The organism is Rhizobium sp. K33 (assembly GCF_056501445.1).
Window position 1 is genome coordinate 3,901,915 of the sequence record NZ_CP096478.1, and the last position, 57,671, is coordinate 3,959,585.

Genomic DNA, 57,671 nt, shown 5'->3' on the forward strand with positions numbered 1-57,671 from the left:
GTCGGATATCGCACCGTAAGACTTCGCCTCGACATTCGGGAGGAGTGACGCATGACCATCGCAATGATTTTTCTGCTTTTTGCATCCGGCTTTCTTTCGGGAGCGGTGAATGCCATTGCGGGCGGTGGAACGTTCCTGACCTTCGGTGCCCTGACACTCGCAGGCCTTCCCCCGATCAGCGCCAACGCAACCTCCTCCGTCACGCAGTTTCCCGGCTACATCACCTCCACGCTGGCCTATCGCACGGAGCTGAAGGAAATAAAGCGGGGCGCGATCGTGCTCGGCATCGTTTCGGCCGTCGGAGCGGTTGGCGGTTCGCTCTTCCTCATCTCGCTGTCGAACCCGGCCTTCCGCTCCATGGTCCCGTGGCTGCTGCTGGGCGCAACGGCGATTTTTGCCGCCGGTCCGAAGCTGAGGCCCAAGACCAAGGGCGAGAGCCATCCGGCGAGCCCGCTCGGTCTGGCGATGCAGGCCGTCACGTCCTTCTATGGCGGCTTCTTCGGCGCCGGCATGGGCATCATGATGCTCGCCTCGCTGGGCCTCGCGAGCGGTGGCGATTATCACCGGCTAAACGCGCTGAAGAACTTTCTGTCGATCGTCATCGCCGCCGTCGCCATCGTGATCTTCGCAAGCGCCGGTGCACTCTCCTGGCTGCATGCGGTGATCATGATCCCCGCCGTGGCGATCGGCGGTTATGCAGGCGTCGCAATGGCCAAGAAGGTGCCGCAGAACGTGCTGCGCTGGATGGTCGTGGCGGCCGGACTGGGCCTCGCCGCCTATTATTTCTTCACCGGCTGATCCCGCAGCAAGTCCGGACGGCGCTCGCGGGTCAGCGAAACAGCCTGCTCGTGGCGCCACTTGTCGATTGCGGCGTGATTGCCGGAAGTGAGGACGGCGGGGATCTCCTGCCCCTCGAAGACTTGCGGGCGCGTGTATTGCGGGTGTTCGAGAAGCCCGCCTTCGAAGCTCTCATGCACGCCGGAAAGCTGATTGCCCATGACGCCCGGCAGGATCCGCACGACCGCGTCGAGCAAGGTCAGCGCCGCCGGCTCGCCGCCGGAGAGGATATAGTCACCGATGGAGACTTCCTCGAGCTGGCGGCCATCGATCACCCGCTGGTCGACGCCTTCGAAGCGGCCGCAGACGATCACCACGCCCTCGCCGGCAGCCAGTTCCCTGACGCGCTCCTGGGTCAGCGGGCGACCGCGCGGACTCATCAGGAGGCGCGACCTTCCATCGTCGGCTATGGAATCGATGGCACGTGCCAGCACATCCGGCCGCAGGACCATGCCGGCACCACCGCCAGATGGCGTATCGTCGACGCTGCGGTGCTTGTCTTCGGCGAAGTCGCGGATCTGGACGGCCTCCAGATCCCAATCGCCCCGTTCGAGCGCACGCCCGGCCAGCGCCAGGCCAAGATGTCCTGGGAACATGTCCGGATAGAGTGTCAGGATGGACGCCTTGAAGGCCATGGGTGCTCAGCGACCGTTGTTCGGCCGGGGCTTTCCGCCGGCATTGCCATAGGGTTTCTCTTCCCCGTCATCCTTCAGTCCGGCCGCGATCGGATCGACGAGAAGGCGGCCGCCTTCGAGGTCGATTTCGAGGACAGCAGCTTCGGAGAAGGGGATGAGCACGGGGCGCTTGCCGGGACCCTTGAGCTCCAAGAGGTCACCCGCGCCGAAATCATAGACGGCGGTGACGGCGCCATAGTGATTGTTCTCGGCGTCATAGACCTCGAGGCCTTCGAGGTCCGCATAATAGAATTCGTCTTCGTCGAGATCGTCATCCGGCAGCGCGTCGCGGTCGACGAAAAGCTCGGTCCCGTTCAGCGCTTCGGCGGCGTTGCGATCATTGATGCCACGGAAGCGCACGATGGCGACCGTCTTGCCGTCGCGGATCTCCAGGATCTCGAACTTGCGGCCGTCGGCGGCATACAGGAACCCATAATCGCCGAGACCCAGCGGATCCTCGGTAAAGGTCTTGACCCGCACCTCGCCCCGCAGCCCCTGGGCTGCACCGATCACGGCCATCAGTATCGGGTTTTCAAGCTTGCTCATCGGTCGGAACTATCCTGCACATGCATGGTTCGGCTTTCCTTTTAGGCGGAAGCGACCGGAAAGAAAACGCAAAAACGGGCGGTGGGGTGACCCACCGCCCGCTGGAAACGGCTGAATGCCGATTATTCTGCAGCGGCTTCCGAAGCGGCGGCAGCAGCGTCGGCGGCCTTCTGTGCCTTCTCGGCAGCGCGCTCCTGAGCCTTCTTGCCCGGCTTTGCCTTGTCCGGGTTGCTGCGAGCAGCGCGCTCGGCAATGCCGGCTTCTGCCATGAAGCGCAGAACGCGGTCGGTCGGCTGGGCGCCCTTGGCAACCCAGGCCTTGATGGCGTCTACGTCAAGCTCGACGCGCTTTTCGTTGTCCTTGCCGAGCATCGGGTTCCAGGAACCGACGCGGTCGAGGAAACGGCCGTCACGCGGCGAACGGGCGTCGGCAACGACGATCTGGTAGTACGGGCGCTTCTTGGAACCACCGCGGGCGAGACGAATCTTGAGGGACATGTGATACTCCTTGAGGTTTTTCAGTCCGGGCCGCCGCAGCGGACCCTGTTCTTGTTGAGGCCGCCGTCAGGCGGTCTTTTCGGTGACACCGCCATGTTCGGCGGCAATGGCTTCATGATGCCGGATGACTTCCTTGATGATGAAGTTCAGGAACTTCTCGGCGAAATCCGGATCCAGATTGGCATCCTGGGCCAGACGGCGCAGGCGGGAAATCTGGTATTCCTCGCGCGCCGGATCGGCGGGCGGCAATTCGTGTGTGGCCTTCAGCACGCCGACGGCCTTGGTGCAGCGGAAGCGTTCCGCCAGCATGTGGACCAGCGCCGCGTCGATGTTATCGATCGACTGGCGATAGCCCGAAAGCTGTTCCTTGACGGACGGATCAATCATCGGCGCGCCCTCACTTCTTCTTCGGCAGGCCGGGAAGACCCGGGAATCCACCGCCGCCCAGACCGGGCAGCTTCGGTCCACCGAGGCCCGGCAGACCGCCGCCACCGAGGCCGGGGAGGCCGCCCGGTTTCATGCCGGCGGCTTCCGCCTGCTTGGCGAGCGCTTCGAGCTGCTTCGGATCCATCTTCGACAGGTCAGGCATGCCCATGCCGCCACCCATGCCGCCGAAACCCATCTTGGAAGCGAGACCACCCATCATCTGCTTCATCATGCCGCCGCCCTTCTTGCCGCCCATGGCCTTCATCATGTCGGCCATCTGGCGATGCATCTTCAGGAGCTTGTTGATGTCGGAGGCATCCGTGCCGGAGCCGGCCGCGATGCGCTTCTTGCGGGAATGCTTCAGCATATCCGGGTTGGCGCGCTCGGCCTTGGTCATCGAGGAAATGATGGCGAGCTGGCGCTTGAAGACCTTGTCGTCGAGGCCGGTGGCGGAAATCTTGTCCTTCATGCCGGCCATGCCCGGCATCATGCCCATGATCCCGCCCATGCCGCCCATGGCCTGCATCTGCTTGATCTGCTCGGCCAAGTCGTTGAGGTCGAACTTGCCCTTGGCCATCTTCTCGGCCATGGCGCGGGCTTTTTCGGCGTCGATGTTTTCGGCGGCCTTCTCGACCAGCGAGACGATGTCGCCCATGCCGAGGATACGGTCGGCGATACGGCGGGGATGGAACTCGTCGAGCTCCGTCATCTTCTCGCCGACACCGATCAGCTTGATCGGCTTGCCGGTGACGGCACGCATCGAGAGCGCGGCACCGCCACGTCCATCGCCGTCCATGCGGGTCAGAACGAGGCCGGTGATGCCGACGCGTTCGTCGAAATTGCGCGCGAGATTGACGGCGTCCTGACCGGTCAGCGAGTCGGCGACGAGCAGGATTTCATGCGGCTTGGCGCGAGACTTGATCTCGGCCATCTCGATCATCAGCGGCTCGTCGATATGCGTGCGGCCGGCGGTGTCGAGGATGACCACGTCATGACCGCCGAGCTTCGCCGCCTGCACAGCGCGCGATGCAATATCGGTGGGCGACTGGCCGGCGATGATCGGCAGGGTGTCGATGCCGGTCTGAACGCCGAGCTGGCGAAGCTGTTCCTGGGCGGCCGGTCGACGCGTGTCGAGGGAGGCCATCAGGACCTTCTTCTTCTCGCGATCCGTCAGGCGCTTGGCGATCTTGCCGGTGGTGGTCGTCTTACCGGAACCCTGCAGACCGACCATCATGATGACGACGGGAGCGGCGGCGTTGAGATCGATGGAGACACCTTCGGTGCCGAGCATCTCGACCAGCTCGTCATGGACGATCTTGACGACCATCTGCCCGGGCTTGATCGACTTCAGGACGGCGGCGCCAACGGCCTTTTCGCGCACCTTGTCGGTAAAGGCGCGGACCACTTCGAGCGCGACGTCGGCTTCGAGAAGGGCACGACGGACCTCGCGCAGAGCAGCCGAGACATCCGCCTCGGACAGTGCGCCACGGCCGGTCAGTCCATTCAGAATGGATCCAAGACGGTCCTGGAGGTTCTCAAACATCGGCTCTTCCTTGCATGGTTCGGGGAAACCCAAACCTCGGTCTTCTCCACGCGGAAAACAAGACGCAAAGCCAAAAACCACCCGAGGGCGCAACGCGCTGTCGGGTGTTGACCTCCGGGATCTCTTTATACCTTTTCGGGTCCCGGTCGGCGGCTCGGAGTTCTCGTCTCTTCGCAGATTGCGGCGGATAAACAGGAAAACCGCCGAGAAGTCAAGCGAAGCGCCGATTTTCCGGGCGCTTGCCCATGCGCAGCGATCCGCGGGCTGCCTATTGTCGTAGAACCGGCAAAACCACATATGGGTAAGCCATGAACAGACGCAGCTTTCTCAAATGGTCAGGCTTCGGTGTAGTTGCCGCCGCAATCGGAGGTCTCGGCATGCGCGAAGCGCAGGCGGGCAATCGCTATTACTCGGGTCCGATTTCGGACCATTTCGACGGGAAGGTGTTCTTCAACCCGGGCGGCGAAGAGCCCCGCGGCTTCACCGATCTCCTGCGCTGGCAGTTCGGCGGCGGCAAGATCGATTGGCCCAAGGCCGTGGCTGCGGCCGATTTTGTCACGACCAGGCCGGAGCCGCGCGTCGAAGGGAGCCGACTGGTCGTCACCATGGTCGGCCATGCGACGCTTCTCATCCAGACGGCGGGGCTCAACATCCTGACCGACCCGGTCTGGTCGGAACGGGCAAGCCCCGTCTCCTTCGCCGGGCCGAAGCGCAACAATCCACCGGGTGTCGCTTTCGACGATCTGCCGAAGATCGACATCGTGATCGTCACGCACAATCACTACGACCATCTGGACATCGCGACCCTGAAGCGGCTGATCGAGCGCGACAGTCCGCGCCTCGTCACGCCGCTCGGCAACGACACGATCATTCGCAGCGACGTGCCTCGGTTGCAAGCTGATGTCATGGACTGGGGTGACCGGCTCGAGATCGGCAACGACGTCATCATCCATTGCGAGCCCTGCCACCACTGGTCGGCGCGCGGCATGGGCGACCGGCGCATGGCGCTCTGGGCGGCCTTCGTTCTGGAGACACCGGGCGGCAAGATCTACCACATCGGTGACACCGGCTATGCCGAGGGCAAGCACTACCGGGAAATCAGGGCGAAGCATGGTGACATCAGGGTCGCGATCATGCCGATCGGTGCCTATGAGCCTCGCTGGTTCATGAAGGCGCAACATCAGAACCCGGAAGAGGCGATCGAAGGCTTCCGTTTGAGCGGTGCATCCTTCGGCATCGGCCACCATTTCGGCACCTTCCAGTTGACCAATGAAGGCATCGACGATCCGCCGAAGGCGCTTGTGACCGCCATGTCGGCAGCGGGTATCGGCAATGACCGTTTCAAGGGATTGCGGCCGGGCCAGCAGTTCGAGGTGCCGCGCGCCGGCGCCTGAATGTTACCTCCCGCGTTGACAGCGGGAACGCTTTTGACCACACTTCACGCATTCACCAGGGGTGTCCCGACAAGGGGCTGAGATATCGCTACGCCGAAATGGCAGCGCGGTGACCCGTTGAACCTGATCCAGTTCATACTGGCGTAGGGACGGTGCGAGCGCTGCTAAACGACGATTCGAAAACCCGAATCCCGTGGCGTCTTTCCATCATTCCGGCTGACATGACTGGGTCTCCAACCTGAACACTTGGAGCTCCACGATGAACATTGCCCCCAACTTCCCAAAGCCCGACGTCACCACCGGGCCGCTTCCCGCCTCGACCAAGATCTTCCTAGCAGGGGACATGCACCCGGATATCCGCGTGCCCCTGCGCCAGATCGCGCTGCACCCGACCTCCGGCGAACCGCCTGTGAATGTATATGACTCTTCAGGTCCCTATACCGACCCGCAGGCGACCATCGCCATCGATCAGGGGCTTGCCCGGCACCGGACAGCCTGGGTTAAGGCACGCGGCGATGTCGAGGCATATGACGGCCGCGCGGTCAAACCCGAGGACAATGGTTTTGTCTCTGCCGACAAGCTGACACCGGCGTTTCCCGTGAAACATCAACCGCTTCGTGCCACGGGCGGCAAGTCCGTGACGCAGCTTGCCTATGCCCGCGCCGGCATCATCACGCCAGAAATGGAATATGTGGCGATCCGCGAAAACCTTGGCCGCAAGGCCGCGAAAGAAGCGCTTGTCCGCGACGGCGAGAGTTTCGCTGCTTCGATCCCCGATCACGTGACGCCGGAATTCATCCGCCAGGAGATCGCCCAGGGACGGGCGATCATCCCGGCCAACATCAACCATCCGGAACTTGAGCCGATGATCATCGGCCGGAACTTCCTGGTGAAGATCAATGCCAATATCGGAAATTCCGCCGTCACCTCTTCCATGGCCGAGGAAGTCGAGAAGATGGTCTGGGCGATCCGCTGGGGCGCCGACACGGTCATGGACCTCTCGACCGGCCGCAACATTCACAACATCCGTGACTGGATCATCCGCAATTCGCCCGTGCCGATCGGCACCGTGCCGCTCTATCAGGCGCTGGAAAAGGTCGGCGGCATTGCCGAAGACCTGACCTGGGAAGTCTATCGCGACACGCTGATCGAGCAGGCCGAGCAGGGCGTCGACTACTTCACCATCCATGCTGGCGTGCGGCTGCATTACATTCCGCTGACCGTGAACCGCGTCACCGGCATCGTCTCGCGCGGTGGTTCGATCATGGCCAAGTGGTGTCTGCATCACCACAGGGAAAGCTTCCTCTACGAGCATTTCGAGGAAATCTGCGACATCTGCCGCGCCTACGATGTCTCCTTCTCGCTGGGCGATGGCTTGCGCCCCGGCTCGATTGCCGATGCCAATGATGCCGCCCAGTTTGCCGAACTGGAAACGCTGGGTGAGCTGACCAAGATTGCCTGGGAGAAGGATTGCCAGGTGATGATCGAGGGGCCCGGCCATGTTCCCATGCACAAGATCAAGGAGAACATGGACAAGCAGCTGAAGACCTGCGGCGAGGCCCCCTTCTATACGCTGGGGCCGCTGACGACGGATATCGCACCCGGTTACGATCACATCACCTCGGGGATTGGTGCCGCGATGATCGGCTGGTTCGGCACGGCCATGCTCTGCTATGTCACGCCGAAGGAGCATCTGGGTCTGCCCGACCGCGACGACGTGAAGACGGGCGTCATCACCTACAAGATCGCAGCCCATGCCGCCGATCTCGCCAAGGGTCATCCGGCAGCGCAGCTGCGCGACGATGCACTGAGCCGTGCCCGCTTCGAATTCCGCTGGGAAGACCAGTTCAACCTGTCGCTCGATCCCGAAACCGCCCGCGCCTTCCATGACGAAACCCTGCCGAAGGAGGCGCACAAGGTCGCGCATTTCTGCTCGATGTGCGGGCCGAAATTCTGCTCGATGCGCATCTCGCATGACATCCGCGCCGAGGCCCAGAAGGAGGGCCTGACCGCCATGGCGGAGAAATACCGCGCCGGCGGCGATCTCTACATGACGGCGGACGAGGTCGCAGCACTCGAAACGGGAGAGCGGTCATGACCGTTCTCGTGAAGGGCGCCGGTGTCGCGGGGCTCGCGACGGCGCTGGAACTGGCACGCAGGGGTATTCCTGTCGAGGTCGTGGAGCGCCGGGCCGATATCGGGCTTGGCGCCTCCCATTGGGCGGGTGGCATGCTCGCCCCCTATTGCGAGCGGGAGGCGGCGGAAGAGATCGTGCTGACATCAGGCCTTTCCGCTGCCGACTGGTGGGACGAGGCCGTGCCCGGTCTCGTCCGACGCCAGGGAACGCTTGTGCTGGCCAATCCCCGCGATCTTGCTGACCTCAAGCGCTTTGCGACCCGCACGCGCGGCCATCGCTGGCTGGGCGAGGAAGAGATCGCAGAGCTTGAGCCGGATCTCGCTGGGCGTTTCGGCAGCGGCCTCTTCTTTTCAGACGAGGCGCATCTTAATCCTCGCAAGGCTCTTCGGGGTCTTTATCAGGCGGCCCGGCAGCTGGGTGTCTCCTTCCGCTTCGGAGAGGAGGCCGGTGATGCGGGAGACTATGCGAGCGTCGTGGATTGCCGGGGACCACAGGCGATCGGCAAGATCGAAGGGCTGCGCGGCGTGCGCGGCGAGATGCTTTATCTGGAAACGGCTGAAGTGAGCCTCTCCCGTCCCGTACGCCTCCTGCATCCCCGCCACCCGCTCTACATCGTGCCGCGCGGCAACGGGCTGTTCATGCTGGGCGCGACCATGATCGAGACTGAGGATGACGGGCCGATCACGGCGCGTTCGATGATGGAGCTGCTCAACACCGCCTATGCGCTGCACCCCGCATTTGCCGAGGCACGCATCGTAGAAACCGGCACCGGCATCCGGCCGGCTTTCCCGGACAATGTGCCCCGCCTCATCGAAACCTCCGAAGGCCTGGCCGTGGCCGGAATGCACCGCCATGGCTTTCTGCTGGCGCCAGCCCTGGCGCATGAGGCGGCGGAGAGGCTGACGAACACAATCGCATCTGAGAGAAGGAGGACCACATGAAGCTCACCGTCAACGGAGAAGCGCTGGAGATCGATGCGGGCAACCTCGCCGAGCTGCTCGCAAAGCTCGACTATGAGGGCGACTGGCTGGCCACCGCCGTCAATGGCGACCTGGTTCACCGCGAGGAGCGCGCCGCCCATCCTTTGAAGGAGGGCGACCGGATCGAGATCCTTTCGCCCATGCAGGGAGGCTGAGATGGACCTGGAACTCTACTGCAAGACAGTCTCCTCGCGCCTCCTGCTCGGCACGGCGCGCTACCCCTCGCCCGCCATCCTGGCAGAGGCCGTACGGCGATCGAAGACTGAGATCGTCACGGTGTCGCTGCGCCGGGAAACAGCAGGCGGCAAGGCGGGTGGCGCCTTCTTCCAGCTGATCCGCGATCTCGGCGTGCATGTCCTGCCCAACACCGCCGGCTGCCACAGCGCCCGCGAAGCCGTGCTGACGGCAAAGATGGCGCGCGAGGTCTTCGGCACCACGTGGATCAAGCTCGAGGTCATCGGCCATCACGACACACTGCAGCCGGATGTTTTCGAACTTGTGGAAGCGGCGAAGATCCTCGGTTCCGAGGGCTTCGAGGTCTTCCCCTACACCACGGATGATCTGGTGGTCGGGGAAAAGCTGCTCGCCGCCGGATGCCAGGTGCTGATGCCCTGGTGTGCCCCGATCGGCAGCGCCATGGGGCCGCAGAATCTGCCGGCACTCAAATCCATGCGGGCAGAATTCCCGGATGTGCCGCTGATCGTTGACGCCGGCATCGGGCGCCCGTCCCATTCCACAGCGGTGATGGAACTCGGCTATGATGCCGTGCTGCTCAACACCGCCGTCGCCAGTGCCGGTGATCCGGCTGCCATGGCAGAGGCCTTTGCCAAGGCGATCGAGGCAGGACATGCCGCGTATCACGCCGGGATGCTGGAGCCGCGCGACATGGCCGTGCCATCCACCCCCGTCATCGGCAAAGGGGTCTTCGCATGAAGCTCGATCCCTTCTACCTCATCGTCGACAGTGCCGACTGGATCGAGCGGCTTGTGCCGCTGGGGGTCAAGCTGGTGCAGCTGCGGATGAAGGAAGCTGAGGAAAGCGTGCTTCGCCAGCACATCCGCCGCGCCAAGCAATGCTGTGCCGATCATGGCTGCCAGCTCATCGTCAACGACTTCTGGCAGATCGCCATCGACGAGGCCTGCGACTTCGTGCATCTCGGCCAGGAGGATCTGGCAACGGCAGACCTCGCGGCGATCCGCAGCGCGGGCCCGAAACTTGGCCTCTCGACCCATGACGAGGCGGAACTCGAAACGGCGCTCGCCGCCGAGCCTGACTATGTCGCCCTCGGCCCTGTCTATCCGACGATCCTGAAGAAGATGCCCTGGGCGCCGCAGGGCCTGGAACGGCTGACGGTGTGGAAGGAAAAGATCGCCCCCCTGCCCCTGATTGCGATTGGCGGGCTTCGCCCCGACCGTCTACCTGGCGTCTTCGCAGCAGGTGCTGACAGTGCGGCCGTGGTCACCGACATCACGCTCAATGTCGATCCGGAGGCGCGAACCCGGGAATGGCTTGATGTGACCGAGCGCTGGCGTTGACCATGCATGCGCGGTTTTGGTCGCTCCACTGGTAATTCGGCTGCATTTCCGCCATATAGGCTGAAAATGCAGCTTTCTGGAGTGACGATGTCGGATCGGGTCGAATTCGCTAGGATGAACGGGCTTGGCAACAAGATCCTGGTCGTCGACATGCGCGGTCGCACCGACCGGGTGACGCCGGCTGCCGCGATTGCGCTCGCCGCCGACCCGGCGACCGCCTTCGACCAGATCATGGCGATCCACGATCCGAAGCTCGACGGCACCGACGCCTATATCGACATCCTGAATTGCGACGGCTCGAAGGCCCAGGCCTGCGGCAACGGCACGCGCTGTGTGGTCCAGGCGCTTGCCAGCGAAACCGGCAGCAAGAGCTTCACCTTCCAGACCATTGCCGGCATCCTGAATGCCGTCGAGCATCAGGACGGCACGATCTCCGTCGACATGGGCAAGCCGGTCTTTGCCTGGGACAAGATCCCGCTGTCTGAAGAATTCCATGACACCAGCCGCATCGAGCTGCAGATCGGCCCGATCGACGCACCGATCCTGCATTCACCCTCGGCCATGTCGATGGGCAATCCGCATGCCGTCTTCTGGGTCGATCGGGATCCGATGACCTATGACCTGGAACGCTTCGGGCCTCTCCTGGAAAACCATCCGATCTTCCCGGAGAAGGCCAATATCACGCTGGCCCAGATTACTTCGAAGACATCAATGGTGACGCGCACCTGGGAACGCGGCGCCGGCCTGACGCTCGCCTGCGGCTCTGCCGCCTGTGCTGCTGGCGTGTCTGCAGCGCGCACCGGTCGCACCGAACGCAAGGTGACGATCACGGTGGCCTCGAGCCCCAATCGCGGCACGCTGACCATCGACTGGCGCCCAGACGACAAGGTCGTCATGACTGGTCCCGCCGAATGGGAATGGTCGGGCATGGTTGATCCGGCAACCGGGGACTGGGAACGTGACGAGAGCGGGCAGGCAGAGGCCGCGACCCCGTGATCTCTGAACAGAAAGGTGCCGTCGAGGTTATCACCTTCGGCTGTCGCCTCAACACTTACGAATCCGAAGTCATGAAGGCTGAAGCCGCCAAGGCCGGCCTCGACAATGCCATCCTCGTAAACACCTGTGCGGTCACCTCGGAAGCCGTGCGTCAGGCCCGCCAGGCGATCCGCCGGGCGCGGCGGGAAAACCCGCATGCCCGCATCATCGTCACCGGCTGTGCTGCCCAGACCGAAGCGCAAAACTTCGCTGATATGCCCGAGGTCGACGCCGTCCTCGGCAACGAGGAAAAGCTCAAGGCCGAGCATTATCGCCGCCTGCCGGATTTCGGCGTCTCCGCGGAGGAGAAAGTCGCCGTCAACGACATCATGAGCGTGACCGAGACGGCACCGCAGATGGTGGCGCATATCGACGGCCATGTGCGCGGCTTCCTGCAGGTGCAGAATGGCTGCGATCACCGCTGCACCTTCTGCATCATTCCCTACGGCCGCGGCAATTCGCGCTCCGTGCCGATGGGCGCCGTCGTCGAGCAGGCGCGCAAGCTCGTCGAGAACGGCTATCGCGAGGTGGTGCTGACGGGGGTGGACGCGACGAGTTACGGCGCAGACCTGCCCGGCAAACCGACGTTGGGACTTCTCGCGAAGACGCTTCTGAAACAGGTGCCGGAGATCCTGCGCCTGCGCCTCTCTTCGATCGACAGCATCGAGGCGGACAGCCACCTCTTCGACCTGATTGCAGACGAGCCGCGTTTCATGCCGCATCTGCATCTGTCGCTGCAGCATGGCGACGACATGATCCTGAAGCGCATGAAGCGCCGGCATTCCCGCGCCGATGCGATTGCCTTTGCCGAACAGGTCCGGCGCCTGCGCCCCGGCTTTGCCTTCGGCGCCGACATGATCGCCGGTTTCCCGACGGAGACCGAGGAGATGGCGGCAAACTCGGCGCGCCTCGCCGAGGAAATCGGCATCGCGCACCTGCACGTCTTCCCCTACAGCCCCCGCCCCGGCACGCCGGCAGCCCGGATGCCGCAGCTTGATCGGGCAGTCGTCAAGGCACGCGCGGCGGAACTTCGAACCGTTGCCGATCGATTGCAGGCTATGCACCTCGCATCGCGCGTTGGCACTCGCCAGAAGCTGCTGGTGGAGCGCAACGAAATGGCGCATACGGAAGACTTCACCCTCGCGGCAGCGCCCGGCATGAAACCCGGCAGCCTCATCGAGGTCTTGATCGGCGGCCATAACGGTCGCCATCTGACGATTGCATCGGCAGCGACAAACGCGGCTGCCTGACAGACGGAATAGAGTGACCATGGCCCTCGGCTTCATCAAGAAAGTCTTCACCTTCGGCAAGGAGAAGCCCGCAGAAGCGCCCGGTGCGCCGGCGGAGCTGACGGCCGAGGAAAAGGCTGCGATCTCGGCCGAAAGCGAGCCGAAGGGTCGCGACGAAGATTTGCCCGTCGCCGAGGACCCGGTTCTCGCCGAGGAAATGGAAACGGCAGGCGGACCGTCTGATGATCTGTCATCCGAAGATCTTTCGATGGTGCCGCTCGAATTGCTCGAGGCGGAAGCCCAGGAAGAGGCTGAAGACACCTCGGTTGAGGAAGTCCCGGCGAGTGAAGCGGCACCAGAGGAAGAGCCAGCGGCCGTCACCGCGTCCGCAACCGAACCTGTCGTCCCCGTATTGCCCAAGGGCTTCGCCACCGCTGAGGCGCGCGCTCCAGAGCCCGAGGCCCCTGCCCCGACGGAAAAACTGAGCTGGTTCCAGCGCCTAAAGGCGGGGCTCTTCCGCACCTCCTCGCAGCTGACGGGCCAGATCTCCGCCCTTTTCACCAAGCGCAAGCTGGATGACGAAACGCTGGAGGAACTGGAAGACCTACTGATCCAGGCCGACCTCGGCGTAGAAACGGCGCTGCGCGTCACCGACACGCTGGCCTCCGAGCGCTACGGCAAGGATGTGACCGGCGAGGACGTGACCAAGATCATGGCGACCGAGATCGTCAAGGTGCTGAAGCCAGTGGCCAAGCCGCTCGCACTCGATCTCAGCCACAAGCCGCATGTCATCCTTGTCGTCGGTGTGAACGGCACCGGCAAGACGACGACCATCGGCAAGCTCGCCGCCAAACTTTCGGGCTCAGGGCTGAAGGTGATGCTCGCCGCCGGCGATACCTTCCGTGCAGCCGCCATCGAACAGCTGAAGATCTGGGCGGATCGCACCGGCTCGACCTTCATCGGCACCAAGCTCGGCGCCGACGCGGCCGGCCTCGCATACGAAGCCTTCGAGCGCGCCAAGGCGGAGAAATCCGACGTTCTGATCATCGACACCGCCGGGCGCCTGCAGAACAAGGCGGAGCTGATGGCGGAACTCGAAAAGATCGTCCGCGTTCTCGGCAAGCTCGATCCGGATGCGCCGCATACCGTGCTGCAGACGCTCGATGCGACGACGGGCCAAAACGCCCTGCAGCAGGTCGAGATCTTCCGGAACGTCGCGGGCGTCAACGGCCTGATCATGACCAAACTCGACGGCACGGCGCGCGGCGGCATTCTGGTTGCCATCGCCGCCAAACACAAGCTGCCCGTTTATTTCATCGGCGTCGGCGAAGGCATCGACGACCTCGAACCTTTCGAGGCGGAAGACTTCGCCAGCGCCATTGCCGGCATCGCGCGCTGAGCGCCGGAAACATTAGGGAACGACATCATGTCGGACACATCCACCGATACCCACGCGTCCAAGGCTGAAAAGCAGAATCCTCTGCTGAAGATGGCGCTCGAACTCGGACCGTTGTTGATCTTCTTCTTCGGCAACCTGCGCGGCGAGTGGCTGGCCAAGACCTTTCCGGAGCTGACCGCGATCGGCGGACCGCTTTTGATCGCGACCGCCCTTTTCATGGTCGCAACGGTCATCTCGCTGATCATTTCGAAGATCGTCTTCAAGCACCTGCCGGTCATGCCTTTCGTGTCTGGCATCGTGGTTCTGGTCTTCGGCGGGTTGTCGATCTGGCTGCAGGACGAGACCTTCATCAAGATGAAGCCGACGATCGTCAACACGCTCTTCGGCGTGGTTCTGCTGGGTGGCCTCGCCTTCGGCACTTCGCTTTTGGGCTATGTCTTCAACGCCGCCTTCCAGCTCGACGCGGAAGGCTGGAAGAAGCTGACGCTCCGCTGGGGCATCTTCTTCCTCTTCCTCGCGGTGCTGAACGAGGTCGTCTGGCGCAATTTCTCCGATGACGTCTGGGTGAGCTTCAAGGTCTGGGGCACGATGCCGATCACCATCCTCTTCACGCTGGCCCAGATGCCGCTGATCATGAAGCATTCGCTGGAAGACAAGGAAGAGCAATGACCGAGACGACCAGCCAGAGCGGCGAGCATTCAACGACGCGTTTCTGGCTGGCGGTGACATTCGTCATCATCCTGGTCCAGATCGTCTCCCAGTATCTGATGGGCCGCATCTGGATCTGTGAATGCGGCTACGTGAAGCTCTTTGAAGCGGGCGTGAACACGCCCGGCAATTCCCAGCACATCTTCGACTGGTACACGCCCTCTCACATCATCCATGGCTTTCTCTTCTATGGCCTCGGCTGGCTGGTGCTGCGCAGGAAGCCGCTGACGGCAAAGCTTGCGCTCGCAGCCCTCATCGAAGCGGGCTGGGAAATCCTGGAAAACTCCCCCATCGTCATCGACCGCTACCGGACGGCCACCATGGCGGTCGGCTATAGCGGCGACAGCATCCTCAATTCCGGGATGGACATGGTCTCGATGATTGCGGGCTTCTTCTTCGCAGCCCGCATGCCCGTCTGGCTCACTGTCGTAATTGCGATCGCGTTCGAGATCGTGACGGCCCTCATCATCCGGGACAATTTGACGCTCAACGTCGTCATGCTCGTCTGGCCGATCGAGGCGGTGAAGACCTGGCAGGGAGCCCTCTGATCGAGAAGGCTCAGTTGGCGAGCGCTTTTTCGATCGCCGGCATCAGCTGGGCTTCAAAGCTCTCGGGGTCGAAGGGGCCGACCTTCTTGTAGAGGATCGTGCCGTCGGGGCCGACGAGATAGCTTTCCGGAATGCCGTAGACACCCCAGTCGATCGCAGCCTTGCCGTTCGGATCGACGCCGATCGCGGCGTAAGGATTGCCGAGTTCGCCGAGGAAGCGCAGCGCATTGTCGTTGCGGTCCTTGTAGTTGATCCCGACGACATTGACGCGCGGATCTTTGGAGAGCTCCAGCAGCATCGGATGCTCCTGCCGGCAGGGCACGCACCAGGAAGCAAACACATTGACCAGCGTCAGCTTGCCGGTGATCGCTGCGGTGGTCAGTGCCGGCCGCTCTGAGCCATCGAGTGCTGCGAGTTCAAGAGCAGGTGCCTTCGTGCCGAGGAGGGCCGAGGGAATTTCCGAGACGTCGCGGCCGGACTGGAGCTGCGTCATGAACACCGCGGCAAGCCCGGCAAACAGCACGAGCGGCAGGGCTGCGATCAGATAGCGTGCACGCCCCTTGGCCGCCGGCATGTCACGTTCGCCCTGCTGCGTCATGCCTTTGCATCCTGGGAGGGCGACGCCGATCGGCGGCGGACGCCCTGTGCTTCGAGCGTCTTCAACTCCGCCTGACGCGCTCGACCATCGAGATAGACCCAGGCGGACAAGCCAAGACAGATACCCGCCGTTAGCAGATAGGAACCGATGACATAAAAGGCGTGGGTCATGCCTGATGCTCCCGGCCAGCCTGACGAGCGGCCAGGCGGCGCTGTGCCCCGACGCGACGGCGCCAGATTTCGTTGCGCATCGCCATCATATGCAGCGTGAAGAAGAGGAGAGTGAAGGCCAGCGCCATGATGAGAAGCGGCCAGAGAAACTCCGGATGGATCGTCGGACCATCGAGCCGCATGACGCTGGCGGGCTGATGCAGCGTGTTCCACCAGTCGACCGAAAACTTGATGATCGGAATGTTGACGAAGCCGACCAGGATGAGAACGGCGCTGACGCGCGCCGCCTTGGAGGGATCATCCATGGAGCGGTTGAGCGCGATCAGGCCGAGATACATCAGAAACAGCACGAAGACCGAGGTGAGGCGAGCATCCCAGACCCACCAGGTGCCCCACATCGGCTTGCCCCAGAGCGAACCGGTGACCAACGCAATCAGGGTGAAGGCCGCGCCGAGCGGGGCGGCAGCCTTGTGGCTGACATCGGCCAGCGGATGACGCCAGACCAGCGTGCCGATCGCCGAGAGCGCCATCACGGAGTAACACATCATCGAGAGCCAGGCGGCCGGCACATGCACATACATGATGCGCACGGTGTCGCCCTGCTGGTAATCCATTTCGGAGGTGAAGCCGAGATAGAGGCCTACCACGAAAAGCAGGAGGGTCAGCCCGACGAACCACGGCAGGGCCCGCTCGACAAAAGCGAGGAATCGCGTCGGGTTGGCGAGGTCGATGATCTTGGTCACGGCAAGGCTGTTGTCGGTCATAGCACGTTCTAGCCTGTCTCAAGCGGCCCTGCAATTGATCCTGGTCAAGCCGAAATGTCTCAGTCGGCCGAACTGCGAAGCGCTGCAGCCGCGCCCACCGGTCCGATCACGGCAAAGAGAAGGGTGATCGCCGTCAGGAAGAGGAAAGGCGGCAGGAAGGGCGCCGGATCCTCGACCGCCGCATAGGAAGCGCTGACACCGAAGATCAGCACGGGGACGGCAAGCGGCAGAACGAGGATAGACACCAGCAGACCGCCGCGCGGCAGTGCCACGGCAACCGCGGCACCGGCCGCACCGATGAAGGTGATCGCCGGCGAACCGACCAGGAGCGTCAGCATCACGGCACCGATCGCGACCTCGTCCATATTCATGAAGAGCCCGAGCAGCGGTGAGGCAATCACGAGCGGCAGGCCGGTCGCCACCCAATGCGCCAGGCATTTGACGAGCACCGTCAGCACGAGCGGCGTTTCCTGCATCAGCAGGATGTCGAGCGAACCATCGTCGCGTTCCGCCTGGAACAGGCGATCGAGCCCGAGCAAAGCTGAGAGCAGGGCCCCGATCCAGACGATGGCAGGTCCGATCCGCGAAAGAAGATTGAGATCGGGGCCGACGCCGAAGGGAATGACGGCGACCACTGTGGTGAAGAAGAGCACGCCGATCAGCGCGCCGCCACCGGCGCGGACAGAGAGCTTCAGGTCCCGGAGAAACAACGCCATCATGCGGAATACTCCAGATCGACACCCTCGAAGCCCAGCATCTCCAGCGTCTGGGCGCCCTCCATCCCGAGCGGCTGATGGGTTGCGGCCAGAGCGATGCCTCCCGACTGTCGGTGCCGACGCACGAGGTCTTCGAACATCGCGTCCGCCTTGCGGTCGAGGGCGGCCGTCGGTTCGTCGAGAATCCAGATCGGACGGTAAGCGACGAGGAGCCGCGCCATGGCGAACCGCCGCTGCTGTCCCGCAGAAAGATAACCATAGGGCAGGTGGGTGATCCCCGAGAGCCCCACTTCGGCGGCGGCCTCCTCGACGCTCGCACCGATCCCGCCTATGGCATCTCCGAGGAAGGACTTCCAGAAGGCAAGGTTTTCCGCAACGGTCAATTCGCGCTTCATGCCATTGCGATGACCGAGGTAGTGGCTGAATTCCCCCGCCGGACGCGGCTCATCGACGGCATCGGACACGCAGATCGCCTGCCCCGATTCCGGGCGAAGCAAACCGGCGACGACGCGCAGAAGCGTCGATTTTCCAGAGCCGTTTCGGCCTGTCAGAACCAGCGCCTCTCCGGCATTCAACCTAAAGGAAACATTAACGAAAATCAGATCCTCGCCACGACGCGCTGAGAGATTTTCGGCTTCAAGCCTGATCATGGTCGCCTTCTGGCAGGATGAGGCCTGCCTCATAAAAAAATCCGATTTCGCCCTTCGTCGGTCTGGCGCCTTTCTTAGAAATTATCTATAAGACCTGCAACCACGCCAGCGGCCGGCGTGAAGTTCATCCTTGTGCCGAACTTGAACATCGCAAGCAGCGGTTTTCACGTGCGGACAGCGGAAATGGTCGTACCCGCATCCTGATGTGCATGAAGTGCATAGGCGTCCGCACGAATGTGTTGGCTATCAGTCTAAGCGGGGTTTCTATCCGTGGCTAAATCTCTCGACAGCTTCAATTGCCGGTCGGTCCTGACCGTCGACGGCAAGGACTATGTCTACTACAGCATTCCCAAGGCCGAAGCGAACGGTCTCGCCGGGGTTTCGAAGCTCCCCTATTCGATGAAGGTGCTTCTCGAAAATCTTCTGCGCAACGAAGACGGCCGTTCCGTCACCAAGGCCGATATCGAGGCCTGTGCCGCCTGGCTCGTCAACAAGGGCCTGACCGAAGCTGAAATCGCCTACCGCCCGGCCCGCGTGCTGATGCAGGACTTCACCGGCGTTCCCGCCGTCGTCGACCTCGCCGCCATGCGTGACGGCATCAAGAACCTCGGCGGCGATCCGGAAAAGATCAACCCGCTCGTTCCCGTCGACCTCGTCATCGACCACTCCGTCATCGTCGACGAATTCGGCACGCCCCAGGCCTTCGCCCGCAACGTCGAGCTGGAATACCAGCGCAACGGCGAGCGCTATCGCTTCCTGAAGTGGGGCCAGCAGGCATTCAAGAACTTCCGCGTCGTTCCTCCGGGCACCGGCATCTGTCACCAGGTGAACTTCGAATATCTCGGCCAGACCGTCTGGACGAAGGACGAGGACGGCGAGACCATCGCCTATCCCGACACCTGCGTCGGCACGGACAGCCACACCACGATGATCAACGGTCTCGGCGTTCTCGGCTGGGGTGTGGGCGGTATCGAAGCCGAAGCTGCCATGCTCGGCCAGCCCGTCTCCATGCTGCTGCCTGAAGTCATCGGCTTCAAGCTGACCGGCACGCTGAAGGAAGGCGTCACCGCGACCGACCTCGTTCTGACCGTCGTGCAGATGCTGCGCAAGAAGGGCGTTGTCTCGAAGTTCGTCGAATTCTACGGCTCTGGCCTCGACACGCTGCCGGTTGCCGACCGCGCAACCATCGGCAACATGGGTCCGGAATACGGCGCGACCTGCGGCTTCTTCCCGGTCGATTCGGCCACTGTCGGCTATCTCGACATGTCGGGCCGCACCAAGGACCGCATCGCACTCGTCGAAGCCTATTCGAAGGCTCAGGGCATGTGGCGTGACAATGACGGCTCGCAGCTCGTCTTCACCGACACGCTCGAACTCGACCTCGGCGACGTCGTGCCGTCCATGGCCGGCCCGAAGCGTCCGGAAGGCCGCCTGCCGCTGGAAACCATCGCACCGAACTTCGCGACCGCTCTCGAAGGCGACTACAAGAAGCCGGGCCAGCTGACCCAGCGTTGGGATGTCGAAGGCACCGACTACGATCTCGGCCATGGTGACGTGGCGATCGCCGCCATTACGTCTTGCACCAACACCTCGAACCCGAGCGTGCTGATTGCGGCCGGTCTGCTGGCTCGCAACGCCGTCGCCAAGGGCCTGAAGACCAAGCCTTGGGTGAAGACCTCGCTCGCACCTGGATCCCAGGTCGTGGGCGAATATCTCGAAAAGTCGGGCCTGCAGAAGGAGCTCGACGCGCTCGGCTTCAACCTCGTCGGCTTCGGCTGCACGACCTGCATCGGCAATTCCGGCCCGCTGCCGGGTCCGATCTCGAAGACCATCAACGACAAGGGCATCATCGCTGCCGGCGTTCTCTCGGGCAACCGTAACTTCGAAGGCCGTATCTCGCCGGACGTCCAGGCGAACTACCTCGCCTCCCCGCCGCTCGTCGTCGCCTACGCGCTCGCTGGCACGGTCCAGAAGGACCTGACCAAGGAGCCGATCGGTGAAGACCAGAACGGCAACCCGGTCTACCTGAAGGACATCTGGCCGACCTCTGCCGAAGTGCAGGAGTTCATCCAGAAATACGTCACCCGCGCCCTCTTCGAATCGAAGTATGCCGACGTCTTCAAGGGCGACGAAAACTGGCAGGCCGTCCAGGTTCCGGAAGGCCAGACCTATGCCTGGGACGACAAGTCGACCTATGTCCAGAACCCGCCTTACTTCGTGGGCATGGGCAAGACCGGCTCGGGCCTGAAGGACATCAAGGGCGCCCGCGTCCTCGGTCTCTTCGGCGACAAGATCACCACCGACCACATCTCTCCGGCCGGTTCGATCAAGGCAGCCTCGCCTGCCGGCGCTTACCTGACGGAGAACGGCGTCGCAGTCGCCGACTTCAACCAGTACGGCACGCGTCGTGGCAACCACGAAGTCATGATGCGCGGCACCTTCGCCAACATCCGCATCCGCAACCACATGCTCGGCCCGAACGGCAAGGAAGGTGGCTACACCATCCACTATCCGTCCAAGGAAGAGCTGTCGATTTACGATGCAGCCATGAAGTACAAGGAAGAGGGCGTTCCGCTCGTCATCTTCGCCGGCGTCGAATATGGCAACGGCTCGTCGCGTGACTGGGCTGCCAAGGGCACCAACCTGCTCGGCGTCAAGGCCGTGATCGCGCAGTCCTTCGAGCGTATCCACCGCTCGAATCTCGTCGGCATGGGCGTCGTGCCCTTCACCTTCGAAGACGGCACCACCTGGGCTTCGCTGAACCTGAAGGGCGACGAGATCGTGACGATCGAAGGCCTGGAAGGCGAGATCAAGCCGCGCGAGAAGAAGATCGCCAAGATCACCTACTCCGACGGCACGGTGAAGGACGTACCGCTGCTCTGCCGCATCGATACGCTCGACGAGGTCACCTACATGAACAACGGCGGCATCCTGCAGACCGTTCTGCGCGACCTCGCCGCCTGAGACTGACAAAACAAACTTGTGAAAGGCCGCCGGGCAACCGGCGGCCTTTTGCGTGGTTCATGCTGCGGATCCAGTGCCGAAAGTTTCACCCCATCGTGACTTCCCGCTGAAGCGCTGAGGCGTTATCAGTGCAGCACTCAAGTGAAGGCATCTCGATAGCATGCAGCACACGAATTTCATCAGGACAGGCAGACGGGCCACGGCATGGGCGATGACGGCTCTTGGCGTCCTGTTCCTGTCAGCCGCGCCCGAGGGGGCGACGGCCGGCGAGTTTGCAGAGCCGAAGGGCGTTGTCGAGCTCTTCACCTCGCAGGGTTGCCGCTCCTGTCCTCCGGCCGATCGCGCCTTTGAACGGCTGGTGCGCGATGGCGAGGTCGTGGCGCTGTCCTATCACGTCGACTACTGGAATTACCTCGGCTGGGCCGACACGCTGGCCTCTCCCGAGAACACCGAACGGCAATATGCCTATGCCAAGGCCTTCGGCCGCAGCGGCGTCTACACGCCGCAGGCGGTGCTGAATGGGCGCGAACATCTGAAGGGCACCGACGCTGTCGATATCGACCGGCGGCTCGAGCGGCTCCAGGACGCCGGCAAGGGCCTTGTTGTGCCGATCCGTGCCTCCCGCCATGACGATCAGCTGACGATCTCCGTCGGTGCCGGGAGAGGCAAGGCAAACGTTGTCGTCGTCTATTTCCGTCAGCATCAGACCGTCGAAGTGCTGAAGGGCGAGAATGTCGGGCAGAACCTGGACTACTGGCACAGCGTGACCGATGTGCAGACCGTCGGCATGTGGGACGGCAAGGCTCTCGATCTGACGCTGCCGGCCAAGCGCATGGGCGACGACAAGAGCGACGGCTGCGCCATTCTTCTGCAAGCCGCAGACAGCGAGGGCAATCCCTCGCACATCGTCGGAGCGACGGTGATGATGGACAAGCCGAAGACACTTTGAAGGGAAAAGAACCTGGTGTGGTCCGGCCCGGAAGCATTGGGGGGCTGGGGGTAAGGGGTCAATGCGCCAGACCGGACCGTTTGGCGCACCGCGCCAACCAAGTTAGTTATACTCTATCGCAAAAAGCGGCGCAGGTATGTTCAAATTTGGGCAGCCGCGCGTTTATCCGCTTTGACGCGTGATAATCGTCACAAGAAATCGCCGAATCCCGAAACGACAAAGGCCTGCCCGACATCGCGGGCAGGCCTTTCTCGCAAATAGGGTATGAAAGCTCAGCTCTGGAGCAGCGCGTCGTAGGCAACAACGCTCTTGACGGCACGCTCGCCGATGAGCTTGGCATCGTCGCCCGGCTTGTAGAGACTGGAGCCCAGACCGAAAGCCCGCACGCCGACCTTCCAGTAATCGGCAAAGTTCGCGTCCGACACGCCGCCCACGGCGCCGATCGGCAGATGCGGCGGCAGGATCGCCTTGATCGCGGAGATGCCGCCAGGCCCCAGCACGCTCGCCGGGAAGAATTTAAGCGCCGCCGCACCGCATCTGGCGGCAAGCAGTGCTTCGCTTGGCGTGAACACGCCCGGCATCGCCACCATGCCATGCGAGACGGCACGTCGGATGACATCGGGTTCGACATTCGGGGTGACCAGCAGGTTCCCGCCGACATCGTGCAGGCGATCGACCTGCGCCACTTCCAGAACGGTACCCGCGCCGATCAGCACGTTTGCCGGCGCGCGCTTGCGGGCCTTCTCGATCGAGACGAAGGGATCCGGAGAATTCAGCGGAACTTCGATCGCTTCGAAGCCCGCCTCGACGAGTGCATCAACGGTCGCCTCGATCTCGGTCGGCTTGATGCCGCGCAGGATGGCTACGAGGTTACGACGAAGCGCGGGCCAGGCAACGGAGGCGGTCATCGGTCAGTCCTTGAATTCGTGGTCGAAGAGGGAAAGCGCCGAAGCGAGCAGGCCGCGGCGCACGAGCAGTCCGCCATCGAGCATCACAGGCTCACCACCGGCTTTGGTGATCGCACGGGCATAGAGACGTGTAAGCTTACCGGTCCCGATCAGATAGGCCTTCCCGTGGCGCTGGAGGTCGTCCCGGATAGCCGCGATTTCGGCGCCGATCAAAAGACCGGAAAGGCGCGCGGCCGGGTTGATCTTGGCGTCCGGCGCAAGCAGGCCCTCGGCGCGGATCGAGAAAAGAACGGATGTGAGGGCAAAGCCGGGTTCGAGCGCCTGGGCAACCGCCGCGTCGAAAATCTCAGGATCTGCTTCTGCGTCCCCGTCTTCGGGCACCGACAGCCGCAGGATGGATTGCCGGCTGATCAGGTTGAACAGTTCACCCGTCATCACGGTGGAGAAGCGGCGCACCTGGCCGTCTTCAACGAGCGCCCATTTGGAATGGGTGCCCGGCAGGCAGAAGAGAGCGTTGTCCAGCCTCTGCTCGAGCGCGCCGGCAAGCTGTGTCTCCTCGCCGCGCATGACGTCATAGGCGCCACCCTCGCGCTGGCAAACGCCGGGCAGGATATAGACCGGACGGCTCACGCCTTCCGGCTGGACCGCATGCTGGAAAAGGCCGACCAGCGGGGCGGGCGTTTCCACGTAAGGCGCTTCGCGCCAGCCGGTCCGGGCACCGGCCATTCCGGCGACAACCACCGGCAGATCCGATGGCGCGCCAAGTGCGGAAAGATGCCCTTCCAGCACGGCGGGGTAGGCAGCCTTGTCCAGGCTGCCCATACCCTCAGGCGACTGCCTCTCACCGAGGACCGCGCCCTGGCTGTCGACGAGCCAGATGCGCAGGTTGCTGGTGCCCCAATCGACGAGCGCGGCAAACGGTGATGCAGTCACGTCGGCTCCTTAGGCCAGATCGATCGGCAGCAGGGCGGCCGGGATGTCCTGATAGCAGACCGGTCGCAGGAAGCGGCGGATCGACAGCGTGCCGACGGAGGTCGCGCCGAAGTTCGTGGAGGCCGGGTAGGGACCGCCATGAACCATGCTATCGGCGACTTCGACACCGGTCGGGAAGCCATTGGCAAGCACGCGGCCGGCCTTGCGCTCCAGGATCGGCATCAGACGCTTGCCGAGGGCCTCGTCACCATCGGCGAGATGGATCGACGCGGTCAGCTGACCCGAAAGGCTGCGCGCCATGGCGACCATTTCGTCTTCGCTCTCGGCGATAACGATCAGGCCGAGCGGTCCGAAGACCTCTTCGCCCAGCACGTGGTTGTCGAGCCAGTCCTTCGCCGTCGTCTGGAAGAGATAGGGCGTTGCATTGCGCAGGTCGCAGGTGGAGGTCAGGACCGAACGAACACCTTCGGTGCCGGCGATCTTGGTCGCACCCTTGCGATAGGCATCCGCAATACCGTCCGTCAGCATGGTCTGCGGACCAACGGCCGACAGGGCTTCGGTTGCCGTTTCGACATACTTGTCGGCGTCGGCGCCCTTCAGCAGGACGACGATACCCGGATTGGTGCAGAACTGGCCGGCACCCATGGTGAGCGAACCGACCCAGCCCTTGGCGATGGTTTCGCCGCGGGTGGCAACAGCCTTGGGCAGCATGAACATCGGGTTGACCGAGCCGAGCTCGCCGAAGAAGGGGATCGGCTCCGGACGCTGGGCGCAGAGATCGTAGAGTGCGCGGCCACCGCCGAGCGAACCGGTGAAGCCGACGGCCTTGATCAGCGGATGCTGGACCAGCGCCTGGCCGACGTCACGGCTGCCGCCATGAACCAGCGAGAAGACGCCGGGATGCACGCCGCAGCGCTTGATCGCGGCATCGATGGCCGAAGCCACGATTTCACCCGTGCCCGGATGGGCATCATGCGCCTTGACCACGACCGGGCAACCGGCAGCAAGGGCTGCCGCGGTGTCGCCACCGGCCGTCGAGAAGGCGAGCGGGAAGTTGGAGGCGCCGAAGACGGCGACCGGACCGATCGGGCGCTGGACCATCTTCAGGTCCGGGCGCGGAAGCGGCTTGCGGTCGGGCAGGGCTTCGTCGTGGCGACGATCGAGATAGTCGCCCTTGCGGATATGCGAGGCAAACAGGCGGAGCTGGCCGACGGTACGGCCACGTTCGCCAACCAGGCGGGCTTCCGGCAGGCCGGTTTCCTGAGAACCGATCTCGGTGATCGCGTCACCACGGGCATCGATTTCCTCGGCGATGGCTTCGAGGAATGCCGCACGCTCTTCGCGCGTCGAATAGGCATAGGTCTCGAATGCCTCTTCGGCAGCCTTGGCCGCCTGATCGACGAGGGCAGGGGTACCCTTGGAGAAGGTGTGGGAGGGGCCCGTGGCAGGCGACGAGGCAAAGGTATCCGTGCTGGCAACCCAGTTGCCGGCGATCAGGTGTTTTCCAGTCGGTGTATAGGCCATGGGATGGGCCTCCTTTTCATGTCAGTCTTCGAAGGGAGCGACGACTTTCCGTTCCCCGCAGAGGAAGGAATCCGCCACGATGCGCAGCGGCTGATAGTCAGTGTCGCTCTGGCGGGAGCGGATGAGATGGGCGAAGCGTTCGTAGATGCCCGCATATTCGCGATCCGGGCCGGACGCCTGTTCGGTCCCCTTGATATAGAGTTCCGAGCCGCCCTTTGAAAGACGCAGCTCGCCTTCATTCGTCTGGACTGTGATGTCCCACGTTTGAGGCCCTTCCTGTCGCCAGTCGAATTCGGCCGTAACAGGCGCGCCTTCGACGGTCCGCATGGCGATGGAAGCGGCAATCGGCTGCTTCTTGTTTTCCGGAAACTCGAGAGTGGATTTCTGCACCATGATGTGACCAGGCACGATCTCGGTCAGGATCGACAGGGCGTTGATGCCCGGGTCGAAGACGCCGAAACCGCCCGGCTCCCAGATCCAGGCCTGGCCGGGATGCCAGCGGCGGACGTCTTCCTTCCAGACGATGGAGATCGACTGGATCACCTTGTCCGCCAGCCATTGCTTGGCGGGCTCGACACCGAGGGCAAAGCGCGAGTGCCAGGTGGCAAAGAGCGTTACGCCCGCCTTGGCAGCGAGCTCCGAAAGGGCCTCGGCTTCACCGAGCGTGGTTGCCGGAGGCTTTTCCATCAGCACATGGCGACCGGCAGCAATCGCGGCCTTTGCCATGTCGAAGCGGACTTCCGGCGGCGTGCAGAGCGAGACGACCTTGATGTCAGGACGGGCGGCGAGGAACTCGTCGAAATCCGTGAAGTTCTCGGCCCCCTCGACCTTACCGTGACGGCTGACACCGGCGGCAACGACGAAATCGTCACCGCCTGCGATCGACGGAATGTGCTGGTCGCGGGCGATCTTGCCGATGCCGACAAGCGCGAGCGGAATGCGATCTGCCATGGTCCCGTTCCTCAGTGTGCGTCCTTGCCGACCGGCGAACCGCGGCAGCCCTTCAGGAAGTCGAAGTCGGCACCGGTATCGGCACCCTCGACATGGTCATGGAAGAGTTTCGCATAGCCGCTTGCCGGCGGCTCCACCGGCGGACGCCATTCGGCGAGACGGCGCTGCATTTCCTCGTCCGAGATGTCGAGATGCACGCGACGGGCTTCGACGTCGACTTCGATGAAGTCACCGTTCTTGACGATGGCGAGCGGACCGCCGCGCGCGGCTTCCGGCGAGGTGTGCAGGAGAACCGTGCCGTATGCCGTGCCGGACATGCGCGCATCCGAGATCCGGACCATGTCGGTGATGCCCTTGCGCAGGACCTTCGGCGGAAGGCCCATATTGCCGACTTCCGCCATGCCTGGATAGCCGCGGGGGCCGCAATATTTGAGGACCATGACGCAGGTCTCGTCGATATCAAGCGCCTCGTCGTTGATCTTCGCCTTGTAGTCGTCGATGTCTTCGAAGACCACGGCGCGGCCGCGATGCTTCATCAGATGCGGAGACGCGGCCGACGGCTTCAAGACACAGCCCTTCGGCGCGAGGTTGCCGCGCAGGACCACGATGCCGCCCTGCTGGGTCAGCGCCTTGTCGACCGGCAGGATGACGTCCTCGTTCCAGTTGCGAACGTCCTTGACCTCGTCCCAGATGCTTTCGCCGGAGACGGTCAGCGCATCCTTGTGCAGCTTGCCGGCTTCGCCGAGCATCTTGATAACGACGGGCAGGCCGCCGGCATAGAAGAACTCTTCCATCAGATACTTGCCGGACGGCATCAGGTTGACGATCGTCGGGATATCACGGCCGAGGCGATCCCAGTCGTCGAGCGTGATGTCGACGCCGACGCGGCCGGCCATTGCGAGGATATGCACGACGGCATTGGTCGAGCCGCCGATTGCCCCGTTGACGCGGATCGCGTTTTCGAAGGCTTCCTTGGTCATGATGTCGGAGGGCTTCAGGTCGTCCTTGACCATCTGCACGATGCGGCGCCCGGAAAGCTGCGCCATCACCTTGCGGCGGCTGTCGACGGCCGGGATGGCAGCGTTTCCGGACAGTGCCATGCCGAGGGCTTCAACCATCGACGCCATGGTCGAGGCCGTGCCCATGGTGTTGCAAGTGCCGCTGGAGCGCGACATCGAGGCTTCGGCCTCGAGGAACTCTTCCTGGCTCATCTCGCCGGCCTTCACGGCTTCGGAGAACTTCCACAGATGCGTGCCCGAACCGACGCGCTCGCCGCGGAAATAGCCGTTCAGCATCGGGCCACCGGTGACGACGATCGACGGAAGGTCGGTCGAGGCCGCTGCCATCACGAGCGACGGGGTGGTCTTGTCACAGCCGACGAGCAAAACGGCGCCATCGATCGGCTGACCGCGCATGGCTTCCTCGACGGCGAGCGCCGCAAGGTTGCGATACATCATGGCCGTCGGACGGAAGGTGTTTTCCGACGCCGAGAAGACCGGGATTTCGACCGGGAAGCCACCGGCCTCCCACACGCCTGCCTTCACCTTCTCCGCCAGTTCGCGCAGATGGCCGTTGCAGGGGGTCAGGTCCGACCAGGTGTTGAGGATGCCGATGACCGGACGCCCGTCGAACAGGTCATGCGGATGACCCTGATTCTTCAGCCAGCCACGGTGGTAGATGGTGTCGCGCGACGTGCCGCCATACCAGTGCTGCGATCTCAGTTGGCGCGGCCAGGCCGCCGGTTTGAACTTGCTCATGGCTATCGTCCTGTCTCTGTTGAATGGGCGGGTCGGCAGGCCGATCCGCTCAGAGCATCTTCACCTTGACGGTCTCTGCGGCAGCCTTTGCCAGGCGGTTGCGCAGCGGAAGACCGAATTGCGGGGACTCGATCTCGAACACGTCGCCTTCCTGCGTAACGAAGCCGTCAGCAACCGAAAGCGTCGCCGTGCCATACATGTGCACATGCAGATCGCCGGGCTGGCAGAAAAGCGCGTATTTGAAGTGGTGATATTCGAGGTTCGCGATCGTGTGGGACATGTTGGCCTCACCCGACAGGAACGGCTTTTCCCATACGGTCTGGCCACCACGGATGATGCGCGAGGTACCCTCGACGTGATCCGGCAGGGCGCCGACGCGAAGCTCCGGGCCGAAGGAGGCCGGGCGCAGCTTGGAATGCGCGAGGAAGAGATAGTTGATCTTCTCGGTCACGTGGTCGGAGAATTCGTTGGCGACGGAAAAGCCCAGGCGATGCGCCGTGCCATCTTCACCGATGATGTAGTAGCCGGCCATTTCGGGCTCTTCGCCACCGTCGAGCGCGAAGGACGGGGAGACGAGGTCTTCACCGGGTGCGACCGCGTTGAAGCCATTGCCCTTGTAGAACCACTCCGGCTGAACGCCGATTTCGCCGGGCTTCGGCTTGCCGCCTTCCATGCCCATGCGGAACATCTTCATGGAATCGCTCATGCCGGCCGTATCGGCATGCATGCTGTCGCGGGCCGAGGCCGAACCGGTATGGGTGAGACCCGTGCCGGTCAGATACATGTGCGCCGGATCCGGATGACGGACGGGGCAGTCGAGCTTGCCTTCGGCCGCGAGCGCCACGAGGTCGACGCTGTCGCCGGCACCCTGCTTTTCGATCAGGGTCGCGACATCGGTGCCGGCGGCGATGGCCGCCTTGGCGAGTTCGTAAGTGGTGTTGAAACCTGGGACAAGGCGCGCAGCCTCACCCTGGCGGCAAATGATGCCGCCAGCCTTCAATTGCGAGAGAAACATAAGCCTATCCTCAGACTGCTTTGTTCTTGTTGTAAACGTCGAAGAAGACAGCAGCCAAAAGCACGAGACCCTTGATGAGCTGCTGGTAGTCGATGCCGATACCCATGATCGACATGCCGTTGTTCATGACGCCCATGATGAAGGCGCCGATGACGGCACCGGTAATCTTGCCCACGCCGCCGGATGCCGAGGCACCGCCGATGAAGCAGGCCGCGATGACGTCGAGCTCGAAGCCCACGCCGGCTTTCGGCGTGGCGGAGTTGAGACGGGCTGCGATGATCATGCCGGCAAGTGCTGCCAGCACGCCCATGTTCACGAAGGTCAGGAACACCAGGCGTTCGGTATTGATGCCGGAGAGCTTCGCAGCCTTTTCGTTGCCACCCAGCGCATAGATGCGGCGACCGATGGTCGTGCGGGTGGTGACGAAGGAGTAGAGCGCGATCAGAACACCCATGACGACCAGGACGTTCGGCAGGCCGCGATAGGTGGCCAGCTGATAGCCGAGGAAGATGGCGACCGCGCTGATGATGCCCATCTGCACGGCGAAGAAGACGAAGGGCTCGTTTTCAGTGCCATGTTCGTCGTTCAGGCGACGGTTCTTCATGCCGGAATAGATCGCAAGACCAACGAGGGCCACGACGAGAATGATCGCGACATGGTTGGCGATACCGGTGGTCGCAGGATCCGTCAGCGGCAGGAAATCCGGGATGAAGCCGGTGGAAAGCAGCGTGAATTCCTTCGGGAACGGACCGATCGGGCGACCGCCGAGCGTGACATAGGTCAGGCCGCGGAAGACCAGCATGCCAGCCAGCGTCACGATGAAGGAGGGGATCTTCTGATAGGCGACCCAGTAACCCTGCGCAGCGCCCATCAGGCCGCCGAGCACCAGACACAGCGGCACGACGAGCGAGAAATGCCAGCCCCATTTGACCAGCATCATCGCCGATATGCCGCCGATGAAGGCGACGATAGAGCCGACCGAGAGGTCGATATGGCCGGCGACAATGATCAGCAACATGCCCAGCGCCATGATGACGATGAACGAGTTCTGCAGCACCAGGTTGGTGATGTTGACCGGACGGAAGAGAACGCCGTCGGTCAGGAACTGGAACAGTAGCATGATGACGACAAGCGCGAGCAGCAGTCCGTATTCGCGGATGTTGTTGCGCAGGTAGTCGCCCACGGAGACCTTGGGGGTTTCGGTTCTTGTGTCGATGGCCATTAGTGTTTCTCCCCAGAGCGCATGATGGCACGCATGATGGACTCTTGGCTTGCTTCTTCTTTGGTAAGTTCCGCGACGATGCGACCTTCGTTCATGACGTAGATGCGATCGCAGGTGCCGAGCAGCTCGGGCATTTCCGACGAGATCATCAGAATGCCCTTACCTTCGGCGGCAAGCTGGTTGATGATGGTGTAGATTTCGAACTTCGCCCCGACGTCGATGCCGCGGGTCGGCTCGTCGAGGATCAGGATCTCGGGATTGGTGAACAGCCACTTCGACAGCACGACCTTCTGCTGGTTGCCGCCGGACAGGTTGACGGCTTCCTGGTAGATCGAATGCGACCGGATCCGGAGCTTCTGCCGGTAGTCGGAGGCCACCTTGGCTTCCATGCGGTCGTCGATGACGGTGCCGCTGGACACGCCGTCGAGATTGGCGAGCGTGGTGTTTTCCTTGATGTTGTTCTGCAGCACGAGACCGAGATGCTTGCGGTCTTCGGTCACATAGGCAAGGCCGGCACTGATCGCCTTCGGGATCGTCGACACGTCGACCGGTTTGCCGTGCATCGAGACGTCGCCGGTGATCTTGTGACCCCAGGACTTGCCGAAGATGCTCATGGCGGTCTCGGTCCGGCCAGCGCCCATCAGGCCCGCGATACCGACCACTTCACCGGCGCGCACATTGAAGGCGACGTCGTGCAGGAACTGGCGATCGCGGTGGTTCTGGTGGAAGACGTTCCAGTTCTTCACCTCAAGCAGAACGTCGCCGATCTTCGGATCACGCTTCGGGTAGCGGTCTTCCATGTCACGACCGACCATGCCCTTGATGATGCGGTCTTCGGTGATTTCCTGCGTATGACAGTCGAGCGTTTCGACCGTGCCACCGTCGCGAATGATGGTGATCTTGTCGGCGACCTTGCGAATTTCGTTGAGCTTGTGGGAGATGATGATCGAGGTCATCCCCTGCTTGCGGAACTCCATGAGGAGCGTCAGCAGCGCATCCGAATCCGTTTCGTTGAGCGAAGCGGTCGGCTCGTCGAGGATGAGCAGGCGAACCTTCTTCGACAGCGCCTTGGCGATTTCGACGAGCTGCTGCTTGCCGACGCCGATATCGGTGATGCGGGTCGACGGCGCATCCTTCAGGCCGACCTTTGCCAGCAGCTCTTTCGTCCGCGCAAAGGTCTGGGGCCAGTGGATCACGCCCTTCTGGGCGATCTCGTTGCCGAGGAAGATGTTTTCGGCGATCGACAGGAGCGGCACGAGAGCCAGTTCCTGGTGAATGATGATGATGCCGAGCTCTTCGCTGTCGGAAATCCGTGCGAAGCGACGGACTTCGCCGTCGTAATAGATGTCGCCGTCATAGGTGCCTGCTGGATAGACGCCACTCAGGACCTTCATCAGCGTGGACTTGCCGGCGCCGTTTTCGCCGACCAGCGCGTGGATCTCGCCCTCGCGCACCTTGAAGCTGACATTGTCCAGCGCTTTCACGCCGGGGAATGTCTTTGTGATGCCGCGCATCTCGAGAATGATGTTATCCATGTGCAGAATTCCGGCGCCAGGCCAGCGATCCCGAAAGATCCAGCTGGGGCGCGAGCTCCCTCAATGCGTATAGAAAATGGGTCCGCGACGTGTCGCGGACCCGGATGCGACCCGAAGGATCAGTTGTCGATCTGCTCGGCGGTGTAGTAGCCGGCGCCGACGAGAACGTCCTTGGCATTAGCCTTGTCGAGAGCGACAGGCTTCAGCAGGTAGGACGGAACGACCTTCACACCGTTGTTGTAGGTCTTGTCGTCGTTGATCTCGGGGGTCTTGCCTTCCATGATGGCTTCAACCATCGAGACGGCGACCTTGGCGAGTTCGCGGGTGTCCTTGAAGACGGTCGAGTACTGCTCGTCGGCAAGCATCGACTTGATCGAGGGCAGCTCGGCGTCCTGACCGGTTACAACCGGCATGGTCATGTCGCCCGAACCGTAGCCGACGCCCTTCAGAGCCGACAGGATGCCGATGGACAGGCCGTCATACGGGGACAGAGCGCCGTGCAGCTTGTCTTCGGTGTAGGTCGAGGAGAGCAGGTTTTCCATGCGAGCCTGGGCGACGGTCCCGTCCCAACGCAGGGTACCAACTTGGTCCATACCCATCTGGCCGGACTTGATGACGATGTCGCCGCTGTCGATCAGGGGCTGCAGAACAGACATGGCGCCATCGTAGAAGAAGAAGGCGTTGTTGTCGTCCGGCGAACCGCCGAAGAGTTCGACGTTCCACGGCTTGGTGTCCGGGAACTTCGCCTTGAGGCCGTCAACGAGGCTGGTTGCCTGGAGAACGCCGACCTGGAAGTTGTCGAAGGTGGCGTAGTAGTCGACATTGCCCGAGTCGCGGATCAGACGGTCGTAAGCGATGACCTTGACGCCGGCATCTGCAGCCTTCTGCAAGATGTCGGAGAGCGTCGTGCCGTCGATGGCGCCGATGACGAGAACCTTGGCACCCTTGGTGACCATGTTTTCGATCTGAGCGAGCTGGTTCGGGATATCGTCGTCAGCGAACTGCAGGTCCGGCGTGTAGCCAGCTTCCGTGAACAGCTTTTCCATGGTCTCGCCGTCGGAGATCCAGCGGGTCGACGTCTTCGTCGGCATGGAAATGCCGACCATGCCCTTGTCCTGAGCGTAGGACATGGGCGCGAATGATGCGATGCCGATTGCGAGAGACGCAATCAGGGCGCCAAGTTTCTTCATGGTAACCTCCCTGGTCATACCGTGCGAGGCCAAGCTCCTCCTGGCGCCCGCTGAAACAAGAACGAGTGGCTGACGCAGCAGCCCCCAGCTCCGCGGCGAGTCTTATCGCGGCCCATATACCGATCAAATGATTATTTTGACTTTCTGCATACCATGGTTGATATGTCCTTTATGGCAGAGATCCATATCCAACGATTGCAGCCCAAGCACCTCCAGCTGATCCGCTCGATTGCGGAGCTGGGGCAATTAAGCCTTGCAGCTCAGGAACTTGCACTGACCCAGCCAGCGGCCTCGCGCATGCTGGGCGAAATCGAGCGCTATGTCGGGTCGCCGATTTTCCTGCGCACGCCGAAGGGCATGGAGCCGACAGCCGTCGGCAGCGCACTGGCGCGGCGCGCCCAGAATGTTCTCGAAGAAATGCGCGAGGCCGCCCGAGAAGTGGAGGCCATCCAGCGCGGCTTGACCGGCAAGATCCGGATCGGGGCGGTGACCGGCGGCGCGGTCGGTTATGTGGTCCCGGCGATCCGGGCACTGAAAGCCGAGGCATCCACCATCGACATCCATGTCGATGTGGCGCCGAGCGGAGAGATGATAAGAGATCTGCTGTCGGGACAATATGATTTCGTGCTCGGCCGCATTCCCGCAGGCATCGATGCGCGGCAGTTCCACGTCGAGGGCGCGACGATGGAGGAGGTCGAGATCGTCGTCCACCATAGCCACCCGCTGGTCAATGTCGACCGGCTGAACATTTCCGACATGGCCCATTTCCCCTGGGTGATGCAGGCGCCGGGCACGCCGCTGCGCCAAGCGGTCGAAAACGTCTTCATCGAAGAAGGCGCGCCCATTCCGCGAAACATCGTCAACACCACATCCCTGCTCGTGATGATCGCGATGCTCGCTTCGTCGAATGCGATCGCACCGATGTCGCGGGAGGTGTCCGACCTTCTCTGTCGCCAGACGCCCGTCGGCAATCTGACCACGCTCAAGATGGAAACGCCGATCGAGGTGACGCCCTACCATCTGATCACGCTGAACGGAAAGCGCCTCTCGCCCGTAGCCGCCCGGCTGCGCGAACTCCTGCTCGGCCACTTCATGAGCAGAAGCCGCTGAGGCTTAGCAGGAGGAAAGCAGGGTGCCCGATAAGCTTGCAATTTCGAACATGTCAGGCACACTGTCACCCATCCGTCATGAATCGGAGCTCGTGGAGCATTGATGTCAGAGCAGCCGGAAGGGCAGCGTCGCGACGACGAAGGGGCCGAACGAACCACCAGCGTCGTCGATCTGGGTATCTATCGGCAATCTGTAGACCCGCTCCCCATCACATTTCACCGCCGCGAACTGGATGCCATTCTCTGGATCTACGGACGGATGGTCGGAGAAGGGGAATGGCGTGACTACGCCATCGATCACCTGAAGGACCGGGCCGTCTTCTCCGTCTTCAAGCGCTCGGGTGAATACCCTCTCTACCGGATCGAAAAGAACCCGAAGCTTGCAGCCAAGCAGGGCGCGTTTTCGGTCGTCGGCACCGATGGCCGTATCCTGAAGCGCGGCCATGACCTGCGCCAGGTGCTGAAGGTCTTCGACAAGGCGCTGAAGGCCGCCGACTAGCTCTAAGCCAAGGTACCTGGATAGGTGTCAGGGTCGGGCATGGTCGAATTCCCCTCCCCGAGAGCCTTCTGCATGAAAACCGTGTCGAGCCAGAGCCCGTGCTTGAACCCGGTCCCCGCCAGACGCCCTGCCATTTCGAAACCGCAGCTGCGATGCACCGCAATCGAGCTTTCGCTCGCCCCGCCGACGACGGCAACCATCTGACGGAAGCCCAAGGCCTGGCAGCGAGCCACAAGCTCGGTAAGCAAGGCCTTGCCCACACCCCGCCCGCGGGCGGACGGGTGAATATAGATGGAATCTTCGACGAGCCATCGATAGGCCGGCCGTGTGCGGAACGCAGACGCATAGGCATAACCGAGAAGCGCGCCGGTCTCATCCGTTGCGGCGAGATAGGGATACCCTTTTTCTTTCAGCGCCGCGAAACGGGACGCCATCTCTTGCAGGCCAGGGGGAACGAGCTCGTAACTCGCTGTCCCCCGGGAAACTGCGTCGGCATAGATTTCCGTGACGGATGGAAGATCGTCCGCGACAAGATCGCGAATGAGAAGGCTCATGGTGACACTCCGAACATGCAGCCTTTTGTTCCACGACGGAAAAGTGCAGGCAAGCAGGCGCGTGTCACCATGACATGCAGAAGCTGGATAAACCGAGTGCGCTTTTCGCCTTCACGCGCCTTCAGTCGGCTTGACTCATCCCAAAAACCTTGTAATCCCTCGCCGCGAAGAGGAATTCGGTCCATGCACGCTTTCGGGCAACCCTTCGCGGTCTTCCACCTCCTGCAGCGCTCCGCTGCCGGCGGCGCATGCCATTCTCTTGCATCCACGACCAAGGCCAAAACGACGACGAAAACCGTCTGACGTCTTCGGCCACCGCTCTCTCCCCGGCACGGCCGGGGACAAGGAAGGTTGCGTCCTGTCGCGAACTTCCCCTCACCATCCGCGGAGAGACAGAAAGAGAGCATAGACATGGGTTTCAAGATTGCAGTTGTAGGCGCCACCGGCAATGTCGGGCGCGAAATGCTCAACATCCTCTCCGAGCGTGGTTTTCCGGCCTCGCAGGTCATCGCGCTCGCCTCGGCGCGCTCGCAGGGCACCGAGGTCTCCTTCGGTGACAGCGTTCTGAAGGTCCAGAACCTCGAAAACTACGATTTCTCCGACACCGACATCTGCCTGATGTCCGCCGGCGGCACGATTTCCCAGAAGTGGTCTCCGAAGATCGGTGCCCAAGGCTGCGTCGTCATCGACAACTCCTCGGCCTGGCGCTACGACGCCGACGTTCCGCTGATCGTTCCGGAAGTGAACCCGGATGCGATCGTCGACTTCAAGAAGCGCAACATCATCGCCAACCCGAATTGCTCGACGGCACAGCTGGTCGTAGCGCTGAAGCCGCTGCACGACGTCGCCAAGATCAAGCGCGTGGTGGTTTCGACATACCAGTCCGTGTCCGGCGCCGGCAAGGAAGGCATGGACGAGCTCTTCACCCAGACCCGCGCCGTCTTCGTCGCTGATCCGGTCGAGGCGAAGAAGTTCACCAAGCGCATCGCCTTCAACGTCATTCCGCACATCGACGTCTTCATGGAAGACGGCTACACGAAGGAAGAGTGGAAGGTTCTGGCCGAGACCAAGAAGATGCTCGACCCGAAGATCAAGGTCACCTGCACGGCCGTGCGCGTTCCGGTTTTCATCGGTCACTCTGAATCGGTCAACATCGAGTTCGAAAACGAGATCACCGCCGACCAGGCGCGTGACATCCTTCGCGATGCGCCGGGCTGCCTCGTCATCGACAAGCACGAGAACGGCGGCTACGTCACGCCGGTTGAATGCGCCGGTGAAGATGCGACCTACATCTCGCGTATCCGCGAGGACGCCACCGTCGAAAACGGCCTCAACATGTGGGTAGTCTCCGACAACCTGCGCAAGGGCGCGGCCCTGAACGCGATCCAGATCGCAGAACTTCTGGTCAATCGCGGGCTGATCAAGCCGCGCGCTGCCGCCTGATCATTCTGTCATGAGGCTTCGCGGTTCATCCGGGAAGCCTCATCGGACCTTTCAGCGGAAAGTGATCCGAATTGAGAAATCCTCGGCCTTATGTAAGCGTTCGATGGATGACAGCATCCGCAATCGCTGGCATGGTGCCGCCGATTCGTCCCAAACCACCGTCCTTCATGAGGCATCAATGCGACTGACATCCACTCTGTCGGCAGCTCTGTTTTCCGTAGCCGCCCTGCTGGCCGGCACGCAATCCGCGGCCGCCGCCGCGTGCAGCAACACTTCCGCAGGTTTCGAGGAATGGGCTGCCGCGTTCAAGCAGCAGGCCGAAGGCCAGGGCTTCAGCCCGCGGATGCTCGACAAGGTCTTCTCCTCGGTCAGCTACAGCCGCAGCACGATCAGTGCCGACCGCGGTCAGAAGAGCTTCAAGCTGTCCTTCGACCAGTTCATGCAGAAGCGTGGCGGCCAGACGATCATCAATCGCGGCAAGACCATGAAGAAGAACAACGCGGCGCTCTTCGCACGGCTGGAACAGCGCTACGGCGTGCCGGCAGGTCCGCTGATCGCCATCTGGGGCATGGAAACCGGCTTCGGCTCCTTCCTCGGCAAGGAGCATACACTCTCGGCCGTGGCAACGCTCGCCTTCGACTGCCGCCGCAGCGAATTCTTCACCGACCAGTTCTATGCGGCGCTTGAGCTCGTTCAGGCCGGCAATCTCGACGTGAATGCCAAGGGTGCAGCCCATGGCGAAATCGGCCAGACGCAGTTCCTGCCGCGCAACGTCGTGCGCTACGGCGTCGACGGCGATGGTGACGGCCACATCGACATGGTCCGCTCACGCGCCGACGCGCTTGCCTCGACCGCCAACTTCCTGCGCGGCCATGGCTGGCAGCCGGGCGCTGGCTATCAGCAGGGTGAGCCGAACTTTGCGGCAATTCAGGGCTGGAACGCCGCGACCGTCTATCAGCAGGCGATTGCCCATATCGCAGCGCGCATCGACGCAGAGTAAAACGGAAAGCGGCGGCCTTCGGCCGCCGCAATTCTCAATGCGTATCGACAATCTTTAGCCGGCCGTCAGGCCGCTGCTTCGACATCCAGCCGGGAGAAATCCTGGGTTTTCGGATCCATCAGCCAGAGCTCGCCATTGCTGATGTCGAACCATGCGCCGTGAATGCGCAGCTTTCCCCGCTCTTCGAGGATCTTCACGCAGGGAAAGGTCCTTAAGTTCGCGATCGAATTGCGGATCGAGATGCGCTCGAGCGCCGTCTGGCGTTCACCGGGCGTCATATTGGCATTGCCCTGGATCTGCTCGGCAGCGGGGGCAACTAGGTTCATCCATTTTCCGATGAAATCGCCCGGCGAGAGAGGCTCCGCATTGGGATCGAGCGCGGCGCGGATACCCCCGCAGCGGCCATGACCCATGACAATAATGTCCTGAACCCGCAGTGCCTGCACCGCAAATTCAAGTGCGGCAGAGGTCGAGTGATACTGACCGTCCGGCTCGTAAGGGGGCACCATGTTGGCCACATTCCTGACGACGAAGAGTTCGCCGGGAATGGAATCGAAAATCATCTCAGGGGCCGCCCGCGAGTCGCAGCAGGCAACCACCAGCGTGTTGGGCTTCTGGCCCTGCTCGGCGAGAACGCGGTAACGGTCGCGCTGATCTTGATATCGGCCACCCATGAAATTGCGGTAGCCATTGAGGAGTGCGGGGGGAAAACTGATCATTGTTACCGATTACAGCGCGTGATCACCCGTGGCAACACCGGTAACACGGATTGACATCGGCGCGATCGGATCATGATCTCCCGGGTTTCCGTTGGGCCGGGTGCATGAGGCGACGCAACTGGACCATGGCCATCGGTGTCGACAGGCTGGACGCATCGCTCTCGAGAGCCAGTTCATCACCGCCGCGTTTGGCGGTGCGCGCGAGGATCTCGAACACGCTCGCGGTCGCCGTGCGCAATGCCGTTTCCTCATCGACCCCGTCGAGCAGGCGGGCGAGGAAGACGGCAGCCAGCAGATCTCCCAATCCGTTCGGCGGATTGTCGATCACCCGGTGCTCCGCCAGAAGCGCGGACCGTCCGCTCAACAGGAGATTGCCGGTCCCGCCCGCCATCATCGGCACCGCAGACGTCACCAGCATCCGCTTCGGCCCGAGAGACAGGGCCGCATCGATGATCTGCTGGTTGCTTGAGAGTTCGCTGCCGACCAGCCATTGGAGCTCATAGCGGTTCGGCGTGGCGATATCGGCAATCGGGATCAGGTGGTCACGGATGGCCTCTGCGGTTTCCAGCGGGATATAGAGCCCGCCGAGATCACCCATGACGGGATCGCAGACATAGGTGAGATCGGGGTTTTTCTGATTTGCAGCCTGGACAAGCCGCGCGACCGCAGCCGGCTGTCGCGCACTCCCGAAATAGCCCGTCAGGATGGCGGAGACCTCACCGAGCCAAGGCGCTGCGATCAGATCCTCGATCGCCTTGTCGAAATCGTCATCGGCAAACCGCAGGCGTGTCGCGGGCCCGTGTCCCGGATGCCAGGGCAGAACGATCGTCGGCAGCGCCCATACGGGATGTCCGAGCACCTCGAGTGCGAAGACGGCGGCACGATTGCCCACCGATCCGCGCACCACGTGACTTGAAATGACGATCACTGCGCCCTTTGTTAGTGGCTGCATCTCATGCGACTCCTTGCATCAACCCGGCATTCGAAGCGTTGAAGAACCATATTGGATGAAAATTTCCCGATTTTTATGAATTTCGCCGCATATTTTCGCCTGATTTTTTCCTTCATCTGCCTCATACATACTTTTGCAAGTGATTTGCGGGAACAATAGGCCAAACAGTGCGAGCTTCGGAGGGGTCAATGGGCAAGACTGGGATGACAAAGCGCGAGGAGCTTCTGAATAGGGCAGAGGAGGAGGCGCGCAAACTCGGTCATGCCTATATCCCGCCGAAGGTGATCTTCAGCAGAGCCAGCAACGACGACATCGATCGCTATGACGACGCCATGCTGGCTCGTTCGTCGGTGCGCGCCGCGGCCGACATTGCCGGCTGGAACCGCCAGGCACCGCATATCCGGATCGAAACGATCGACGGGGTCAGTCCCGGCGGTATCCCTGTGAGCGTCCTCTCCATCGTCGATCACAACAAGTCTTTCCTCTATGACAGCCTCATGGGCGAGGTCACCAGTCACTACCGCGACATCTATATGGCGGTGCATCCGATCCTCGCCGTAACGCCCGGCGGTGAGGTCGTGCTCTCCAATCCGGATTCCGATCCGGAAGGCGCGATCAAGGTGAGCTATATCCAGCTTCATCTCGCCCCGCTCAGCGACGAACAGGCGAACGAACTCATCGAACGGCTTCAGCACGTGCTCGCTCAAGTGAAAATGGCGGCCAATGACTGGAAGCCGATGCTGAACCTTTTGGAGACGGCGCTTTCGGAACTGCGCGATCTCTCCGCGGGTCGCAGCGAGGCCGAGCGCGACGAGGCGGTCGCCTTCCTGGAATGGCTGCGGAACAACAATTTCACCTTCCTCGGCATGCGCGAATATGTCTATTCCGGCGAAGGCGAGAATGCGACCGTCGAGCGTGGCAAAGGCAGCGGCCTCGGCATCCTGTCCAATCCGGACGTGCTTGTTCTCCGCCAAGGCCAGAACCAGGTCACGACCACGCCGGAAATCCTTGCCTTCCTGCAGGGACCGGACTTCCTGATCGTCACCAAAGCCAATGTGAAGTCGGTGGTGCACCGCCGCGCTTACATGGACTATGTCGGCATCAAGCGCTTTGGCCCGAACGGAAAAGTCGTCGGCGAATTGCGCATCGTCGGCCTCTTCACGGCAACTGCCTATACCCGCTCGGTCAACCAGATCCCGCTGCTGCGCGCCAAGGTCGAGAAGGTCGTCTCCCACTTCGATTTCGACCCCCGCAGCCATTCGGGCCGCATGCTGCAGAACACGCTCGAAAACTACCCGCGCGATGATCTTTTCCAGATCGCACCGGACCTTCTCGCCAAGTTCTGCGAACAGATCAACGACCTCTCCGAGCGTCCCCGTGTTCGCGTCCTACCGCGCATCGACCATTTCGACCGCTTTGTCTCGCTGATCGTTTACGTGCCGCGCGAAGACTACAATTCCATGGTTCGCGAGAAGATCGGCCTCTATTTCCAATCCGTCTACAAGGGCCATGTCTCGGCCTTCTATCCGGCCTTCCCGGAGGGTGGTGTCGCGCGCGTTCACATCATCATCGGCCGGCGCGAGGGCGCGACGCCCGACATTCCCCAGGCGACGCTCGAAGAAGCGGTTCGCCAGATCACGGCGCGCTGGACGGACCGCTTCGCGGCACTCGCGGGCGTCGGAGCGCCAACGCTCGATGTTGGTCAGGCATTCCAGGAGGCCTTCACGCCGGAAGAGGCAGTCAGCGACCTCAAGCACATCAAGGCCTGCCTTGCCGGTGCGCCTCTGTCGCTTGAGTTCCACGAGGTGGTGAGCGACCACGGGCCCCTGCTCTATCTGAAGATCTTCCACGCCGGCGACCATCTCCCCCTTTCCCGCCGCGTGCCACTGCTCGAAAATCTCGGCTTCCGCGTGATCAGCGAGCGGACCTTCGACATCGAGCTTGGCAGTGACGGGCAGTCGCAGAAGTCTGTCGTCCTGCACGACATGGAACTGCAGGTGCCCGAGGGTGTGAGCTTCGACACGAAGCAGCACGGTGCGCTGATCGAGGGAGCCTTCCTCGATTCCTTCACCGGTGCAGTCGACAATGACGCCTTCAACCGCCTCATTCTCGGTGCAGGCATCAATGCGCGGGAAGCATCCGTGCTGCGCGCCTATGCCGCCTATCTGCGCCAGGCGGGTGCGGTCTATTCGCTGACCTACATGGCGGAAACGCTGGCAAAGCATCCGGCCATCGCAGCGGATCTCGTTCACCTGTTCCGCAACAGCTTCGACCCCTCGCTTACCGACAAGACCCGCAAGGGTCGCCAGACGGAGCTTCTGGAAGCGCTCGAAGGCAAGCTGACCGACGTCAAAAGCCTCGACGAGGACCGGATTCTGCGCCGCTACATCAATGCGATTGAAGCGACGCTGCGCACCAACTTCTTCCAGCAGGCCTATCGTGAGAGCGAACGCCCGATGCTCGCCTTCAAGTTCGATCCGCACAAGCTGGACGGTCTGCCCGAACCGCGTCCCTTCCGCGAGATCTTCGTCTATGGCGTCGAAGTCGAAGGCGTTCATCTGCGCTTCGGCAAGGTGGCCCGCGGCGGCCTTCGCTGGTCGGACCGCGCCCAGGATTACCGCACGGAAGTGCTGGGCCTCGTGAAGGCACAGCAGGTCAAGAACGCGGTGATCGTGCCTGTTGGCGCGAAGGGTGGCTTCTTCCCGAAGCAGCTGCCGCCCGCGACAAACCGCGAAGCCTGGTTTGCCGCCGGCACCGAAGCCTACAAGACCTATATCCGGACGCTGCTCTCGATCACCGACAACATCGTGGCTGGAGAGGTCGTGCCCCCGGCGGATACGCTGCGCCCAGATGGCGATGATCCCTATTTCGTCGTTGCCGCCGACAAGGGCACCGCAACCTTCTCCGACACGGCGAACGGCCTCGCCCAGGAAGCCGGTTTCTGGCTGGACGACGCTTTTGCCTCCGGTGGTTCGGCTGGTTACGACCACAAGAAGATGGGCATTACCGCCCGTGGCGCCTGGGAAACGGTCAAGCGCCATTTCCGCGAGATCGATACCGACATCCAGACCACGCCTTTCACCGTGGCGGGCGTCGGCGACATGTCCGGCGACGTCTTCGGCAACGGCATGCTGCTGTCTGAAAAGATCAGGCTGATCGCCGCCTTCGATCACCGTGACATCTTCATCGATCCCAATCCGGATCCGGCCATCTCCTTTGCCGAGCGCAAGCGCATGTTCAACCTGCCGCGCTCCAGCTGGCAGGACTACGACCGCTCGACGCTCTCGCCGGGCGCGATGATCATTTCGCGTGCCGACAAGTCGGTGAAACTCACGCCGGAAGCCGCCGCCGCGATCGGTCTGGAAACGACGACCGCCACACCGATGGACATCATGACGGCGATCCTGAAGGCGCCCGTCGATCTGCTCTGGTTTGGGGGTATCGGGACCTATATCAAGGCCGCAACCGAGACCGATGCCGAAGTGGGCGACCGCGCCAACGACGCAATCCGCGTCAATGCCACGGATGTCCGTGCCAAGGTGATCGGCGAGGGCGCTAATCTCGGCGTCACGCAGAAGGGCCGCATCGCCTATGCGCTGAACGGTGGCCGATGCAATTCCGATGCGATCGACAATTCGGCCGGCGTCAACTCCTCCGACGTCGAGGTGAACATCAAGATCGCCTTAAGCCCCGCCATGCAGGAAGGACGCCTTCCCCGCGAGAAGCGCAACGTGCTGCTGGCAAAGATGACGGAGGAGGTAGCGGACCTCGTCCTGCGCAACAACTATCTCCAGTCGCTGGCCATCTCCCTGACCGAGGCCAAGGGGCCTGGAAACCGGGAGCCGCTCAGCCGCTTGATGGATTACCTGGAGGGCATGGGGCGCCTGAACCGCAAGGTCGAGACCTTGCCGGATTCCGCCGCCGTTGCGGAACGCTATGTCTCCGGCAAGGCCCTGAGCCGGCCCGAAATCGGTGTCCTTCTCTCCTACGCCAAGATCGTGCTCTTCGATCAACTGGTCGAGTCCGATCTGCCGGATGACCCCTATTGCGAAACGACGCTGTTCAACTACTTCCCGGCTGCCATGCGCGAGGCCTATGCCGCTGAAATTGCCGGTCATCGTCTTCGCCGCGAGATCATCGCAACCGTTCTCGCCAACCATGCCATCAACCGCGGTGGTCCCGGCTTCGTGGTTTCGGTCTGCGACGCCACGGGCAGCACGCCGGCCGGAGTGGTGAAAGCGGCGCTGGTGACCCGCGATGCGCTCGGTCTTTCCGCGCTCTGGGAAAAGATCGACGCCCTGGATGCCAAGATCCCCGGTCAGACACAGAACCGGCTCTACGCGATCGTCGAGGACGTCTACACGGCCATGACGCGGCTGCTGATCGACACCGGCTATGCCAAGGGATCGGTCGGCGATGCGGTCTCCCAGCTGAAGGCCGCTGTTGCCGCGGCAGCGCCCGTCTTCAAGAAGGCGATCCCCGCCACGCTGCGACAGCATTTCGACGATCAGATCGCAGCTCTCACCGAGGCCGGTGCACCGGTGGCTCTGGCAACCGAAGTGGTCAACCTGCAGACCATGCAGCTCTTGCCGGAAATCCTGCAGATCGCCGAACGCACGGGCGCCGACTTTGCCGGCGCCATGCGCGGGTTCTTCGCCGTATCGGAGGCCTTCCGCATCGGCCGCATCGTTGAAAATGCAAGCCGCATCCAGGCGACAGACCACTATGACAGCCTTGCGCTCACCCGCAGCCTGGATCGTATCGGACAGGCGCGCAGACAGATTGTCTGCGCCGCGCTGACGAGCCATGGCAAGGATGCACAGCCCGTCCAGGCCTGGATTGCAACGGACAGGACGCGTGTGGAACGCATCGGCAAGGAACTGGCCTCGATCGTCGACAGCGGCGAACCGAGCATCTCCAAGCTCGCCGTGGCAGCGGGGCTTCTGGGTGATCTTGCGCAAGACCACGTGAGGTGACACTGTCCCGGGCCTGAAAGCCTGTGGGGGTGCGCGTGACGACAAGTGTAGACATGAAATCCAGCCACCGTCCCATCGACAGGGGTGTCGGTGGCTGGATGTTCTTCGACTGGGCCGCACAGCCGTTTTTCACGGTCGTGACGACCTTCATCTTCGGTCCCTATTTCGTCTCGCGCATGACCGATGACGCTGTCAGCGCCCAGACTGCCTGGAGCAATGCGGCGACGATTTCGGGCGTCATCATCGCCATTCTCGCGCCGATCCTGGGGTCGATTGCCGATGAATCAGGTGCCCGCAAACCCTGGATCGCCTTCTTTGCGCTGATCAAGATCGTCTGCCTGGCGCTGCTCTGGACGGCCGCCCCCGGCTCGCCGGTCGCCTTCGTCATGCTGCTGATGATCCTGGCAAGCATCGCGGCCGAGTTTTCCATCGTCTTCAACGATTCCATGATGCCCCGCCTGGTCAGCCAGCAGGATGTTGGCCGTGTCTCCAACATCGCCTGGGGACTGGGCTATCTGGGCGGCATGATCGTGCTGATCTTCGTCGTCCTGTTCCTCGCCGGAAACCCGACGACCGGCAAGACGCTGATCGGCATGGACCCGCTCTTCGGCCTGGATCCCGCAACCGGCGAAGATGCGCGCATCACCGGTCCGATCTCGGCCGTCTGGTACTTTATCTTCATCCTGCCGATGTTCCTCTTCACGCCCGATGCAGCGAAGGGCAAGGCGCTCGGTGCTGCCGTGCGCTCCGGGTTGCGCGAAATCCGCTCGACGCTTGGCGAATTGCGTCACCGCACGAACATCCTGCGCTTCCTGATTGCCCGGATGATCTATCAGGATGGCGTGAACGGACTTCTGGTCCTCGGCGGTGTCTTCGCGGCCGCGATGTTCGGCTGGTCGACCATGGAGATCGGGATCTACGGGATCATCCTGAACGTCGTCGCCATCTTCGGCTGCCTCGTGGCGGGCCGTGTGGACAAAGCGCTGGGCTCCAAGGTTGTCGTCGTCATCAGCCTCGTCATGCTGATCACCGCGACCTTCGGTATCATTTCCACCGGCGTCGACTTCACCCTGTTCGGGCTTGTGAGCCTGCCGATTGCCGGTACGGACGGCATCTTCGCCACGCCGGCCGAGAAGGCCTACATTCTCTACGGTTTGCTGATCGGCATGTCCTTTGGCCCGGTCCAGGCTTCCTCCCGCTCCTATCTCGCACGCAGCGTCGAACTGCAGGAGGCGGGCCGCTACTTCGGCATCTACTCGCTCTCGGGGCGTGCCACCAGCTTCCTCGCAACGCTGAGCTTCTCGGTGGTCACGGCCTGGTCGGGCTCCGCCCGCGCCGGCATGGCGACCCTGCTCGTCTTCCTCATCGGCGGACTGGCACTGCTCTGGTCCACACGCTACCCGGCAACGGACCGCTGATCACGGAAAAGGGCCGGCGGATTTCTCCACCGGCCCCCCTCGGACATGGACGGATATCCGCTCAGTGGCGGAAGTGGCGGACGCCGGTGAAGACCATGGCAACGCCATGCGCATCGGCAGCCGCGATGACCTCATCGTCACGCATCGAACCGCCCGGCTGGATGACGGCGGTTGCGCCAGCGGCGATTGCGGCCAGGAGACCATCGGCGAAGGGATAGAAAGCTTCCGACGCAACCGCAGAACCCTTGGTCAGCGGTTCGGCAAGGCCAAGCGCCTTGGCCGCATCTTCAGCCTTCAGCGCGGCAATGCGGGCGGAATCCACGCGGCTCATCTGGCCGGCGCCGATACCGGCCGTCTGGCCGTCCTTGGCATAGATCACCGCATTCGACTTGACGTGCTTGGCGATCTTGAAGGCGAACTTCATGTCTTCGAGCTCGGTCGCGGTCGGCGGGCGCTTGGTGACGACCTTGAGCTCGAGATCCTCGACCATGACATTGTCGCGGCTCTGGACGAGCAGGCCGCCCGAAACGGTCTTTGCCATGACGCCGCGGGCGCGCGGATCGGGAAGGGCACCCGTCGTCAGCAGGCGAAGGTTCGGCTTGGCCGCGATGATCGCCTTGGCTTCGTCGGTTACCTCAGGCGCAATGATGACTTCCGTGAAGAGCTTGACGATTTCCTGGGCCGTTTCGGCGTCGAGGATCTGGTTGAGCGCAATGATGCCGCCGAAGGCCGAGGTGCTGTCACAGGCCAGTGCCCGCTTATAGGCTTCGACGAGGCTCGATCCGGTGGCCACACCGCAAGGATTGGCGTGCTTGATGATCGCGCAAGCCGGACCGTTTTCCGGCGGGAACTCGGCCACGAGCTCGAAGGCGGCGTCTGTGTCGTTAATGTTGTTGTAGGAGAGCTGCTTGCCCTGGAGGAGGGTTGCCGTCGCGACACCGGGACGATTGTCGCCGGTGACGTAGAAGCCCGCGCTCTGATGCGGGTTTTCGCCGTAGCGCATCTTTTCCTTCAGCACGCCGCCGATCGCGCGATAGGTCGGTATCTCGATCTCGAGAGCCTCCGCAAACCAGTTGGAGATGGCCGCATCATAAGCGGCCGTGCGGGCATAGGCCTTCGCCGCGAGACGCTGACGCAGCGCATAGGTCGTCTGGCCGTCATTGTCGGCGAGGGCCGCAACGACCTCCGCGTAATCGGCGGCATCGGTCACCACCGTGACATAGGCATGGTTCTTAGCCGAGGCGCGGATCATCGCAGGTCCGCCGATATCGATGTTTTCGACGGTTGTCGGATAGTCGCCACCGGCGGCGCGCACCTGCTCGAAGGGGTAGAGATTGATGACGGAGAGGTCGATCGCCTCGATACCATGAGCCTTCATCGCCTCGACATGCTCTGCGTCATCACGGATCGACAACAGACCGCCATGCACCAGGGGATGCAGCGTCTTCACGCGTCCATCCATGATCTCCGGGAAGCCGGTAATCTCCGACACGTCGGTGACCGGCAGTCCGGCCGCGGCAAGCGCCTTGTGGGTACCGCCGGTCGACAGCAGACGCACACCGCGCTGATGGAGCGCCTGCGCAAACTCGACGATGCCGGTCTTGTCGGACACCGAAAGAAGCGCGGTACGCACGCGCACGAGGTCGGGGGCAGGGATCTTCTTGGAAACGACGGCCATGGTTCACTCCGAGCTGGCGGGCGCCCGGAAAAGCGGCAGCGGGCGCGATGCCGCCGCCTAGCACAGCTTCACCCGTGATGAAACCGCAAGATCGCCGCGATCACGCGTGATGCGCCAGAAACCACCGGATTTCCGGCCCTTCGAACACGATCTCCAACTGTTGCGAGGGTCCGATACCCGAGACATCGGCAAAGAAGACATCTTCACCGATGCTGATCTCCCCGACCGGAATGGAGAAGGTCCAGCTTTCGCCATCCGGCGCGACGAGGCGCACCTTGCGTTCGTCGGAACGCTCGACCGTGATCGAGGGATGAATATGGAAGCGCGCGATAACCTCGGCGGAAGGCAGATTGGGCGTCGGCAGGCCGTCAGGCAGAAGAAGGCGATCGCGGCCCGCGATCTTCGTCCCCTGTTCGTTGATCCGGATCTCTCGCTCATGGATGACGCCGAAACGTTTCACATAGCCATCATGCCGCGCCGAAAGACGATCGCTGCCATCGGGGCCTGTCTGCCGGTCGACATGGATCTGCGAGGGACCGGAGACCATGATCGGCCCGAGCCGCGGCGAGTTGGCGATACGGGCAGAAGAGACGTCACCGATGCAAACGGTCGTATGGGCAGCCGTGGTTCGCGCCAGTTGCCGGAGCCGCTCGCCGGCGAAGCGGGGGGACCCGCTGTTGACGATGAAACGGTTGCGCCCGGATGACAACTCGAAGGACAGGCAGCCTGCATGGGAGGCAGCCGAAAGACGCGCGGAAAGCGGTTTGCCCGTATCCACGAGGATCACGGTGTCGCCGGCGGACAGCCGATGGAAGCCGCCATGCGGCAGGGCCTTGAAGGGAAGCCCGGATGTCTCGTCATAGCGCAAGACACTCATGAGATCGGTCGCGAGCGCCGAACTCGCGCCGTTGAACAGACCGATGTCGCCACTGGTGTGACGGAAGAAGCGGACAGCCGGGAAGATCCGGTCGATCACCGGGATCAGCTTGGATGGCACCGCGTGACCCAGGTTGATGTAGCTCTGGCGCAGCGGCAGAAGATCGAAGAGCAGATCGACAGAGGCCTGCGGATTACGGGAGATGTGGCTGCCATCCGGCAGGACTTGCCGTTCGAGCTCGCGATCGAGAAGACGTCCGGCGCGGCGCACGGCCGCCGGACGCGCTTCCGTCGCGATCGAGGCCATGGCGATGGCGATCCGCGCCTTCAGCCGCGGCAGACCTTCGGGGAGCGAATCCACCCGCCGCTGCAGGTAGCGCACCTGTTGGCTGAGGGATGTCGTGAAGCGGCGATAGAAGCCGGCATCGGCGTCCTGCAGCACGACCGGCGAATGGGAAAGCCAGCTGATGATGCGGCGTGAGACGACATCGCTTTCCCAGGCGACACCGCGGGCCCTGCCACCGTGAAGACCGATCCACTGATCCGTGATCCAGCGGGCATGATTGCAGGCCATGACGCTCTTGTCGGCACGCATATGCCGCAACCAGCCGAAGCCATGCAGGCGCCGGGCAAACTGCAGGGATGGAAGCTCGAGCTCGAAGGGGGATTGGCCGTCTGCATCCAGAATGCGGCCGGCAAGCGGAAAACGGCCATTCAGGATTTCGTCCGCCACGAAGGCGTCGACTGCGCGCAGATCCGTCGGCGCGACGATGACGCGATTGATCCTGAACCCGCCACGCTGAACGAAGGCCGGCGTCAACACTGCAGCCGTCTGCCGCACCTGCCGCCAACCTTCGGCGATGTGAAGCGAAATCAGTCGGGCGCGATCATTGATTCGCATACTGCTTCCTGTCACCGGATCCTGATGATCCGGTCATTTCGATTGTCGGGCCGTCACTGTCCGAAGAAATGAAGCATTCTCGGAGCAGATATTCCGACGCGAAACTCCATGTCATAGCGTCATGCCGCGGACATGCGGAGCGAACCGCACCGTCCACGCAGCCTTCCCAACAGGTTTATTGAGATATTAGTTAAATTTTAGCAATGACCGCCGCGTAGAAGCCGTCGAGGCCACCTTGTTTCGCCAACATGGCCGGTGTCGTGCGGAATTCACCGCGCGGCGTGATCGCCGTTTCCAGCCCAGGCCAGTCCGAAGGATTGATCGCGACGAGGCGCAATCCGGGCATATCTGCCAACACGCGGTCTACGACGTCCTCACCTTCGGAAGGATCGATCGAGCAATTCGAGAAGACGAGCCGGCCGCCTGGCTTCAGCAGAGTGACCGCATGGCGCAGGAGCTTTTCCTGGAGCGCGGCAAGCTTGGCGATGTCTCCGGCATCCTTCGTCCAGAGCACATCCGGATGACGCCGTGTCGTGCCCGTCGACGAGCAGGGGGCATCGAGCAGGATGGCGTCGAAACTCTCGGCCTCATCGATGGTGAGCAGGTCCGTGCAGAGCGTGTCGGCCGGAAGTCCCAGGCGCGCTAGATTGCTCTCCAGCCGCTTGAGCCGCGTCTTTGACTGTTCGACGGCAAGCACGTCTCCGCCGGCCAGCACGAGCTGCGCGGTCTTGCCCCCCGGGGCAGCGCAGAGATCGGCGACCCGCTTGCCTGTGAGGTCGCCGAACAGTTGGGCCGGAATGGCAGCGGCAGCATCCTGCACCCACCAGGCACCGTCATCGAAGCCTTCAAGCGCGGTGACCGAGCCACGGAACCGATCGAGCCGAACGCTGCCGGTCGGCAGCACCTGGCCACCCAGACGCTCCGCCCAACCTTCAGCATCGGCCTTCACGGTCAGATCGATCGTCGGCGGCTCCAGCTGTGACGCAGCGATGGCAAGAGCGTTCTCTCGACCATAGACTTCGGTCAAACGCTGCATGAACCAGTCCGGCATGCAGGGAAGATCCTCGACGGACGACAGCAAGTCGGCCTTCTCACGGCCGATCCGGCGCAGGATGGCATTGACCAGCTTGGCAAAACGGCGGCTGCGGGGATCGCCATTGGCCTGCTCAACGGCCAGGTCGACCGCCGAATGATCAGGAACATCGAGATAGAGCATCTGCGCCGCAGCGACGACCAGCAGGTGGTGCAGAGATCGCGCACCGTCCGGCAGCGGATTGTCGAGAAGGCTGCCGATGATCGCTTCGATCCTTGGCAGATGACGCAGCGCGCTCTGCAGGATGGCCTTGACGAGGCCGCGATCGGCTTCGTTCAGCGGAAGGAATGCGGGATTGCCGTGTTCCGGATCCAGCATCCCGTCCAGAGACGTCTTGCGATCGACCACCGCTGCAAGAATGCGGGTTGCGGCGATACGAGCCTCAAGGCCCGGCTTCATCGGCGGGCGAGGCCGTTCGCCATGCTTTTTTTGTCCGGCCTGCTTGTTTTTCGGTTTGCCCGTCGATCGATCGCTCAAGACCATGGTCCTTTGGGTGGTTCGGCTTTGCCGCGCCCCCAACCGGTGGTCGGAACGGAACGCGCCGTGCGCGTTGCCTTAACAGCGGGCTCCGGCGGCGTCGATCCCCCAGAGCGGATATCCGTCATTGCCAGCAGCGCCTCGATCCGGTTCTTCGTGTTCGGATGGGTAGAGAAGAGGTTGTCCATCCGCTGGCCATTGAGAGGGTTGATGATGAACATATGCGCCGTTGCGGGATTGCGCTCGGCGTCGATATTATCGATATGCGCCGCGTCGCCAGCGATCTTCTGAAGCGCAGACGCGAGCCAGCGGGGCTGACCGCAGATCTCTGCACCGCGGCGGTCGGCTGCATATTCCCGTGTGCGGCTGATCGCCATCTGAACCAGCATGGCGGCAAGGGGCGCCACGATCATCGCCACGAGAACGCCGATGAAGCCGAAGGGATTGTTGCGGTCATCCCGGCCGCTGGAAAAGAGAAAGGCAAAATTCGACAGCATCGAGATCGCGCCGGCGAGCGTCGCCGTGATCGTCATCGTCAGCGTGTCGCGGTTTTCGATATGCGCCAGTTCATGCGCCATGACACCCGCAACCTCTTCGGGCGTGAGCCGCTGCAACAGCCCGGTCGACGCGGCAACCGCGGCATTCTGAGGATTGCGACCGGTCGCAAAGGCGTTCGGCTGCGGGCTGTCGAAGACATAGACCTTCGGCATCGGCAGGTTTGCATTGCGGGCGAGATCGCGCACCATGATGTAGAATTCGGGCGCTGTCCGCTCGTCGACCTCCTGAGCGCGATAGGCCCGGAGCACCATCTTGTCCGAATTCCAGTAGGAGAAGAAGTTCATGCCGGCGGCAATGACGAAGGCAATCATCATCCCGCCGCGGCCGCCGATGAGGAAGCCGACACCCATGAACAGGGCGGTCATGAAGGCGAGCAGCATGGCAGTCCGCATGGTATTCATGTCGAGCTCCTCCGGAAGCATCCGATCGGCAAATTCCTTGCCGTTTTCGACTGTTGATTTAAAAAGCGCGCACCCCAATTTCAATGTTTGCGCATGAAATGCCGTCTCAGCAAAGGACGATGTGATGTCAGAAGATCGTGAAGCCGAAACCGGCGTGGAAGAACAGCCACGTGAACTGAGCCCGGCTGCGAAACGGGCACTCGCCGAAGCCGAGGAGCGCCGCCGCAAGGAAGCAGCCCCTGATATGCCGCCGGAGATCGGCGGACGCGGTGGAGCGGATCCGGCACGGTTTGGCGATTGGGAGATCAAGGGACGGGCAATCGATTTCTGAGGAATGATTCCCCATTGATTGGCCGCTTATATCGGAATATGTTCCTATCATGTTCCGAGCTGCTGTCGCCACTGTGATGATATTCCTCTCGGCCGTCCCGACGGGTGCCGGCAGCCGGATGATCGACGGCCCTGTTGCCGCAGAGGTGGTCAGAGTCATTGACGGGGACACCGTCCTTGTCGAAGCCATGCCCTGGCCCGACCACAAGGTGAACACCTATGTGCGCCTGCGCGGCATCGATGCGCCTGAGCTTCGATCCAAATGCCCGGCGTTCCGGAAGGCGGCTCAAGTTGCAAAGAGCGAGCTGGCAAGCCTCATCGGGAACGAGCGACTGGTGCAGCTGACCGCAATCTCCGGCGACAAATATTTCGGCCGTGTGGTTGCCGATCTTACCCTGCCAGACGGTACGCGACCGGCAGAGGATCTGCTCGAGGCGGGTCTGGTCGATCCCTATTCAGGCCGGACAAAAAGCAAGAGGCTCTGCCCAAGCGTCATGAAAGACCGGTGACACAGAAAAGGGGCCCCCTTTAGGAGCCCCTTTTCAAGTTCTCAGGCTATTGTGTATCAAGCGCTCTTGTTCTGTCGGTTAGCGATCAGATCATCCACGACAGCCGGATCGGCGAGCGTCGAGGTATCGCCGAGCGCGCCGAAATCATCCTCGGCGATCTTGCGCAGGATACGGCGCATGATCTTGCCGGAACGCGTCTTCGGCAGGCCGGGCGCGAACTGGATCTTGTCCGGTGTGGCGATCGGGCCGATTTCCGTACGCACATGCTTCACCAGGTCAGCCCGCAGCGCGTCATTCCCCTCGTGGCCCGACATCAAGGTGACATAGCAATAGATGCCCTGGCCCTTGATGTTGTGCGGGTAACCCACGACGGCCGCTTCGGAGACGAGGTGGTGCGAGACCAGCGCCGATTCGACTTCGGCCGTGCCCAGGCGGTGACCGGAGACGTTCAGAACGTCGTCCACGCGACCCGTAATCCAGTAGTAGCCGTCTTCATCGCGCCGGCAGCCGTCACCCGTGAAATACTTGCCCTTGTAGGTGGAGAAGTAGGTCTGCACGAAGCGATCGTGATCGCCATAGACGGAGCGGGCCTGGCCCGGCCAACTGTCGGTGATGCAGAGGTTGCCGTCGGTCGCGCCTTCCAGCACTTGACCCTCATTGTCCACCAACTCCGGCTTGACCCCGAAGAAGGGTCGTGTGGCCGAACCGGGTTTCAGCGCGGTTGCCCCCGGCAGCGGCGTGATCATGATGCCGCCGGTTTCCGTCTGCCACCAGGTATCGACGACGGGCGACTTCTGCTCGCCGACGACGTTGTAATACCACTCCCAGGCTTCCGGATTGATCGGTTCGCCCACGGAGCCGAGAAGGCGGAGCGACGAACGGTCCGAGCGCTTCACGAACTCGTCGCCGGCACCCATCAGCGAGCGGATCGCGGTCGGTGCGGTGTAGAAGATGTTGACCTTGTGCTTCTCGATCACCTCCCAGAAGCGGCCCTGGTCCGGGAAGGTCGGGATACCCTCGAACATCAGCGTCGTGGCGCAGTTCGAAAGCGGCCCGTAGACGATGTAGGAGTGACCGGTAACCCAGCCGACATCGGCCGTGCACCAGTAGATGTCACCATCGTGATAATCGAAGACATATTCATGCGTCATCGACGCATAGACGAGATAGCCGCCGGTCGTGTGCATGACGCCCTTCGGCTTGCCCGTCGAACCCGAGGTGTAGAGGATGAACAGCGGATCTTCCGCCTTCATCTTCACCGGCGGGCATTCGGCCTTGACCGTGTGCACTTCCTGATGGTGCCAGATGTCGCGGCCCGGTGCCCAGCCGATCTTGCCGCCGGTGCGGCGCACGACAAGCACCTTGTTGACGATCACATACTGCTTGGCGGCGATGTCGATCGCGATATCGGTGTTTTCCTTGAGCGGAACCGGCTTGCCGCCACGAACGCCTTCGTCGCAGGTGATGACGAAGGTCGATTCACAGTCGACGATGCGACCTGCGAGCGCCTCAGGCGAGAAGCCACCGAAGACCACCGAATGGACCGCGCCGATGCGGGCGCAGGCGAGCATGGCATAAGCCGCTTCCGGGATCATCGGCATGTAGATGGTGACGCGGTCACCCTTCTTCACGCCGTGCTTCTTGAGCACGTTCGCCATCCGGCAGACGTGCTCGTAGAGCTCGTTATAGGTGATCTTCTTGTCGATATAGGGGTTGTCGCCTTCCCAGATGATGGCGGTACGTTCGCCATGCGTTTTCAGGTGACGGTCGATGCAGTTGTAGGAGACGTTGGTCAGGCCGTCCTCGAACCACTTGATCGGGACCTTGCCCTTGAAGGACGTGTTCTTGACCTTCGTATAGGGCTTGAACCAGTCGATCCGCTTGCCGTGCTTGCCCCAGAACTTCTCGGGATCCTCGATGCTCTCCTGATACCACTTCTGGTACTTCTCATCATCGATCAGGGCACGAACCTTTGCCGATTTCAGCACCGGATAGGTTTTGGCTGACATGAACTCCTCCTCATGTTGACGGGCCACTACTGGCGACCAGGACCGTCCTCCCCGGCCTATCGCCGACATACATAGCAGGTGCAACATGGCCAGCAATTAGACAAAGGTCATTCGTGACTTCGCGAATTGCAATTTCGTTACATAATCGCTATAAGGACGCCGAATTCCCGGAAATAGTGGTTTAAACCCACGGCCCGCGACAACCGGCGCGGACCCTCAGAAGGATTGTATCCATGGCCCAGACACTGCTCATGCCGAAGGCGACCGCCGTATGGCTCGTCGACAATACCGCGCTGTCATTCGACCAGATCGCGCAGTTCTGCAAACTGCATCCGCTCGAAGTCAAGGCGATCGCAGACGGCGAAGCAGCACAGGGCATCAAGGGTCTCGACCCGATCGCGACCGGCCAGCTCTCGCGCGACGAAATCGCCCGTGCCGAGAAGGACGTGAACTACAAGCTGAAGATCTCCGAGCCGAAGGTGCGCGTTCCGGATTCCAAGCGCCGCGGCCCCCGCTACACCCCGGTGTCCAAGCGCCAGGACCGTCCTAACGCCATTCTCTGGCTGGTCCGCAACCATCCCGAACTGAAGGATGCGCAGATCTCGCGTCTCGTTGGCACCACCAAGTCGACGATCGAACAGATCCGCGATCGCACCCACTGGAACTCGGCAAACCTGACGCCGATGGACCCGGTGACGCTCGGCCTCTGCAGCCAGATCGATCTCGATCTCGAAGTCGAAAAGGCGTCCAAGGGCCGTCCGCTGCCGACCGCTGCCGAACTCGGCGCAACGCTTCAGTCGGCCAGCGACACCGAAAACCTCGGCTTCGGCTACGATCGCGAGGAAGAGAAGGAAATCGACGCCAACGCCGTCTTCGCGAAGCTGCAGTCGCTCAAGTCGGATCGCCCGACCGACGACGAAGACGATCAGTACTGATCGCGTATCGAACCGACCGAACCCCGGCAGCCCATGGCAGCCGGGGTTTTTTATTGCCTGGACTTCAGGTTCAAGCGCTGGCGGCGGCCTTCGTTGCGACCGGCACCTGCCCATGGGCCTGAAGAACGGCAGTGATTTCATCAAGGATCGCTGGATCGTCGATCGTCGCCGGCATCTTCCAGGGCAGACCATCGGCGATCTTCTGCATGGTCCCACGCAGGATCTTGCCCGAGCGGGTCTTCGGCAAGCGGTCCACCATCAGCACCATCTTGAAGGCGGCCACCGGACCGATCTCGTCGCGCACCAGCTGAACGACTTCCTTGGAAATCAGCTTATGGTCCCGATGCACGTTCTTCTTCAGCACGAGGAAGCCGCAGGGGATCTGCCCTTTCAGCTCATCTGCAATGCCGATGACCGCACATTCCGCGACATCGGGATGCATGGCGCAGACTTCTTCCATCGCCCCGGTAGAGAGACGATGACCAGCGCAATTGATGATGTCATCGGTGCGGGCCATGACGAAGACATAACCGTCTTCGTCGATGACGCCGGCATCGGCCGTCTTGTAGTAGCCGGGGAATTCCTCGAGGCATGAAGCTCGAAAGCGCTCATCGGCATTCCAGAAGGAAACGAGGCAGCCCGGGGGCAGGGGTAGCTTCGCCACGATGTTGCCAAGCGTGCCGGGAGCGACCGGATGGCCGGCATCGTCCAGCACCTCGAGCCCATAGCCGGGCATCGGCTTGGTCGGCGATCCGTGCTTCACCGGAAGCAATCCGAGACCCGCCGGATTGGCCGCAATCGCCCAGCCGGTTTCCGTCTGCCACCAGTGATCGATGACCGGGATCTTCAGGATCCGCTCGGCCCATTTCAGGGTCTCCGGATCGGCACGCTCTCCGGCCAGGAAAAGGGCGCGAAGACCCGAAAGATCGTAGCGGGCGACATGTTCACCCTCGGGATCGTCACGGCGGATCGCGCGGAAGGCCGTCGGAGCCGTGAACAGCACTTTCACACCGTGATCATTCACAACGCGCCAGAACGTGCCTGCGTCTGGCGTACCCACAGGCTTGCCTTCAAAAACAACCGTCGCATTGCCGGCCAGAAGCGGCCCGTAGACGATATAGGAATGGCCGACCACCCAGCCGATATCGGAGGCGGCCCAGAAGACCTCGCCCGGCTTCACGCCATAGATGTTCTTCATGGTCCAGTTGAGGGCGACCATGTGGCCGCCATTGTCGCGCACCACACCCTTCGGCTGACCGGTCGTGCCGGATGTGTAGAGAATGTAGAGCGGATCGGTTGCGGCAACCGCCACGCAATCGATCGAAGAGCCGTTGATCTTTTCTTGCTCGACGGCTTGCGCCAGATCGACGTCGCCGTGTTCGTAGCGGAGCGGCGCGTGGTATTGTTCGCGCTGCAGGATCAGGCAGTAATCCGGCTTGACCTTGGCCATGTCGATCGCCTGGTCGAGCAGCGGCTTGTAAGGCACGATGCGGCCCGGTTCGAGCCCGCAGCTCGCCCCGATCACAACCTTCGCGCCTGAATCGTCGATGCGCGTCGCGAGCTCATGCGCCGCGAAACCGCCGAAGACGACCGAATGTACGGCGCCGATGCGGGCGCAGGCGAGCATGGAAAACACGGCCTCTGGGATCATCGGCATGTAGATGATCACACGATCGCCCTTGCCGACGCCATGATTGCGCAGGACCGCAGCCATTGCGGAGACTTCCGTCAGAACCTGATCATAGCTGTAGCGCGCCGTCTGCCCGGTCATGGGGCTGTCGTAGATGACAGCCGTCTCGGCACCCCGGCCGGCCTCGATATGCCGGTCGATACAGTTATAGCAGGTATTGGTCTCACCCCCGGCAAACCACCGCCCATAGGTCCCTTGAGCGGGATCGAA

The 57,671-nt window shown here is 62.4% G+C and carries 51 protein-coding genes and 1 riboswitch (1 of these 52 running past the window's edge); of the genes, 23 read left to right on the top strand and 28 right to left on the bottom strand.

What is annotated here, in order from left to right:
* Window positions 1-51 precede the first annotated feature (51 nt).
* Entirely contained in the window at window positions 52-798 is a 747-nt protein-coding gene (locus tag M1E12_RS18810) for a sulfite exporter TauE/SafE family protein (RefSeq protein WP_479562892.1), read from the top strand.
* Here M1E12_RS18810 and trmD read toward each other — a convergent pair.
* From trmD to ffh, 5 genes are all read right to left on the bottom strand, one after another.
* A complete protein-coding gene (trmD, locus tag M1E12_RS18815; protein ID WP_479562893.1) occupies window positions 780-1,472 on the bottom strand; it encodes a tRNA (guanosine(37)-N1)-methyltransferase TrmD in 693 nt (230 codons plus the stop codon). The two genes, M1E12_RS18810 and trmD, sit on opposite strands and share 19 nt — an antisense overlap.
* Before the next feature lie 6 nt (window positions 1,473-1,478).
* A complete protein-coding gene (gene rimM / locus M1E12_RS18820) occupies window positions 1,479-2,057 on the bottom strand; it encodes a ribosome maturation factor RimM (RefSeq protein ID WP_113459073.1) in 579 nt (192 codons plus the stop codon).
* A gap of 122 nt (window positions 2,058-2,179) precedes the next feature.
* The gene (gene rpsP, locus M1E12_RS18825) at window positions 2,180-2,554 is read right to left on the bottom strand and encodes a 30S ribosomal protein S16 (RefSeq protein ID WP_113459074.1); all 375 of its coding nucleotides are present in this window, start codon (window positions 2,552-2,554) and stop codon (window positions 2,180-2,182) included.
* A gap of 66 nt (window positions 2,555-2,620) precedes the next feature.
* Window positions 2,621-2,941: a chorismate mutase gene (locus M1E12_RS18830; protein ID WP_113377843.1), complete on the bottom strand. Its 321-nt coding sequence runs from the start codon at window positions 2,939-2,941 to the stop codon at window positions 2,621-2,623.
* 10 nt (window positions 2,942-2,951) lie between these two features.
* A complete protein-coding gene (ffh, locus tag M1E12_RS18835) occupies window positions 2,952-4,523 on the bottom strand; it encodes a signal recognition particle protein (protein ID WP_479562894.1) in 1,572 nt (523 codons plus the stop codon).
* A 308-nt stretch (window positions 4,524-4,831) separates the two neighbouring features.
* Between ffh and M1E12_RS18840 the strand changes: the two genes are divergently transcribed.
* The 11 genes from M1E12_RS18840 to M1E12_RS18890 all read left to right on the top strand — a co-directional run bounded on the left by M1E12_RS18840 (window position 4,832) and on the right by M1E12_RS18890 (window position 15,488).
* Complete coding sequence (locus tag M1E12_RS18840) at window positions 4,832-5,917, top strand: MBL fold metallo-hydrolase (RefSeq protein ID WP_479562895.1); 1,086 nt, start codon at window positions 4,832-4,834, stop codon at window positions 5,915-5,917.
* 47 nt (window positions 5,918-5,964) lie between these two features.
* Window positions 5,965-6,085: riboswitch (TPP riboswitch) on the top strand.
* Between the two features lie 91 nt (window positions 6,086-6,176).
* Entirely contained in the window at window positions 6,177-8,015 is a 1,839-nt protein-coding gene (thiC, locus tag M1E12_RS18845) for a phosphomethylpyrimidine synthase ThiC (protein WP_479562896.1), read from the top strand.
* Complete coding sequence (thiO, locus tag M1E12_RS18850) at window positions 8,012-8,995, top strand: glycine oxidase ThiO (RefSeq protein ID WP_479562897.1); 984 nt, start codon at window positions 8,012-8,014, stop codon at window positions 8,993-8,995. The genes thiC and thiO overlap by 4 nt, the downstream gene beginning before the upstream one ends.
* Complete coding sequence (gene thiS, locus M1E12_RS18855) at window positions 8,992-9,189, top strand: sulfur carrier protein ThiS (protein ID WP_479562898.1); 198 nt, start codon at window positions 8,992-8,994, stop codon at window positions 9,187-9,189. The genes thiO and thiS overlap by 4 nt, the downstream gene beginning before the upstream one ends.
* A gap of 1 nt (window position 9,190) precedes the next feature.
* A complete protein-coding gene (locus M1E12_RS18860) occupies window positions 9,191-9,967 on the top strand; it encodes a thiazole synthase (protein ID WP_479562899.1) in 777 nt (258 codons plus the stop codon).
* Entirely contained in the window at window positions 9,964-10,569 is a 606-nt protein-coding gene (locus tag M1E12_RS18865; RefSeq protein WP_479562900.1) for a thiamine phosphate synthase, read from the top strand. Before M1E12_RS18860 ends, M1E12_RS18865 begins: the two co-directional genes overlap by 4 nt.
* 87 nt (window positions 10,570-10,656) lie before the next feature.
* Window positions 10,657-11,565, top strand: coding sequence for a diaminopimelate epimerase (gene dapF / locus M1E12_RS18870; protein ID WP_479562901.1), 909 nt, complete (start codon window positions 10,657-10,659; stop codon window positions 11,563-11,565).
* Window positions 11,565-12,854: a tRNA (N(6)-L-threonylcarbamoyladenosine(37)-C(2))-methylthiotransferase MtaB gene (gene mtaB / locus M1E12_RS18875; protein WP_479564919.1), complete on the top strand. Its 1,290-nt coding sequence runs from the start codon at window positions 11,565-11,567 to the stop codon at window positions 12,852-12,854. The genes dapF and mtaB overlap by 1 nt, the downstream gene beginning before the upstream one ends.
* Before the next feature lie 19 nt (window positions 12,855-12,873).
* Window positions 12,874-14,232 (top strand): signal recognition particle-docking protein FtsY, encoded by a 1,359-nt coding sequence (gene ftsY / locus M1E12_RS18880; RefSeq protein ID WP_479564920.1) that lies wholly within the window; start codon window positions 12,874-12,876, stop codon window positions 14,230-14,232.
* Between the two features lie 27 nt (window positions 14,233-14,259).
* Window positions 14,260-14,901 (top strand): septation protein A, encoded by a 642-nt coding sequence (locus M1E12_RS18885; protein WP_113459084.1) that lies wholly within the window; start codon window positions 14,260-14,262, stop codon window positions 14,899-14,901.
* Complete coding sequence (locus M1E12_RS18890; protein WP_479562902.1) at window positions 14,898-15,488, top strand: DUF2585 domain-containing protein; 591 nt, start codon at window positions 14,898-14,900, stop codon at window positions 15,486-15,488. Before M1E12_RS18885 ends, M1E12_RS18890 begins: the two co-directional genes overlap by 4 nt.
* A 10-nt stretch (window positions 15,489-15,498) precedes the next feature.
* Here the strand turns inward: M1E12_RS18890 and M1E12_RS18895 are convergent, their stop codons facing one another.
* From M1E12_RS18895 to ccmA, 5 genes are read right to left on the bottom strand one after another with little or no spacing between them, the layout of a single operon-like run.
* Complete coding sequence (locus M1E12_RS18895; RefSeq protein WP_479562903.1) at window positions 15,499-16,086, bottom strand: DsbE family thiol:disulfide interchange protein; 588 nt, start codon at window positions 16,084-16,086, stop codon at window positions 15,499-15,501.
* Window positions 16,083-16,256 carry a heme exporter protein CcmD gene (ccmD, locus tag M1E12_RS18900; protein WP_479562904.1) on the bottom strand — a complete coding sequence of 58 codons (174 nt, stop codon included), beginning with the start codon at window positions 16,254-16,256 and terminating at the stop codon, window positions 16,083-16,085. The genes M1E12_RS18895 and ccmD overlap by 4 nt, the downstream gene beginning before the upstream one ends.
* Window positions 16,253-17,020, bottom strand: coding sequence for a heme ABC transporter permease (locus tag M1E12_RS18905; protein WP_479562905.1), 768 nt, complete (start codon window positions 17,018-17,020; stop codon window positions 16,253-16,255). The genes ccmD and M1E12_RS18905 overlap by 4 nt, the downstream gene beginning before the upstream one ends.
* A 59-nt stretch (window positions 17,021-17,079) precedes the next feature.
* The gene (gene ccmB / locus M1E12_RS18910; protein WP_113377858.1) at window positions 17,080-17,739 is read right to left on the bottom strand and encodes a heme exporter protein CcmB; all 660 of its coding nucleotides are present in this window, start codon (window positions 17,737-17,739) and stop codon (window positions 17,080-17,082) included.
* A complete protein-coding gene (ccmA, locus tag M1E12_RS18915; RefSeq protein WP_479564921.1) occupies window positions 17,736-18,383 on the bottom strand; it encodes a heme ABC exporter ATP-binding protein CcmA in 648 nt (215 codons plus the stop codon). Before ccmA ends, ccmB begins: the two co-directional genes overlap by 4 nt.
* Before the next feature lie 273 nt (window positions 18,384-18,656).
* Between ccmA and acnA the strand changes: the two genes are divergently transcribed.
* Window positions 18,657-21,350, top strand: a complete 2,694-nt coding sequence (gene acnA, locus M1E12_RS18920) for an aconitate hydratase AcnA (RefSeq protein WP_113459090.1) — start codon at window positions 18,657-18,659, stop codon at window positions 21,348-21,350.
* Window positions 21,351-21,561: 211 nt separating this feature from the next.
* Entirely contained in the window at window positions 21,562-22,299 is a 738-nt protein-coding gene (locus M1E12_RS18925; RefSeq protein WP_374725530.1) for a DUF1223 domain-containing protein, read from the top strand.
* Between the two features lie 272 nt (window positions 22,300-22,571).
* On the opposite strand, the gene M1E12_RS18930 is transcribed toward M1E12_RS18925, so the two are convergent.
* From M1E12_RS18930 to chvE, 9 genes are all read right to left on the bottom strand, one after another.
* The gene (locus M1E12_RS18930; protein ID WP_479562906.1) at window positions 22,572-23,207 is read right to left on the bottom strand and encodes a 2-dehydro-3-deoxy-6-phosphogalactonate aldolase; all 636 of its coding nucleotides are present in this window, start codon (window positions 23,205-23,207) and stop codon (window positions 22,572-22,574) included.
* Window positions 23,208-23,210: 3 nt separating this feature from the next.
* The gene (locus tag M1E12_RS18935) at window positions 23,211-24,140 is read right to left on the bottom strand and encodes a 2-dehydro-3-deoxygalactonokinase (RefSeq protein ID WP_479562907.1); all 930 of its coding nucleotides are present in this window, start codon (window positions 24,138-24,140) and stop codon (window positions 23,211-23,213) included.
* A gap of 9 nt (window positions 24,141-24,149) precedes the next feature.
* Window positions 24,150-25,664, bottom strand: a complete 1,515-nt coding sequence (locus M1E12_RS18940; RefSeq protein WP_479562908.1) for an aldehyde dehydrogenase (NADP(+)) — start codon at window positions 25,662-25,664, stop codon at window positions 24,150-24,152.
* A gap of 21 nt (window positions 25,665-25,685) precedes the next feature.
* Window positions 25,686-26,615, bottom strand: coding sequence for a Gfo/Idh/MocA family protein (locus M1E12_RS18945; protein WP_479562909.1), 930 nt, complete (start codon window positions 26,613-26,615; stop codon window positions 25,686-25,688).
* Between the two features lie 11 nt (window positions 26,616-26,626).
* Entirely contained in the window at window positions 26,627-28,372 is a 1,746-nt protein-coding gene (gene araD / locus M1E12_RS18950; protein ID WP_113459096.1) for an L-arabinonate dehydratase, read from the bottom strand.
* 49 nt (window positions 28,373-28,421) lie between these two features.
* Window positions 28,422-29,387, bottom strand: a complete 966-nt coding sequence (gene araD1 / locus M1E12_RS18955) for an AraD1 family protein (RefSeq protein ID WP_479562910.1) — start codon at window positions 29,385-29,387, stop codon at window positions 28,422-28,424.
* Window positions 29,388-29,397: 10 nt separating this feature from the next.
* A complete protein-coding gene (gene mmsB, locus M1E12_RS18960; protein WP_136539168.1) occupies window positions 29,398-30,609 on the bottom strand; it encodes a multiple monosaccharide ABC transporter permease in 1,212 nt (403 codons plus the stop codon).
* Window positions 30,609-32,144, bottom strand: coding sequence for a multiple monosaccharide ABC transporter ATP-binding protein (gene mmsA / locus M1E12_RS18965; RefSeq protein ID WP_113459099.1), 1,536 nt, complete (start codon window positions 32,142-32,144; stop codon window positions 30,609-30,611). Before mmsA ends, mmsB begins: the two co-directional genes overlap by 1 nt.
* 119 nt (window positions 32,145-32,263) lie before the next feature.
* Window positions 32,264-33,334, bottom strand: a complete 1,071-nt coding sequence (gene chvE, locus M1E12_RS18970; protein ID WP_113459100.1) for a multiple monosaccharide ABC transporter substrate-binding protein — start codon at window positions 33,332-33,334, stop codon at window positions 32,264-32,266.
* A gap of 171 nt (window positions 33,335-33,505) precedes the next feature.
* Here chvE and M1E12_RS18975 point away from each other — a divergent pair, with 171 nt between their 5' ends.
* Both M1E12_RS18975 and M1E12_RS18980 read left to right on the top strand, forming a co-directional pair.
* Window positions 33,506-34,444, top strand: coding sequence for a LysR family transcriptional regulator (locus M1E12_RS18975; RefSeq protein ID WP_136539166.1), 939 nt, complete (start codon window positions 33,506-33,508; stop codon window positions 34,442-34,444).
* A gap of 102 nt (window positions 34,445-34,546) precedes the next feature.
* Window positions 34,547-34,942, top strand: a complete 396-nt coding sequence (locus tag M1E12_RS18980) for a DUF2794 domain-containing protein (protein WP_136539164.1) — start codon at window positions 34,547-34,549, stop codon at window positions 34,940-34,942.
* 2 nt (window positions 34,943-34,944) lie between these two features.
* On the opposite strand, the gene M1E12_RS18985 is transcribed toward M1E12_RS18980, so the two are convergent.
* Entirely contained in the window at window positions 34,945-35,496 is a 552-nt protein-coding gene (locus M1E12_RS18985; RefSeq protein ID WP_479562911.1) for an N-acetyltransferase family protein, read from the bottom strand.
* Window positions 35,497-35,907: 411 nt separating this feature from the next.
* On the opposite strand from M1E12_RS18985, the gene M1E12_RS18990 reads away from it, so the two are divergent.
* Window positions 35,908-36,939, top strand: coding sequence for an aspartate-semialdehyde dehydrogenase (locus M1E12_RS18990; protein ID WP_113459104.1), 1,032 nt, complete (start codon window positions 35,908-35,910; stop codon window positions 36,937-36,939).
* A gap of 178 nt (window positions 36,940-37,117) precedes the next feature.
* Entirely contained in the window at window positions 37,118-37,939 is an 822-nt protein-coding gene (locus M1E12_RS18995) for a lytic murein transglycosylase (RefSeq protein WP_113459195.1), read from the top strand.
* Window positions 37,940-38,004: 65 nt separating this feature from the next.
* Here the strand turns inward: M1E12_RS18995 and M1E12_RS19000 are convergent, their stop codons facing one another.
* The gene (locus tag M1E12_RS19000; RefSeq protein ID WP_113459105.1) at window positions 38,005-38,658 is read right to left on the bottom strand and encodes a carbonic anhydrase; all 654 of its coding nucleotides are present in this window, start codon (window positions 38,656-38,658) and stop codon (window positions 38,005-38,007) included.
* A gap of 70 nt (window positions 38,659-38,728) precedes the next feature.
* The gene (gene pdxY / locus M1E12_RS19005; RefSeq protein WP_479562912.1) at window positions 38,729-39,610 is read right to left on the bottom strand and encodes a pyridoxal kinase PdxY; all 882 of its coding nucleotides are present in this window, start codon (window positions 39,608-39,610) and stop codon (window positions 38,729-38,731) included.
* 188 nt (window positions 39,611-39,798) lie between these two features.
* Here pdxY and M1E12_RS19010 point away from each other — a divergent pair, with 188 nt between their 5' ends.
* Together M1E12_RS19010 and M1E12_RS19015 are read left to right on the top strand one after the other, a co-directional pair.
* Complete coding sequence (locus M1E12_RS19010; RefSeq protein ID WP_479562913.1) at window positions 39,799-44,586, top strand: NAD-glutamate dehydrogenase; 4,788 nt, start codon at window positions 39,799-39,801, stop codon at window positions 44,584-44,586.
* 53 nt (window positions 44,587-44,639) lie between these two features.
* Entirely contained in the window at window positions 44,640-46,004 is a 1,365-nt protein-coding gene (locus M1E12_RS19015; RefSeq protein WP_479564922.1) for an MFS transporter, read from the top strand.
* 61 nt (window positions 46,005-46,065) lie between these two features.
* Here M1E12_RS19015 and purH read toward each other — a convergent pair whose 3' ends face one another.
* The 4 genes from purH to htpX all read right to left on the bottom strand — a co-directional run bounded on the left by purH (window position 46,066) and on the right by htpX (window position 51,988).
* Window positions 46,066-47,682 carry a bifunctional phosphoribosylaminoimidazolecarboxamide formyltransferase/IMP cyclohydrolase gene (purH, locus tag M1E12_RS19020; protein WP_479562914.1) on the bottom strand — a complete coding sequence of 539 codons (1,617 nt, stop codon included), beginning with the start codon at window positions 47,680-47,682 and terminating at the stop codon, window positions 46,066-46,068.
* Between the two features lie 100 nt (window positions 47,683-47,782).
* Window positions 47,783-49,459 carry a heparinase II/III family protein gene (locus M1E12_RS19025; protein ID WP_479562915.1) on the bottom strand — a complete coding sequence of 559 codons (1,677 nt, stop codon included), beginning with the start codon at window positions 49,457-49,459 and terminating at the stop codon, window positions 47,783-47,785.
* A gap of 190 nt (window positions 49,460-49,649) precedes the next feature.
* A complete protein-coding gene (locus M1E12_RS19030) occupies window positions 49,650-51,035 on the bottom strand; it encodes an RsmB/NOP family class I SAM-dependent RNA methyltransferase (RefSeq protein ID WP_479562916.1) in 1,386 nt (461 codons plus the stop codon).
* Window positions 51,026-51,988, bottom strand: coding sequence for a zinc metalloprotease HtpX (gene htpX / locus M1E12_RS19035; protein WP_113459196.1), 963 nt, complete (start codon window positions 51,986-51,988; stop codon window positions 51,026-51,028). Before htpX ends, M1E12_RS19030 begins: the two co-directional genes overlap by 10 nt.
* A gap of 124 nt (window positions 51,989-52,112) precedes the next feature.
* Between htpX and M1E12_RS19040 the strand changes: the two genes are divergently transcribed.
* Window positions 52,113-52,319 carry a DUF1674 domain-containing protein gene (locus tag M1E12_RS19040; RefSeq protein ID WP_113459112.1) on the top strand — a complete coding sequence of 69 codons (207 nt, stop codon included), beginning with the start codon at window positions 52,113-52,115 and terminating at the stop codon, window positions 52,317-52,319.
* Window positions 52,320-52,368: 49 nt separating this feature from the next.
* Window positions 52,369-52,827 (top strand): thermonuclease family protein, encoded by a 459-nt coding sequence (locus M1E12_RS19045; protein ID WP_479562917.1) that lies wholly within the window; start codon window positions 52,369-52,371, stop codon window positions 52,825-52,827.
* 56 nt (window positions 52,828-52,883) lie between these two features.
* Here M1E12_RS19045 and acs read toward each other — a convergent pair whose 3' ends face one another.
* Entirely contained in the window at window positions 52,884-54,836 is a 1,953-nt protein-coding gene (gene acs, locus M1E12_RS19050; protein WP_113459114.1) for an acetate--CoA ligase, read from the bottom strand.
* Window positions 54,837-55,069: 233 nt separating this feature from the next.
* Here acs and M1E12_RS19055 point away from each other — a divergent pair, with 233 nt between their 5' ends.
* Entirely contained in the window at window positions 55,070-55,771 is a 702-nt protein-coding gene (locus M1E12_RS19055; RefSeq protein ID WP_113459115.1) for a DUF1013 domain-containing protein, read from the top strand.
* 70 nt (window positions 55,772-55,841) lie between these two features.
* Here the strand turns inward: M1E12_RS19055 and M1E12_RS19060 are convergent, their stop codons facing one another.
* Window positions 55,842-57,671, bottom strand: partial view of a propionyl-CoA synthetase gene (locus M1E12_RS19060; RefSeq protein WP_479562918.1) — the 3' portion only. Its footprint extends 108 nt past the window's final position; the window shows 1,830 of its 1,938 coding nt (coding positions 109-1,938); its start codon lies off the right edge, out of view; its stop codon occupies window positions 55,842-55,844.

Coding starts and splice junctions, on each gene's coding strand:
- M1E12_RS18810 (WP_479562892.1), top strand. CDS start 52: ATGACCATCGCAATGATTTTTCTGCTTTTTGCATCCGGCTTTCTTTCG.
- trmD (WP_479562893.1), bottom strand. CDS start 1,472: ATGGCCTTCAAGGCGTCCATCCTGACACTCTATCCGGACATGTTCCCA.
- rimM (WP_113459073.1), bottom strand. CDS start 2,057: ATGAGCAAGCTTGAAAACCCGATACTGATGGCCGTGATCGGTGCAGCC.
- rpsP (WP_113459074.1), bottom strand. CDS start 2,554: ATGTCCCTCAAGATTCGTCTCGCCCGCGGTGGTTCCAAGAAGCGCCCG.
- M1E12_RS18830 (WP_113377843.1), bottom strand. CDS start 2,941: ATGATTGATCCGTCCGTCAAGGAACAGCTTTCGGGCTATCGCCAGTCG.
- ffh (WP_479562894.1), bottom strand. CDS start 4,523: ATGTTTGAGAACCTCCAGGACCGTCTTGGATCCATTCTGAATGGACTG.
- M1E12_RS18840 (WP_479562895.1), top strand. CDS start 4,832: ATGAACAGACGCAGCTTTCTCAAATGGTCAGGCTTCGGTGTAGTTGCC.
- thiC (WP_479562896.1), top strand. CDS start 6,177: ATGAACATTGCCCCCAACTTCCCAAAGCCCGACGTCACCACCGGGCCG.
- thiO (WP_479562897.1), top strand. CDS start 8,012: ATGACCGTTCTCGTGAAGGGCGCCGGTGTCGCGGGGCTCGCGACGGCG.
- thiS (WP_479562898.1), top strand. CDS start 8,992: ATGAAGCTCACCGTCAACGGAGAAGCGCTGGAGATCGATGCGGGCAAC.
- M1E12_RS18860 (WP_479562899.1), top strand. CDS start 9,191: ATGGACCTGGAACTCTACTGCAAGACAGTCTCCTCGCGCCTCCTGCTC.
- M1E12_RS18865 (WP_479562900.1), top strand. CDS start 9,964: ATGAAGCTCGATCCCTTCTACCTCATCGTCGACAGTGCCGACTGGATC.
- dapF (WP_479562901.1), top strand. CDS start 10,657: ATGTCGGATCGGGTCGAATTCGCTAGGATGAACGGGCTTGGCAACAAG.
- ftsY (WP_479564920.1), top strand. CDS start 12,874: ATGGCCCTCGGCTTCATCAAGAAAGTCTTCACCTTCGGCAAGGAGAAG.
- M1E12_RS18885 (WP_113459084.1), top strand. CDS start 14,260: ATGTCGGACACATCCACCGATACCCACGCGTCCAAGGCTGAAAAGCAG.
- M1E12_RS18890 (WP_479562902.1), top strand. CDS start 14,898: ATGACCGAGACGACCAGCCAGAGCGGCGAGCATTCAACGACGCGTTTC.
- M1E12_RS18895 (WP_479562903.1), bottom strand. CDS start 16,086: ATGACGCAGCAGGGCGAACGTGACATGCCGGCGGCCAAGGGGCGTGCA.
- ccmD (WP_479562904.1), bottom strand. CDS start 16,256: ATGACCCACGCCTTTTATGTCATCGGTTCCTATCTGCTAACGGCGGGT.
- M1E12_RS18905 (WP_479562905.1), bottom strand. CDS start 17,020: ATGACCGACAACAGCCTTGCCGTGACCAAGATCATCGACCTCGCCAAC.
- ccmB (WP_113377858.1), bottom strand. CDS start 17,739: ATGATGGCGTTGTTTCTCCGGGACCTGAAGCTCTCTGTCCGCGCCGGT.
- M1E12_RS18925 (WP_374725530.1), top strand. CDS start 21,562: ATGACGGCTCTTGGCGTCCTGTTCCTGTCAGCCGCGCCCGAGGGGGCG.
- M1E12_RS18930 (WP_479562906.1), bottom strand. CDS start 23,207: ATGACCGCCTCCGTTGCCTGGCCCGCGCTTCGTCGTAACCTCGTAGCC.
- M1E12_RS18940 (WP_479562908.1), bottom strand. CDS start 25,664: ATGGCCTATACACCGACTGGAAAACACCTGATCGCCGGCAACTGGGTT.
- M1E12_RS18945 (WP_479562909.1), bottom strand. CDS start 26,615: ATGGCAGATCGCATTCCGCTCGCGCTTGTCGGCATCGGCAAGATCGCC.
- araD (WP_113459096.1), bottom strand. CDS start 28,372: ATGAGCAAGTTCAAACCGGCGGCCTGGCCGCGCCAACTGAGATCGCAG.
- araD1 (WP_479562910.1), bottom strand. CDS start 29,387: ATGTTTCTCTCGCAATTGAAGGCTGGCGGCATCATTTGCCGCCAGGGT.
- mmsB (WP_136539168.1), bottom strand. CDS start 30,609: ATGGCCATCGACACAAGAACCGAAACCCCCAAGGTCTCCGTGGGCGAC.
- mmsA (WP_113459099.1), bottom strand. CDS start 32,144: ATGGATAACATCATTCTCGAGATGCGCGGCATCACAAAGACATTCCCC.
- chvE (WP_113459100.1), bottom strand. CDS start 33,334: ATGAAGAAACTTGGCGCCCTGATTGCGTCTCTCGCAATCGGCATCGCA.
- M1E12_RS18975 (WP_136539166.1), top strand. CDS start 33,506: ATGGCAGAGATCCATATCCAACGATTGCAGCCCAAGCACCTCCAGCTG.
- M1E12_RS18980 (WP_136539164.1), top strand. CDS start 34,547: ATGTCAGAGCAGCCGGAAGGGCAGCGTCGCGACGACGAAGGGGCCGAA.
- M1E12_RS18985 (WP_479562911.1), bottom strand. CDS start 35,496: ATGAGCCTTCTCATTCGCGATCTTGTCGCGGACGATCTTCCATCCGTC.
- M1E12_RS18990 (WP_113459104.1), top strand. CDS start 35,908: ATGGGTTTCAAGATTGCAGTTGTAGGCGCCACCGGCAATGTCGGGCGC.
- M1E12_RS18995 (WP_113459195.1), top strand. CDS start 37,118: ATGCGACTGACATCCACTCTGTCGGCAGCTCTGTTTTCCGTAGCCGCC.
- M1E12_RS19000 (WP_113459105.1), bottom strand. CDS start 38,658: ATGATCAGTTTTCCCCCCGCACTCCTCAATGGCTACCGCAATTTCATG.
- pdxY (WP_479562912.1), bottom strand. CDS start 39,610: ATGCAGCCACTAACAAAGGGCGCAGTGATCGTCATTTCAAGTCACGTG.
- M1E12_RS19010 (WP_479562913.1), top strand. CDS start 39,799: ATGGGCAAGACTGGGATGACAAAGCGCGAGGAGCTTCTGAATAGGGCA.
- M1E12_RS19015 (WP_479564922.1), top strand. CDS start 44,640: ATGAAATCCAGCCACCGTCCCATCGACAGGGGTGTCGGTGGCTGGATG.
- purH (WP_479562914.1), bottom strand. CDS start 47,682: ATGGCCGTCGTTTCCAAGAAGATCCCTGCCCCCGACCTCGTGCGCGTG.
- M1E12_RS19025 (WP_479562915.1), bottom strand. CDS start 49,459: ATGCGAATCAATGATCGCGCCCGACTGATTTCGCTTCACATCGCCGAA.
- M1E12_RS19030 (WP_479562916.1), bottom strand. CDS start 51,035: ATGGTCTTGAGCGATCGATCGACGGGCAAACCGAAAAACAAGCAGGCC.
- htpX (WP_113459196.1), bottom strand. CDS start 51,988: ATGAATACCATGCGGACTGCCATGCTGCTCGCCTTCATGACCGCCCTG.
- M1E12_RS19040 (WP_113459112.1), top strand. CDS start 52,113: ATGTCAGAAGATCGTGAAGCCGAAACCGGCGTGGAAGAACAGCCACGT.
- M1E12_RS19045 (WP_479562917.1), top strand. CDS start 52,369: ATGTTCCGAGCTGCTGTCGCCACTGTGATGATATTCCTCTCGGCCGTC.
- acs (WP_113459114.1), bottom strand. CDS start 54,836: ATGTCAGCCAAAACCTATCCGGTGCTGAAATCGGCAAAGGTTCGTGCC.
- M1E12_RS19055 (WP_113459115.1), top strand. CDS start 55,070: ATGGCCCAGACACTGCTCATGCCGAAGGCGACCGCCGTATGGCTCGTC.